Raw genomic sequence first — 56,182 nt, forward strand, 5'->3', positions numbered from 1 at the left:
GGGGCCAGGCGATGACAGCGTCATGGCGTTCACAGACTTCGGCATCGAGACGCTCAAAGGCCTCGCCGAAATCTACAAAGCCAATCCTCACCTGCTCACAAGATCGGACGACCCGAAATAGCCGTACTGCGGCCTACGCCGCATGGTTACGCCGCTGCGATCGATCTGAACAAATCGCCGATGTGACAAAAAAATGAAAACGCGATTGGAAAATGCCCCGAAATCCTACCGGCATTCCACGCGGTGAATTGCTTGTTCGAAATTGCGGCGGGGAGAGGAGGCCGTGGGGGGCGGCCCTAAGGTTTAAGGTATCGGATGTGCAGTTGGCCTCTTATGAGCGAACGGATCGCTCAGTCCGCTGGCGCGAGCGCACCGTCGTTCAAGATGATGTGCCTGTACTGATGTGGTCAGCGGTCCCGGGAGACAATCGAATCCGGCCAACCGGGCTACACGCTTCCCGAAGGCTGTGCTTGTAATCGTAGGCCGTTGTCAGTGCGGGAAGCTAATTTTCTCGGCGGACGTGAGGATCGTCGCTGCGGTCTCGTCGCTCTTGTGAGTCCTAAATTATCGAGAAAAATGCGCGCCCACGTTGGCCACCGAATTCGCTCAGGTTCTTGGCTCAGGCGTCTCCGCCGGCTTGGCGTGCTCGGTCACGAGTTCGCTGACGGACGCGTCTAGGGCCTGCGCAATTTGCCAAAGGCTCACTGCAGTGGGATTACGCAAGCCCTTTTCGAGGGCGCTAACGTGCGCTCGATCTACGCCGAGCCGTTCGGCAACCTGTGCTTGCGTCAAGCCCTTTGACAGCCGCAATGCTCGGGCGTTGGCCGCTATGATCAAGCGAATATCCATATAGTGCTGTTACGGCGKACGTGCCGTTTAGCGCGACGCGGTTTAATGCGTTGCGCTTTACCGCACATTGTGAGTTATTCTGAGCGGTGAGGACCAGCTAGAGCCGCCGTGGACGGCAGGAAATTAGGGCCACCAACTGTGAACGGTCAACCAAACACGCTCAGAGGCTTTCCCGGTCTGAAATTTAAGTTCCTGATAGAGCGCGTACAGCGGACCGAAACAAACTTCGAATTGCTCATAAGCGCGGCCGGACCGCGCGATGATCGCGAGAGATGGCTTCGGGCGTTCCAATGTTGGTGCGATTTCCATGACCTAAGTCCCGAAATTATTCATGGCAATTCACGAACCCATAGGACTGCCACCAGGACGCTTGTTGCATGCTGGCCGTCGATACCCGCATTTCTCTTCCGATTGATTGGAGAGGACTGGGCTCGATATTCTCACCAAGATGGAAACGCAGCGTCAGCGGTCGAAGAATGGCAAATAACAGCCCTCCGACAACAAATTAGCAAACTTGAGAAGGGCATTCGACAGGTCGACAGCAGGGTGTGGAAGGACACCACGATTGGTTTTCGACGACCTCGACGAGCCTACAGCACTCGTTTGACCGCGTTCGCGAGATCCGGAGATGGAGCCAGATGACCCATGGTACCAACCTGTCGCCACCTGAAGATGAATGCCGATAATGCGCGCGCCATGCAACCTTGAGGAGTGGCGACGCATACGCCCTCCGAGCCTCGGAGAGTTTTTGCGGGTCGCCGATCGTTGGCGACTGTCGGAGGATGATCAGGTTCGGATTCTGCGGTGCGGTTCCGTTGAGCAGTTGAGACGCTGGATCGCGATCAATCAGACCAATGAGGCGTTGGTCACGAGCAGCGATACAGGGGAACGCATTGCTGCCGTCGTCGGAGCGGCCGAGGCTGCAGGATATCTTTACACCTCCGAGGACGAACCACTCTGGCTCCGTGGTTCAATCACGGGACAACCGTATCAAGGCCAGACGCCCTTGAGCCTCATGAAGGAGGGCAGCGTCGAGGACATCATGAACGTCCGTCGGTATCTCATGGGCCTCACTCAGGGCGGCCCTGGTCCAAATGACGTCGATCGCGATTTCACTCCCTACACCGACGATGACTTGAAGTGGGAGTGACGGGTCCTGATGTCGGAAATCCGGGCAATCTGTTTCGACGCGTTCGGGACGCTTGTGAAAATGGTAGATAAACGCCGTCCATTCCGAAGGCTGATGAACGAAAAGGGGACGGATCACCGTGCGGTCGACGTTCTGACCCGCCCGTTGAGCCTTAGAGAGGTTGCCAAAGAACTTGCCATCGTCATCGGCGAGGCGCGTTTGCGGGAACTGGAACTCGATCTTGATGCCGAGCGGGCTTCTATCCAGCTGCGCCCCGGAATGGCGGTGCTTTGGGCAGCGCTCCGACGGGCTGACTTGCGCATCGGAGTCTGCTCGAATCTGGCCCAGCCTTATGCTGAACCGCTGCTAGCTATCCTCCCAGGTATTCCTGACGCGCTCGTCCTTTCGTTTGAAGTCGGCTTCATCAAGCCACAGCCAGAAATCTTTCATTGCGTTTGCGAGGAACTCGGCCTTCGCGCCGAGCGGATCTTGTTCATCGGTGACACCCTAGAGGCAGATATCGTGGGGCCGAGGGCCGTCGGCATGCACGCCATGACTATCGACGCCTTCGAAGCAGCTGTGAACGGTCGTGAAGAGCGCCGGATATCCGCTGACGAAGTGCAGTCGCCTGAGATCCATCAGCTACTCGAGCGGGTGCGCGAATGCGTCTGCTCGTGATTTCGGACCTTCATCTGGAGTTCGGGCCATTTGAGTTCCCGACGCCCATGCCAGAATTCAACGTGGCCGTTTTTGCTGGCGACATTGGTCAGCCTATTGTCGGCGCGATCGAGTGGATGGCCCGCCAAAGGGAGTCCGGTCCCCTAATGGGATGCCCCGTCGTCTATGTCGCAGGAAACCACGAGTTTTACCGCAGCGAGATGAAGTCGAATCTAGCCKAGGCCAGAAGGGTCGCTGACAACGCCGACATTCACTTTTTGCATCGACGGGTGGTCAGCATCAATGGCGTCCGCTTCATTGGGTGCACGCTTTGGACCGACTATCGACTGCTCGGAACTCCCAAACCCTCGATGATCACGGCTGGCCAGGAACTGAATGACCATCGCCTGATCCGGTACCGCGAGGAGAGCGGACACTTCAGTCGCTTCATGCCATGGCACGCCGCGGCAGAGCATCGGCTCGATCTTGCTTTTATTCGCGGCGAACTGGCAACTTCGCATGACGGGCCGACCGTCGTGGTGACCCATCACGCGCCACACCCGCAATCCGTTCAGCCAAGGCACCAGGGCAGCGCGCTGTCGCCGGCATTCGTGTCAGATCTCAGCGCTATGATCGAACAGTTTCAGCCTGAGCTCTGGATCCATGGACACGACCATGGATCGCACGATTATCGGGTAGGCAAGACGCGCATTTTTGCAAATCAGGCCGGCTATCCAAACCTCCACCGGGATCGCGAGAACAGCGGGTTCGATCCGCGCTGCGTCATTAAGGTCGATGGAGCGCTGAAATGAGTGGCTACAACGAAGTACAATGCGAGAGGACGCTGCCTGCCACCGATCCGGGGTGTGGCACGATGTTTCACACGCGAGCATTCATCGCCGTCTTCGGGGAGAAGGGCGGGATTGTTGCTCGCCAAAGCCTCCCGGCGGCCATGAAGTATCTGCCGTCCGGTGTTGTCGGATGATCGCGCCGGTCGTTCAATCTGGATACTCGCGGGCGAGCCGATCATAAGCGTCCTCGGCTGCGGCGTCGCCCACCATGGCATTTTCGATTTCATTCTCGTCGACGAGCACCCCGCCGAAATGGCCGACGAAGGCGCGAGCCAAGCCTCGGTCTTCGAATGCGCTTCGGACCGTATCGGACCCTGGAAAGCGATCGAGAACCCGGAAGCCGATTTGCCAGTCCCCACACCAGCTCTCGATCCTGCGCAGGCGCTCCGGCGCGGCGACGGGGTCCAATATCATTTCGACTTGATGGATGAATCCCGACATCACGCTCTCCCTACGACCGGCACCTCTTCGAGCCGCGTCGTGTAACGCGGCGAACGCATATCGCGGGGGCGTTCTTGATCAGCGCCCACGACAGGTCGATCGGTGTGTCGAGGTAGTCATCGGCCGGCGAAGGAAAGCCCGCGCGCACGGCCTTCAGGTAGACCGGGAGAAAGATTGGAGGTCCGAGGACGGCGGGGGACATGTGCATCGCGATGCGCTCCCATTTGCAGAACATAACAAGAACATCAGAAGGCGCGAGTCAATGTGAATCAAGTAACAGGAGCACCTAGATCGCCGGGGAGGCCGAAGAACGTCCACCGGAGTAGGGCGGCTTAAAACCCGGCCGCGCCCGGGAAGGCTGCCGCGAAGCCGCCTGGGAATGGGGGCAGCAGAGCTCTGTTCTCATCTCTGAAGCGATCCATCAGATAGGTCCCCATAGACCAGCTCCGAAACCCGCCGTCGGCGGCCTTTTCAGCCATGACCGCGCGTATGCCGGTCGAGTTCATCACGATCGAGCGCGACGCCCTGGCGCGCATAGATCTGGGCCTGACGATACAGCGGCAGATGATCGGCATATTTCGAGACCAGAACTTGGGCGACCGTCGCCTCGGTCGGGATGCCGCCCTGCAGGCGCCTGCACCACGACGTCCTCGCAGGACCGGCAGGCGTATTTCGGTCGGCGCAGCACTAACTAGCACGCGGAACTGGGCCGGCACTATGTCCAGACGCTCGGCGACATCCTCGCCAGGACTGGAAGGGTGCACGAGGGTTGATGGTGATCGGAACGCGGCCGCGAACCAGGCACACCGCAGCACAGTCCGAGCTTCGCGCTCGCTCGCTTGAACGGACCTGGTCAGCGGACCCCATCAGGGCCAGCGGCCATTAGCGCCGCGCCAACAGGCCGGAAAGATGACCGCACCCGACCGATCGTCAGGTCATCCCAAATGAACCCTTGCAGAGCAGGGGCCGTCCAAAGATGACTATGCTGTATCGCTTGACGGACCGCCGCTGTCGTCGTGGCGCTCCCGTGGTGAACCTGGCCCCTAGCGCATCCCTCGATTCATGCGTTGAGATTGCACCATCAAAGCCCGGGATCAAACACCTAAGCGAAATTGTTTGCTCGACTGGACCCGACTCAACATACAGCGCTTCGTACTCCCCTGCTGGATGCAGGCGACGCGCCAATCCCTGTAGGTCTCGTTGAGCGAGGAGGAGCGCCGGGAAGGCTCGAAGCGGCTGCGGTGGCACGCAACGCCTCGCCCGCAAGCTCGGTCCCAATCGAGCCGCCGAGCTTCTGGTGAGCGGCCGCTTCGCCAGCCCGCAGGGGAGGGCGAGTTGGGCTGTCGTCAACCGTGTTGTGCAGGATGGAATTACGAGCCCCGAGCCGCCCGGTCCTTTCGGGACGAGCTCCGAGGTGACCCTCGGCCTTTCCAGCTAACGATGAGAGCGCCCGAAAATCTAAATTAATATAATAATTATACTATAAATGATTCAGTAGATCGATGTTGATAATGTATATACATATAATATATATTCGAAACAATAAGATTGATTTGGCGAATTCTCTAATTTAATCCATGGCCTGAAAAAATATAATTTGTTGCGCTGTGCAAGCTGATTTCTAACTCGCGAACCGCATTCATTCGACCGCGAGTTCGTCATGTATCAGCCAGGCCGGCAGTTCTTGCATACACCAGGGCCGAGTGCGATTCCGGACCGCGTCCTGAATGCCATGCACCGGCAACCGCTGGATCTCAGTGATCCGCAGCTGGCGGAGATCGTGCAGTCCTGCCTCGTCGATCTCAAGGGGGTCTTCGCTACGGCCGGCGACATGTTCATCTATGCGGCCAACGGACATGGCGGCTGGGAAGCTGTGCTCAGCAACCTCTTCGCACCCGGAGAGGCAGCACTCATTCCGGAGACGGGATATTTCTCCGAAAGCTGGGCAGCCCACGCCCGCATGCTCGGCATCGACGCGCAGATCATGCCCGGCGACATCAGGCGCGCCATCGATCCGGAGCGGCTCGAAGCCACGCTGCGGGATGATCGCGCCGGCAGGATCAAGGCCGTTCTCGCGGTTCATGCTGACACGGCGACCGGGGTCGCCAGCGATGTTCCCGCCTTGCGCGCCGCGATCGATGCGGCCCGGCACCCGGCTCTGCTCGTGGTCGATGTCGTGGCCTCGCTGGGCGCCGCGCCGTTCCGCATGGACGAATGGGGCGTCGACGTCGCGATCGGCGCGTCGCAGAAGGCCTTGATGGGGCCGCCCGGCCTGGCCTTCGTCGCGGCCAATCCGCGTGCGCGAGCCGTCGCCGCAGATGCGCGCAGGCCGCGTCATTATTGGGATTGGGCGTATCGGCTCGGAGCGGAAGGATATCGCCGCTTTTGCGGCACGGCGCCGGAGCATGGCCTGTTCGCACTCCAGGCCGCCCTCCAGATACTGCGCGAAGAGGGGCTCGCCGGGGCGCAGCTCCGCCATGCCAGGCTCGCGCGAGCCGTCTGGCATGCGGTCGAGGCCTGGGGGGTGGCCGGCGACCTCTGCCTGAATGCCCTCCGGCCGGACGAGCGCTCGACCTCCGTCACCACGATCCTGACGCCGGCGGGTTTCGACAGCGGGCGGGTCCGAGAGCACGCCCGGGCATATCGCGGCGTCGCGCTCGGTGGCGGGCTCGGTGCGCTCGCCGGCCGTGCGTTCCGGATCGGCCATCTCGGCGATCTCAACGAGCCGATGATCCTGGGCTGCCTCGCAGCCGTCGAATTGACCCTGCGCGATCTCGGCCTGCGTTGCGGCCGGGATGGCCTGCCTGCCGCGATCGAAAGCCTGGCTTCTTCGGGGCGCGCCGCGGAGGCGCCGGAGTTTCCGAGGTCTGCGGCCGTGCCGGCCTGATCCTGCATCGGGCTCGACAGATCACCACACGAGGCGCCGCCGGTTCACCGGCGCCGACACCGGGAGATGACCGATATGATGCCCTTGTTTTTGCCGATCGACGTTGCTGGCGTGGAGCCGGTCGCCATCGCGATCGCCAGGGAACGCGTCGTCGAGGGCGCGCCCGAGGCGAGGGCCTGGATGATGGAGCGACATGCCGGTGGCAGCGTCACCTCCGGCATCTGGGAGGCGACGCCGGGCACCTGGCGCGTCGCCTATGACAAGTGGGAGTTCTGCTCCATCCTCTCGGGGGTGTCGATCCTCACCGAGGATGGCGGCGTGCCGCGCACCGTAAAGGCGGGCGACACTTTCGTCATCCGTCCCGGCTTCACCGGACTCTGGCAGGTGGTCGAGACGACCCGCAAGACCTTCGTGATCCACCGGGCCTGATGCTTGGGTGAGCACAACATGCCGTCGCCGCCGCTCATCCATCGAATGAGACTAAATCATTTGCCGCTGATCGTGGGCGCTCGATAGCTTCTCTCATGCCGGCGTCACGATGCAGCGCCCGGCTTTCCCCATGTCCCACCGGCTCGTGCTTCGGCCGGATGCCGCTTTCGTCGGCGTCGCGAAGGCGCACCGTTTTCAGGAGGGCCTCGCGAGAGGCTGGCGAAAGATGACGCTCTTCAGCGACGGATTTGTCGAGACGCCCTATTGGTGGGAAGCGGCGCCGCCAGAGGAAGGTCGGCCGCAATCCGAGCTGCGGGATGTCGACTTCCTGGTCATCGGCGCCGGGCTGACGGGCCTGAATGCCGCGATCACTCTGGCCAGCGCCGGTTGCGACGTCGCCGTCGTCGATGCGCAATTGATCGGCGAGGCCGCGAGCACGCGCAATGGCGGGCAGATCCGGGCGGAGAGCAAGGTCGCAACCGGTGAACTCAGCAGGCGCTTCGGCGAAGACGTGGCGCGCGGGGTCCTTGCCGATTTCACCGCGGGCCGGGCCTTCCTCGGCGAGCGCATCGCTGCGCTGGGGATCGACTGCGACTATCAATGGACCGGCTTCTTCTTCGGTGCCCATACCCGGCGCGACCATCTCGCCCAACAGCTCCGGCACGAGAAGGCGAAGGCCGCCGGCCGGGTGATCGGGGCGGTGGTTCAGCCATCCAAACTCAAGAGCGAAGTGAAGACCTCGCTGTACCATGGCGGATATCTCTATTTCGACGGCGGGCAATTGCATCCGGCGCGCTATCACGCTGGCCTGCGCCGGGCGGCTGTCGCTGCTGGCGCGTCGCTGTTCTCGCGCCTGCCCGTGCAGGAGATCGTCCGGGACGGCGCCGGCTTCCTGGTCCGCTTTCCGGGCAAGGAAATCCGCGCCCGGCAGGTGATCCTCGCCACCAACGGCTATACCGATCAGGCCGCGACCTGGGTCCGGCGTCGCCTGATCCCGGCCCGCAGCTACATGATCGCCACCGAGCCGCTGGCGCCGGGCCTTGCTGAAGCGCTGATTCCCGGCGGAAGGCCGGTCGCCGACACTAAGCGCATCCTCTACTATTTTCGCACCTCGCCGGATCGACGGCGGATCCTGTTCGGCGGCCGCGCCAGCTTTAGCGATGACGGAGCCCGCACGGCCGCGACGCGGCTGCACGGCTTCATGACGAATGTCTTCCCCGAACTCGCCCAGACGAAGCTGACCCATGCCTGGTACGGCAATTTCGCGCTGGCATTCGATTGGCTGCCGCATATCGGCGTGCACGAGGGCGTGCACTATGCCTGCGGCTGCAATGGCAGTGGCGTGATGATGCTGAGCTATCTCGGCCATGCGGCGGCGCTCAGGGCGATGGGCCACCCCGGCGTGATCAAGGGCCTCGACCGCGTGCCGTTCCGGACCCTGCCGACCTATGACGGCCGCCCCTGGTTCCTGCCGGTGGTCGGCAATGCCTACAAGCTCCGCGACGGCTGGAACCGGATGACCGACCGGGCGGCATAGGCCCGCTTTTCGGATCGTCTTTGCGGAAATGGCGAAGCGGCCCCGAGGGGCCGCTTCTTCGTTTTTGTCGCTCCGGGCGAGGCTCAGCCGAGAAATGGCATGATGAGCCGCGCCTGATCCGCTGCGTTGCGGGGATGGATCTGCTCGATGGTCGAGCCGGTCAGGACATGCAGCGCCCGTGTCGCCTCGGCGGTGAAGACGATCGTTCCGTCGGATTCGATGCGCTCGACGCCGTCCCAGCGGAGCGAGCGCTCGTTGATGGCGACGGCTTGCGCCTCGCTCCAGTGCTCGGCGAGATCGAGGCTGATCTCTCCGTTCTCGACACGCACGGGATAGCCGCCGACCAACCCGAGCACGCCGGGCAGATGCGTGCGCACCGGCGACGGGTGCAGCAATGCGCGCATGGCATCGATGGCAGCAGAGGCCGTGATCCGGTTGAAATGCAGATCGAACGGGAAGGGGAACGGAGCGCTCAGAGCTTCGTGGCCGAGCTCGCTGTAGTCCTTGCCGTCGACGGTCACCTGCAGGAGATAGGGCGGCAGCTCGGCCGCGGGCTCAGCCTGGAACACCGCGTATTCGAAGGCGTGCTGAGCCACCAGCCTGACCTCGACCCGCGCCGGTGGGACGCCGAGCCTCTCGCCCAGCAGTGCCTGGATCTTGGCGACGGGCTCGCGGACATTGCCGATGCCGCAACTCGGCCTGAGGCCGCTGCGCGCCAGGCTCGGATTGACGACGTCCGGGAAGGACGCGGCGATCCAGTGCGTGTCGATGGCGGCCTCCGCCAGGCGGTCGCGGAACATCGCCATCGGCGCGAGCTGGAGGCTGACATAGCCGCCGAACGGCACCTTCTCGGCCGGGGTTTCCGCTGCGCCGTCGAGCCCTCCTACCTTCCACCAGGGTAAGAGCGTCGGCGCGCAGAACACGATGTCCGGCGCGATGCGGCGCAGGGCGGCGACACTGGCCGGCTCGTTGAAATCGAAGCCCACCGCTTCGAATCTGGGGAAAAAGCCGTCGATGCCGCAGCCGAGCAGGGCGTTATTGATGCGGGCGCGTGCCTTGTCGATCGAGCGGCTCGCCACCACGATCCGTTCGAACAGGCCGCTGCGCCCCGCCGCTTCGAGCACGTTGGTGCCAAGCTCGCCGAGCGAGACGATGAGAAGCGTGGCAGACATGGTCACCCCAGGATGTCGAGAATATCAGCGACCGTCTCGCCGAGCGCAGCCGAGGCGTAACCGCCTTCCTGCACGATCACCATGGGCAGGTTCAACTGCGCGATCCGTTCGGCCATGCGCCGGAAGCCGGCATCGCTGACCGTGTGTCGCCCATGCGGATCATGGACCGAGGCGTCGACGCCGAGCGACAGCACGAGCGCCTGCGGAGCAAAGCCTCGGATGCCATCCAGCGCCGCCGCGAGCGCGTCGAGGAAGGGGCCATCGCCCGAGCCGACCGGGAAGGGGACGTTGAGGGTCGCGCCTTCACCCGCGCCTTCGCCGCGCTGATCGGCATAGCCCCAGTAAAACGGGTAATACTGGTCGGGATCGCCATGGATCGAGGCGAAATAGACGTCGCCGCGTTCGTAGAAGATCTCCTGCGTGCCGTTGCCGTGATGGACGTCGACATCGAGGATGGCGACGCGGTCGAAGCGCTTGCGCAGTTCCTCGGCGGCAACCGCCGCATTGTTGAGGTAGCAGAAACCCATGGCGCGATCGCTGCCGGCGTGGTGGCCGGGTGGCCGGCACAGCGCGTAGCTGCAGGCGCTGCCCTCGGCAACGAGCTGTGCCGCCGTCGCCGCGCCCCGTGCGGCGGCATAGGCGGCCTGCCAGGTGCCGTCCGTGATCTCGCAGGCCATGTCACCGGTATACCAGCCGAGCCGGCCGACAGGGCCGGCCGGGCAGCGCGCCGTGGTACCGCGCGGGTGCACGTTCGGCATGGCCGCAGCCTCCGCCCCCGCGAATGCGGTCCAGTCGGCCCGCGCCATCTGAAGGAACGAGACGAAATCCGCGTCATGCACGGCCAGGATCGGGGCGAGCCCGAGATCGCGTGGTTCGATCAAGGCATGGCCGCGCCGGACCAGCGCGTCGTGGATGAAGATTGCCCGCTCCGCGGTCTCCGGGCTGGGCACGACCTGGCCTGAACGAATGAAGCGCGTGCCGTTATGCGCCAACTGCTGAGCCGACCAAACAACCTGCATTCCGTTTCTCTCTTTCGGCCGGTCGACGCCTTGACAATGCAAATCAGCTTGTTTCCAATAGTCAACAAGTGAGCATAATAGAAAACACGGGTCAAGGCGGACCGCACGACAACGGCACGCCGGCTGCAAGGCGAGGAAGACGAAACATGCTGCGGAACACGGCTTCGGGTCAGCTCTTCGAACGGGGGCTGAAGGTACTGGTGGAGGGGGTGAGCTCGGCCTCGCGCGGGCCGACCAATTATGCCCCTTACCCGCCCTATATGCGCAGCGGCTCGGGCGCCCGCCTCCGCGACGTCGACGGCAACGAGTATATCGACTGGATGATGTCTTTCGGCGCCTTGCCGCTCGGCCATGCCCATCCGGCCATCGTCGAGGCGGTGCAGCGCGAGGTCGTGCACGGCACCCATTTCGCGACCGCGCTGGAGGTCGAGGTCGAGGTCGCCGAGATGCTGGTCGACCTGCTGCCGCATGCCCAAAAGATCCGCTTCGCCAATACCGGCACCGAGGCCTGCATGGCGGCCTTCCGCCTGGCGCGCGGCCTGACCGGGCGCTCGAAAATCCTCAAGTTCGAGGGCCATTACCATGGCTGGTACGATGCGGTGCTGCTGAACAGCAATCCGCAATTGCCGACCTCTCTGGGCCACCCCAACGATCCGATCCGCATCCCCGACTCGTCGGGCCTGACGGCCGGCTCCTGGGCCGACACGCTCGTCGTGCCGTGGAACGACGAGGCGGCGCTGACGCGGGTCATGGAAGCGCATGGCCGGGACATCGCTTGCGTCGTGACCGAAGGCGTCATGACCAATATGGGCGTGATTCCGCCGAAGGACGGCTATCTCCAGTTCATCCAGTCGATCTGCAAGGCGCATGGCGCGCTGTTCTATCTCGACGAGACCGTGACCGGCTTCCGCCTGGGCGCCGGCGGCTGCGCCGAGCGCTACGGGCTCTCGCCGGACATAGTCACCTACGGCAAGGCGCTCGGCCAGGGCTTCCCGATCGCGGCGATCTGCGGTCCCGATCACATCATGGAAGGGCTCGAATGGGGCAAGATCCTGCATTACGGCAGCCATAACGCGCCTCGGCTCGGGCTCTACGCCACCAAGACCATGCTAGAGGTGCTGACGGCCGACAAGTCGGCCGGCTTCGCCCAATTGCAGGCCTGCGGCACGGCGATGGCCAGCGCGCTGCGCGAGGTCATCGGCGCCCAGAAGCGCCACCGGGCGATCGTCCAGAATGTCGGCTCGGTCTTCCAGATCTACTTCACCGACCGCGACGCGATCACCGACTACCGCGACTTCTGCACCCATGTGGACCGCGCCAAGTTCAAGACCTTCGCCAACGCCCTGATGCAGGAGGGCGTCTACATGTCGCCGGCCAACACGCTGCACAGCCTGAGCTCGCTCGCCCATGGCGAGGCCGAGATCAAGGCGACGGCGGAAGCGGTGGCGCGCACGCTCGCCACGCTGTGAGGGAACGGGCGGCGCCAAGACCGCCCGACCTCGCAACAACAATCAAGATCAAAACAAGGGGAAACGATCATGACGGGCTTCAACAAGCGGGAACTGCTCAAGGCCGGCGCTGCCGGCCTTGCGGCGGGCGAGCTGTTCTTCGGGCTGAGCCCGCTGGCGAGCGGCTCGATCACGGCGCTGGCGCAAACTGCCAAGCGCGGCGGCGTGGTGCGGGCGGTGGTTCATCCCGAGCCGTCGAGCCTGATGCTCGGCCTCGTCCAGAACACGCCGACGCAGATGGTCGCTGGCAGCATCTATGAGAGCCTGCTGAAATACGGCTCCGACCTGAAGCCGATCCCCTCGCTCGCCGAGCGCTGGGAGGTCTCGGAAGACGGCAAGGCCTACACCTTCCATCTCAAGCGCAATGTCAAATGGCATGACGGCAAGCCCTTCACCGCCGACGATGTCGTCTTCTCCACCGACGTCTTCCTACGCGAACTGCACCCGCGCTGGCGGCCGGTCGCGACCACCCATGTCGAGCGCATCGAGAAGCTCGATGATTTCACGGTGCGCTATCAGCTGAAGAACCCCTTCGGGCCGTTCATCCTGATGTTTGAATTGAGCACCACGCCGATCGTGCCGAAGCACCTCTATGCCGGCACCGACTACAAGACCAACCCCAACAACAACACGCCGATCGGCACCGGCCCGTTCAAGCTGGCGGAATGGACGCGCGGCTCGCATATCAAGCTCGTCCGCAACCCCGACTATCATGTCCAGGGCCTGCCCTATCTCGACGAGATCTACTGGCAGATCATCCCGGACTCGGCGGCGCGCGTCGTCGCCTACGAGACCGGCGCGGTCGATATCCTGACCGGCGGCACGGTTGAGAATTTCGACGTCGCCAAGCTCTCGAAGCTGCCGAACACCGCCGTCACCGGCAAGGGCTGGGAGATGATCGCGCCGCAGTCCTGGCTCTGGTTCAACCACCGCCAGGGGCTGATGGCGAAGAAGTCCTTCCGCCAGGCGGTGATGTACGGGATGGATCGGGAATTCGCCAAGGACGTGATCTGGAACGGGCTGGCGCGGCTGGCCACCGGCCCGGTCAACTCGAAGACCCGCTTCTACAGCGACAAGGTCACGCGCTATGGCTTCGATCCGGCCAAGGCCAAGGCGCTGCTCAAGGAAACCGGCTACAAGGGCGAGCCGATCCGCTTGCTGGCACTGCCCTATGGCGAGGCGTGGACACGCTGGGCCGAAGCCGTGAAGCAGAACCTCACTGATATCGGCATGAACATCCAGCTCGTGACCACCGACGTCGCCGGCTACGGCCAGCGTCTCGCCGACTGGGATTTCGATCTCGCCTTCACCTGGCTCTCGCAATTCGGCGATCCGGCGCTCGGCGTGGCCCGCACCTATGTCTCCAGCAACATCGCCAAGGGTTCGCCCTGGAACAATGTCGCCGGCTATTCCAACCCGGAGGTCGACCGGCTCTTTGCGGAGGCCGCGACCGCCAATGGCGATGCCGCCCGGCAGGAACTCTACACCAAGGTGCAGCAGATCCTGGTCGATGACCTGCCGGTCGCGTGGATGCTCGAGCTCGAGTTCCCGACGATCTACCGGAGCAATTTCAATAACCTGATCAAGACCGCGACCGGCATGAACGACGCCTTCCAGGACGCCTGGAAGGCCTGAGGCAGGCCGCCGACGGCAGCAAGGGAGAGCGCTTTCTCTCCTGCTGCCTCGGGAGCGTGGAGGGCGCGTGTGACGTTCGCATTGTTTCTGCTTCGAAAGGCGCTGGGCGCGGTCGTGATCCTGGTCGCCATCGCCACGCTGAACTTCTTCCTGCTGCGACTCGCGCCGGGCGATCCGGCCCAGGTCATGGCTGGGGAAGCCGGCGCGGGCGATGCCATCTTCCTCCAGCAATTGCGCGAGCGCTTCGGTCTCGACCGGTCGCTGGCGGAGCAATTCTGGATCCATCTCAAGGGCATCCTCAGCCTCGATCTCGGCTTCAGCTATCGCCAGCAACGCCCGGTGCTAGACCTGATCACTGAGCGCCTGCCGGCGACGCTGCTTCTGACCGGCTCGGCGCTGGCGATCTCGCTGATCGCCGGCGTGCTGTTCGGCGTTGTCGCGGCGCGCCGGGTCGGCAGGGCCTCCGACAGCGCGATCATGACGGGCTCGCTGGTGTTCTATGCCATGCCGCTGTTCTGGCTGGCGATCATCGCCCAGATCGTCTTCTCCAAGTATCTGGGGTGGCTGCCGAATGTCGGCTACGAGAGCATGGGTTCGGGCTTCACCGGCACCCGGCGCGCGCTCGATATCGGTCGGCACCTGATCATGCCGGCGATGACGCTGGGTCTGTTCTTCACGGCCGTCTATGCCCGGATGATGCGCTCCTCGATGCTGGAGGTCTCGCGCTTCGACTATGTCAAGACCGCCTATGCCAAGGGGCTGACGCCCGGCGCGGTCGTCCGCCACCACATGGTTCCGAACGCGATCCTGCCGGTGGTGACGCTGGCCGGTTTGCAGGCCGGCCAGCTCGTCGGCGGCTCGCTCCTGGTCGAGACCGTCTTCGCCTGGCCGGGAATCGGGCGACTGCTCTTCGATGCCCTGCTCCAGCGCGACTATCAGGTGCTGCTCGGGGTGTTCTTCACCTGCTCGGCCATGGTCATCCTGTTCAACATTCTGACGGACCTGATGTACCGGTTCGTCGATCCGCGCATCGAGGCGGTCTCGTGAACTCCTTCCTGCGAACCTTCGCGCGCAATCGTGGCGCGGTGATCGGGCTGTGCATCCTCGCGATCGTCGTCATCGTCGCGCTCCTCGCCCCGCTCCTGTATCCCGGCTCGCCCTGGCGGATGGTGCACCGGCCCTTCCTCGCGCCCTTCGTGCTGGACCGGGCGCCGCTCGGCTCGGATACGGTCGGGCGCGACATCCTGGCCGGGCTGGTCCATGGCGCGCGCGTCTCGTTGCTGATCGGTCTGGTCTCGACGCTGGTCGCCTTGCTGGTCGGCGTGCCGCTCGGCGCGATCTCAGGCTATTTCGGCGGCTGGGTCGATGCCGCGCTGATGCGGGTGACCGAGTTCTTCCAGACCATTCCCTCCTTCGCGCTCGCCATCGTCATCGTCTCGATCCTGCAGCCCTCGGTCGCCTCGATCGTGCTCGCCATCGCGATCGTGAGCTGGCCGCCGGTGGCGCGGCTGGTACGCGGCGAGGTGCTGAGCATCCGCACCCGCGACTATGTCCAGGCGGCCGTGGTTACCGGCCTGCCGGTCCGCAAGATCATCCTCGGCGAGGTGCTGCCGAACGTGATCTCGCCGGTGATCGTGCTGGCCTCGCTGATGACCGCGACGGCGATCCTGCTGGAAAGCTCGCTGTCCTTCCTCGGGCTCGGCGATCCGAATGTGATGAGCTGGGGCTACATGGTCGGCTCGGGCCGCAGCCGCGTGCTTGACCAGTGGTGGATCAGCTTCATTCCGGGCTCGGCGATCTTCGTTACCGTGCTGGCGCTCAACCTGATCGGGGAGGGGCTCAACGACGCCTTCAACCCGACCTTGCGCGGGAGGCGGGCATGAACGCGCGGGCGGCGGAGCCGGTCCTCTCCATCCGCGATCTCGCGGTCGCCCTGCCGGGCGGCGGTGATCGTGCCCATGCCATCCGCGATGTCGGCTTCGAGGTCCGGCGCGGCGAGACGCTCTGCATCGTCGGAGAATCCGGCTCCGGCAAGTCGATGACGGCCCATGCCGTGATGGGGCTGCTGCCACAGGGGCTCACCGTCGGGGCCGGCGAGATCAAACTGGCCGGGCAGGTGCTGACCGCCTGCACCGATCGCGAATGGCGCGCCATCCGCGGCCGCTCCATCGGCATGATCTTCCAGGAGCCGATGACCTCGCTCAACCCGGTGCGGCGGATCGGCGACCAGATCGTCGAGGTCTTCAAGGCCCATGGTGCCCTGACCCCGGCTGAGCGCCGGGCGAAGGCGCTGGCGCTGCTGACCGAGGTCGGCCTGCCCGAGCCCGAGACATTGCTCCGCGCCTTTCCGCATCAGCTTTCCGGCGGCCAGCGCCAGCGCGTGATGATCGCGATGGCGGTGGCGCTGGAGCCCCATCTGCTGATTGCCGACGAGCCGACCACGGCGCTCGACGTGACCACGCAGGGCCAGATCCTGAAGCTGATCGCCCGCCTCCAGCGCGAGCGCGGGATGAGCGTGCTGCTGATCACGCATGATTTCGGCGTCGTCGCCGAGATTGCCGACCGGGTCGTGGTCATGCACCAGGGCCGCGTCGTCGAGAGCGGCGCGGCCGTTGAGGTCCTCCAGCGCCCGCAGCATGCCTATACCCAGGCGCTGCTTGCCGCGGTGCCCTCGCTGACGCCACCGCCTCCTACCTCGCTCAGTGGGCAGCCGATTGCACTCAGCGTCGAGCGTCTGCGCAAGACCTATGTCAGCCGGGCGAGCCTGTTCAGGGCGCCGCGGAAGGTCGCTGCCGCCGACGATGTCAGTTTCACCCTGCGCCGTGGCGAGACGCTCGGCCTGATCGGTGAATCGGGTTCCGGCAAGTCGACGGTCGGCAAATGCCTGGTACGCTTGTTGGCGCCGGATGGCGGTGCGATCCGGCTGGGCGATGCCGATTTCCTTGCCTTGCGCGGCGAGCCGCTGCGCGCTGCGCGCCGCAAGGTGCAGATGATCTTCCAGGACCCCTATGCCTCGCTCAATCCGCGCAAGACCGTCGGCCGGATCATCACCGACGGGCCGATCGCGCATGGCGTCGCGCGGGAGCAGGCCGAGCGCCGGGCCGGCGAATTGATGGAACTCGTCGGTCTCAATGCCGACAGCCTGAAGCGCTATCCGCATGAATTCTCGGGCGGTCAGCGCCAGCGCATCGGCATCGCCCGTGCGCTCGCGCTCGAACCCGAGGTCATCGTCGCCGACGAAGCGGTGTCTGCGCTTGACGTCTCCGTGCAGGCGCAGGTGCTCGCGCTCCTTGCCGAACTGAAGCGGAAAATGGCGCTGTCGCTCGTCTTCATCACCCATGATCTGCGGGTTGCTGCCCAGATCTGCGACCGGGTCGCGATCATGCAGCGCGGCAGGATCGTTGAAATCGGCGCGACGGGCGCGATATTTGCTAGTCCTGAACATGCCTACACACGGGAGCTGCTCGCAGCCGTGCCGGGCGCGCCTCGCGGGGCGTCGCAGCGGGAAGGCGCCATCGGCGCCGATGAAGCGAAAGGTCGTTGACGCATGCCGGATATCGCCACGCCTCTCGTGCCGGATACCGGATCGGCGCGCCCCCAGATGAGGATCGGAGAGCGAATTCGAGCGTCGCGCACCGAACAGGGATTGACGCTCGACGAGGTCAGCCGGCGGGGCGGCGTCTCGAAATCGGCGCTGTCGAAGATCGAGAACGGCCGGGCCTCGCCGACTTTCGAGGTGCTGGAGCAGGCCGCCGCCGGCCTCGGCGTCACGCTGGTCAGCCTGCTCTCGGAACAGGGCGCCGGCCAGCCCGGCCGCCTGACGACGACGCCGGCCGGGCAGGGCCGGCGCAGCGAGGAGGCGAACTACATCCACGAGTATCTCTGCACCGGGCTGAAGGACCGGCGGATGGTGCCGTTCGTGACCACGGTCAAGGCGCGGGCTGCACATCAATTCGAGAAGCCGGCCTCGCACAAGGGCGAGGAATTCCTCTACGTGCTGGCCGGCGAGGTCGCCTTCGTCAGCGGCACCTATGACGAGATCAGGCTTAAACCCGGAGACAGCCTCTATTTCGACAGCCGGCTGACCCATCTCTGCTATACGACGGGCGATGTCGATGCGACCCTGCTCTGGGTCTGGTGCGAGACCGGTTGATCACCCGTCCGCAGTGGCTGCGGCCGGAGCTGCTCGCCCCTTGGCCGTGCGTGAGGCCGATGGCCGGGAGGCAGGCATCATCGAGGCCTCATCCATCACTTGTTTGGCGAGAAAGGCCCGGAACGAGCGGATGGCCGGGTGGCCTTCCTTCGCCGGCGCATAGAGAACGTAATAGGATTGCTCGCAAGCGATCGAGAAATCGAACGGGCAGACCAGCCGGCCGGCCTTGATATCCTCGAAGATCAGCGGCGTGCGGCCGAGCGCGATCCCCTGGCCGTTCATCGCGGCGAGCAGCAGGGTGTTGCTGTCGTCGATGATCAGGCCGCGATTAGAATTGACCCGGCGCGCACCGGCGGCGCGCAGCCACTGCCCCCACTCGGCATGGTTGTCCTCGTGCAGCAGCGTGTAGTGCCGCAGATCGTCCGGCTTGTTCAGAGGCTGCTCGTCGCGCAGATAGTCGGGCGCGCAGACCGGGATCAGATGGCTGCGGCAGAGCTGTTCCGCATGGAAGCCCGACCATTTCCCGTCGCCCCAGCGGATCACGAGGTCGATCTCGGTCTTGATCAGGTCGCGGCTCGAGATCGAGTGATAGAGGTGCAGCTCGATATTCGGGAATTCCGCCGTGAACGAGGCCAGTCGCGGCAGGAGCCATTTCGAGCTGAGCGACGGGGTCAGCGAGATGTTCAGGCTGGCGCTCTGGGCGGCATGGGCGCGCAGGTTGCGGATCGTCGCCTCGATATCCTGAAACGCGCTGGTGAGGATGCGGAACAGGTTCTCGCCCGCCGTGGTCAGCGCGACCTTGCGGATCTGCCGGTGGAACAGGGAGAAGCCCAGCTTCTGCTCCAGCCCCTTGATCTGGTGACTGACGGCGGCCTGCGTCACGCAGAGTTCGTCGGCGGCGCGGGTGAAGCTCGCCAGGCGCGCCGCAGCCTCGAAGACCTTGAGCGCTTTCAGATGACTGAGAGAGACGTGCATCGGTCTGCCGTGAGCGCCGGAGGGGCGCGGGATCGCATGATCAGAGCGGATAATCTCGATGCGCACGAGTTATTTTTTTTAATGCATGAGATGAAGTCATATCATTTGTCAGCCTCCCGCCGGCTTTCCTAACCTTCGACCGATCTTCCGCCTCGCAGCAGAAGAATGCGGACGGAGGGCTGCGTTGCCGGCGCTATTTGCCGGCCAAATTGCGATGGACACCGGGCAATGGCCGGTCGCCTGCGAGCGCGACGACATGAGCCGACAACAGCGAAGCAGCAGCACAAGTCGGCACAAGCCGCAGGCTGCGCAGGACAACGATCTCGGGAGGAATACATGAAGGCGATATTCTTCAGGACAGCCGCGGCTGTCGCGCTGGCGGCTGCGATGACGTCCGGTGCATTGGCAAAGACGATGACCTATTGCTCCGAGGGCAGCCCGGAGAACTTCAACCCGCAGATCAACACGACGGGCCCGAGCCTCAGCGCCGCCCATCCGGTCTTCAACCGGCTCGTCGAATTCGAGCGCGACTCGACCAAGCTCAAGCCCGGCCTGGCGGAATCCTGGGAGATCTCTCCCGACGGCCTGATCTACACCTTCCGCCTGCGCAAGAACGCGAAGTTCCATGCGCGCAACCACTTCAAGCCGACGCGCGGCTTCACCGCCGACGACGTGATCGCGACCTTCGACCGGATGTGGCGCAAGGACCACCCCTATCATCAGGTCTCGGGCGGCGCTTACGACTACTTCAACGACATGGGCTTTCAGACGCTGCTGAAAGCTATCGCCAAGGTCGACGATCACACGCTGCGCGTCGAACTGACCAAGCCCGATGCGACCTTCCTCGCCAGCCTGGCGATGACCTTCGCGTCCATCCATTCGAAGGAATACATGGATGCGATGCTGAAGGCGAAGACGCCCGAGAAGGTCGATCAGGTTCCGGTCGGCACCGGCCCCTTCATGTTCGTCGAATACAAGAAGGACGCGACGATCCGCTACACGGTCAATCCCGACTATTTCAACGGCAAGCAGCCGATAGACCGCCTCGTCTACGCGATCACGCCGGACGCCGCCGTGCGCATGGCCCGCGTCCAGGCGGGCGAATGCCTGCTGGCGCCCTATCCGAGCCCGGCCGACCTGCCGCGCCTGAAGGGCGACGCCAAGCTGAACGTCATGGAGCGGGAGGGGCTCAATGTCGGCTATCTCGCCTTCAACACTAGCAAGAAGCCGTTCGACGACAAGCGTGTCCGCCACGCCGTCAGCATGGCGATCGACCGGGACGCTATCGTCAAGGCGGTCTTCCGCGGCACCGGCATCGTCGCGGCCAACCCGATCCCGCCGACGATCTGGGCCTATAACGAGACGCTGAAGCCCTATCCCTACGATGTCGAGAAGGCCAAGGCGCTCTTGAAGGAGGCTGGGGTCGGCGAGCTCTCGATCGATCTCTGGGCCATGCCGGTGCAGCGGCCCTACAATCCGGACGCCCGGAAGATGGCCGAGATGATGCAGGCCGACCTCGCCAAGGTCGGCATCAAGGCCGAGATCAAGAGCTACGAGTGGGGCGAGTATCGCAAGCGCCTGCAGGCCGGCGAGCACACGCTCGGGCAATATGGCTGGATCGGCGACAACGGTGACCCCGACAATTTCATGAACGTGCTGCTGTCCTGCTCGACAGCTCGCCAGGGCGGCCAGAACATCGCCCGCTGGTGCAGCAAGGAGTATTCGGACCTGGTCGAACAGGCCAAGTTCATCACCGACATGCCGAAGCGGACGGCGCTTTACCGGAAGGCGCAGKAGGTCTTCCACGCCGAGGCGCCGTGGCTGCCTATCGCGCACGGCATCGTCTATCACGTCGCCAGCAAGAAGGTGAAGAACTACAAGATTCACCCGCTGGGCACGCCGATCTTCGAGGGCGTCGACATCGACGAGTAAGAGCCGCCATCGCCGCGGCGGAAGCGCATCCGCTTCCGCCGCCCTTTTCACGCAGGCGAGGCTCATGCTCCGTTATCTTGCGGCCCGGATCGGCCTGATCGTCCCGACCTTCTTCGGCATCATCTTCCTGACCTTCATCCTGATCCGCCTCGTGCCGGGGGATCCGGTGGAAGTGCGCCTCGGCGAGCGCGGCATCGAGCCGGAGCGACATGCCGCGCTGCTCAGGCAGATGGGGCTGGACAGGCCGCTCTTCGAACAGTTCCTCGGCTATGTCGCCGGGGTCCTGCGTGGTGATCTCGGGGTCTCGTTCTCGACGCAGCAGCCGGTCCTGCGGGAGTTCCTGAGCCTGTTTCCGGCGACGATCGAGCTGACATTCTGCGCCGTGCTGCTCGGCGTGCTGATCGGGATCCCCGCCGGCGTGCTGGCGGGGCTGAAGCGGGGATCGCTCTACGACCACCTGATGATGATGGCTTCGCTCACCGGCTATTCCATGCCGATCTTCTGGTGGGGCCTGCTTTTGATCCTGACCTTCTCGGTCAATCTGCACTGGACCCCGGTCTCCGGGCGCATAGACCTCGCCTATTTCGTCGACAGCGTCACCGGCTTCATGACCATCGACGCCCTGCTCTCGGACGAGCGCGGCGCCTTCCGCTCGGCGGTCTCGCATCTGCTGTTACCGACGATCGTGCTGGCGACCCTGCCACTGGCGGTGATCGCGCGCATGACCCGTTCGGCGATGCTCGAGGTCCTCGGCGAGAACTATATCCGCACCGCCCGCGCCAAGGGGCTTTCGGCCCTGCGCGTCGTCAATCTCCATGCGCTGCGCAATGCCCTGATCCCGATCGTCACCGTCATCGGCCTGCAGATCGGCGTGCTGCTCGGCGGGGCAATCATCACCGAGACGATCTTCTCCTGGCCGGGCATCGGGAAATGGCTGGTCGAGGCGATCGCGCGGCGCGACTACCCGGTCCTGCAAGGCGGCGTGCTCATCATCTCTTCGCTGGTGATGCTGGTGAACCTGATCGTCGATGTCGCCTACGGGTTGCTCAACCCGCGCATCCGGCACGGGCGCTGATCATGGCCTCGCTCGAAACCAGCACGACGAAGCCGCAGCGACGCGCCCGGCGCGAAAGCCTGACCGCCGAAACCTGGCGCTCGCTGCGTCGCAACCCCGGCGCGATGATCGGATTGGCGATTGTCGTGCTCCTGCTGCTGACCGCGGTTTTCGCCGATATCGTGGCGCCGCACGGGCCAGCGGAGCAGTTCCGCGACCACCTGCTGCAGCCACCGGTCTGGTCGGAGGGCGGGGCATGGCGCTTCCCGTTCGGGACGGACGATCTCGGGCGCTGCGTGCTGTCCCGCCTCATCCACGGCTCGCGCCTGTCGCTGCTGATCGGCTTCCTGGTGGTGAGCTTCTCGCTGACCTGCGGCGGCCTGCTCGGGCTGGTCGCCGGCTTCTTCGGCGGCACCGCCGATCTCCTGATCATGCGGGCGATGGACATCCTGCTGGCGCTGCCGAGCCTGCTGCTGGCGCTGGTGATCGTCGCGATCCTCGGTCCCGGCCTCACCAATGCGATGATCGCCGTGGCGGTGGTCTTCCTGCCGCATTTCGCCCGGCTCATGCGCGCCTCGGTGCTCAGCGAAGCGGCGCGGGACTATGTCGTCGCCTCGCGGGTCGCCGGGGCCAGCCGCTGGCGCCTGATGACCGATACGATCCTGCCCAATTGCGTGGCGCCGCTGATCGTCCAGACCACGCTGAGCTTCTCGGCCGCAATCCTTGATGCCGCCGCTCTCGGCTTCCTCGGCCTCGGCGCCCAGCCGCCCACGCCGGAATGGGGTACCATGCTCGCCTCGGCGCTGAGCTTCCTTCAGGCCGCGCCCTGGGTCGTGACGCTGCCCGGCTGCGCCATCCTGATCACCGTGCTCGCCTTCAATCTTCTCGGCGACGGCCTGCGCGATGCGCTGGACCCGAAACTGAAGCGGTGAGAGAGACGATGCCCCTGCTCGAAATCCGCAATCTCACTGTCGAGTTCCCCACGGATGACGGCGCCTTCCGGGCGGTCGACGGGCTCGACCTCGATCTCGACCGGGGCGAGGTGCTGGGCATCGTCGGCGAATCCGGCTCCGGGAAAAGCGTGACCATGCTCGCGCTGATGGGGCTCCTGCCCTGGCCGACGAGGGTGCGCGCCGACAGGATGTCCTTCGACGGAACCGACCTCAGGAACCTGCGTGCCTCCCGGCGCCAGCGGATCATGGGCAAGGATATCGCCATGGTCTTCCAGGAGCCGATGACCTCGCTCAATCCCTGCTTCAGCGTGGGCTTCCAATTGGTCGAGGCCTTGAAGACCCATGAAGGCGGCGATCGCGCGGCCTTGCGGCGCCGGGCGGTCGAGCTGTTGGAGAAGGTCGGCGTCCCCGATCCGGAGCGCCGGATCAAGGCGTTCCCGCATCAATTGTCGGGCGGCATGTGCCAGCGGGTGATGATCGCGATGGCGATCGCCTGCCGGCCGCGACTCCTGATCGCCGACGAGCCGACCACCGCGCTCGACGTTACCATCCAGGCCGAGATCCTCGGCCTGCTCGCGGAGCTCCAGCGCGAGCAGGGGATGGCGATGGTGCTGATCACCCATGACATGGGCGTGGTCGCCGAGACGGTCGACCGCGTCATGGTGATGTATGCCAGCCAGCAGCTCGAATTGCAGAAGACACGCAGCCTCTTCGGCAATCCGCGCCATCCTTATACCGCGGCGCTGCTGGAGGCTCTGCCCGAGCGCAATCTCGGCAAGCGACGGCTCAACGTCATCCCCGGCACCGTTCCCGGTCTGGCGGACCGGCCCGAGGGCTGCATCTTCTCGCCGCGCTGCGGGATCACCGGCGAGCGCTGCCGCGACAGGCCGCCGCCTCTCACCGAATGGAGCCACGGTCAGGTCCGGTGCTTCTATCCCCTGGATGGGCAGGCGCGATGACGACGACGGATGCGCCGAAGGTCGTGCTGGAAGCACGCGAGCTGCATCGCAGCTATCTCGTGTCCTCGGGTTTCCTGTCGAAGCCGGGGGAACTCCGGGCGGTGAACGGGGTGAGCTTCCGGATGGAAGCCGGGCGCACGCTCGCGGTCGTCGGCGAATCCGGCTGCGGGAAATCGACGCTGGCGCGCCTGGTCACGATGATCGAGCGGCCGACGGCGGGGCAATTGCAGATTGGCGGCGTCGAGGTCGCGACGGCGACGCCGGCCGCACTGCGAGCCATGCGCGCCTCGGTTCAACTGATCTTCCAGGACCCGTTCGGCTCGCTGAATCCGCGCAAGCGCATCGGCGACATCCTGGACGAGCCGCTCGCCGTGAATACCGATCTCGACTGGGACGCCCGGCACGATGCGGTCACCGCCATGCTGGAGCGCGTTGGACTTCGCCCCGAGCACGCCTCGCGCTATCCGCACATGTTCTCGGGCGGCCAGCGCCAGCGCGTCGCGATCGCACGCGCACTGATCCTCAACCCGAAGATCGTTGTCGCCGACGAGCCGGTCTCCGCGCTCGACGTCTCGGTCCGCGCCCAGGTCCTGAACCTGATGATGGATCTGCAGGAGGAGTTGGCGCCGTCCTATCTGTTCATCTCGCATGATCTCGGCGTCGTCCGTCACATCGCCGATCGCGTGATGGTCATGTATCTCGGCGCGGTGGTCGAGCATTGCGAGAAGGAGCGCTTCTTCGCACGCCCGCTGCACCCTTATTCGCAGGCGTTGCTCGCCGCGACGCCCTCCATCGACGGTGCGGCACGCTCGCGGCATGTAAAGATCGCCGGCGAGTTGCCGTCGCCGTTCGACCGGTTCGAGGGATGCGCGTTCGCTCGTCGCTGCCCCGCCGCGACGAACCGGTGCCGGAGCGAGAGACCGACATTGCGAAGCGTCGATGAACGGTTGGTGGCTTGCCATCACCCCGGTGGCACGATGTCTCTGCCTGACGGCGCTTAGCTTGGGACACTTGCCATCGCGATTGACGTCACAAGGTCCTGGCGCTGGCCCTGACGAGAGAAAGCTGCAGAACCGTACTATGGACAGCGCTCCCCTCGCGCGCGTCCCATCGTTCGGCGGACCCGAGTGTTCGCGGTTCTGTACCGGAATGGTTGAGTTTTGGCGCGCCGTTCCGGATAAAACTGCGAACATCTATGTTATTGAAATATCGATTTAATTTTTGGTCGGCATCGCCCCATTTTTCTGGATCGCCGTCGCTCCATGCCTCGTTAGTGCAGCCTCGCCATAAGCACTCCGCGGCAGCTCCACAGATTTGGGCTTGAGGTTTTCAGAAGCGCCATGGCACGAGCTCATCGATAGGGCTTTGTGGGTGGCCGTTTATGAGTCCGTCCAGAGTTTCGGCGATATAGGCGACGGGATTGACGTCGTTGAGCCTCCAGGTGGCGGCGATGGATGGGCAGGGCCCTTTTCTCCGCCTCGACCTTATGACCCGTGACCTGAGCCCCAAATCTGGAAAAGGATTAGGGTCTCAAGTCATAACGCCTTCGATAGACGGCGCACATGACGGCCCCGCGCCGCCGGAGGGATGCCGATGTGCTTCGAGGTGATAAGGCGATGGCAGGGGCCCCGGCGGCCCGGCTCTTCGCCCGGCCGCCCACTGGCCTTCAATAGAAGGTGACGTTGTCGATCGAGAGCCAGAATTTGCTCTTCGGCGGGCGCGATCCACCAAACTCGATCTGGGTGATGCCGTCGCCGGTCCAGGCATTGCCAGCTTTGCCTGAGGTCGGTAGCGGGGCGAGCTTTGCGAAGTCGATGCTTACGCTCGTCCAGTCGGTGGCGGTCTCGAACGGTACCCGCCATCTACCGTCCAGGCCGTTGAGCGTGAATACATAAGTGCCCGCGCCGCGCACGTCGAAGCGCACGCCCGTGTAGCCACGCACATCAACTGGCACGACAGACCCACGCGTCAGCGGGATGGCGACACCGGCATAGGCGTTATCCTTCGTCGCCATACGGCCGGTGATGAGCAGCGCCTGCCCGCCACCCTGGCGCGGCTCGATCTGCGTCACCATCAGCGTACGGTCCACGCCGCCGTCGGGCGCATCCAGGCGCAGCGTGTCGAGCGAGGAACGGCCGTCCTTGCGTTCGAAGTCGTCGACCAGCGCCGCCACCTTCACCGAAGGCAGGCGGTTGGCGATGTTGGTGGCAGGCAGTGTGTGCGCGTCCGGACCAAAGACCAGCTTGCCGTCGATCAGCACGCTGTCTGTTCTGGTCACATCGTCGATAGTGATCCAAGGCTTGCCGTCGATCAGTACCAGGTCGGCGCGCTTGCCGACCTCGATCGTGCCGCGATCCTTGTCGAGGCCCATCATCTGCGCGCTCGTCTTCGTGCCTGCTACCAGCGCCTGCGCCGGCGTCAGGCCTGCTTTCACCAGCAACTGCATTTCCAGCAGCGTGGAGGATCCATGCGGCGTCCCGGTCTCACCCGCGTCGGTGCCGACACCGATCTGCACGCCGGCGTCATGCATGACCTTCACATTGTACATCAGGACGTCAAACTTGGCCTTCGATCGAGCCAAACGTTCGGGCGTCATGGTGTTGCCAGGCTTGTAGGGAGAATAGACGGCCATGGTTGGCACCATGCCAGTGCCGTTCTTCTGGAACAATGCTATCGTATCGGCCGAGACCTTGCGGTCCTGTATGGCGTGGGCGAGCGAATCCACCCCGGCGCGCGATTCGACCTCACCCTTGTCGACCGTGACCGTGTGGGTCACGACCTTCAGATTATGTTTGTGCGCTTCCTCGGCCAGCGCGCGCAGTGTCCCTTCGTCCATGCTGGTGTTGTCGGGCGCCGTGCCATAGCGCCAGCCATCGGCGAATACCTTTATGAGGTCGGGCTTGTACTTCAAGACCTGATCGACCGAATACCGCGCGGCGTTCGGCGTGTTGACGGTGATCGTCGTGGCCTCATCCGCCCAGTCGGCGCCATGGCCGCCCGGCGTGCTGAGGCGAGCAGCGAAATTGACGTGCGGCGCGACAAGCTGGCTGAGCCATTCGCGACGCGGCGCGAAGGATTCAGGCTGTTGATTGTAATCATTCACTGTCGTTACGCCGCTTTGAACATAGGCAGTCGCGATCTGCGGTGTAGTGGTCGGGAAGCCGCGGCTGGTCGCCCAGTGCGTGTGGAGGTCGAAGAAGCCGGGAAGCAGCGCCTTGCCCCGCGCCTTGATGACCTGTGCGCCCTTGGGCACGGCCAGATCATTGCCGACCGCGACGATCCGGCCGTCCTCGATGATGACGTCGGCGATGTGCGGAGCCGCGCCAGTGCCATCGAACATGGTCGCACCGACGATTGCGACGACCTTCGGATCGGGCGCGCCTTGCACATGCCAGGACTGCGCACCGAAGACAGCGGTCGCGGACAAGAGGAGTACCTTCGCGTACTTCGTCATTGAAAACTCCTTGCGTGGGTTACCCGGGTGTTGGTGTGCAGATGCTGGCCGAGCAGCAGCCGGATGCGACCGGCTGCTGCTTGTTGGTCAGGTTGCGCAGGCCCACGCGCAGTTGCATGTCACGGCCGCCATTTTMGTCGACCGCGGCCTGGCCCGTAGAGGCCGAGGATCAGCCTGTCGTAAGAACTCCGGCCCGGGCCTGTATGATGAATTCGACCTTCATGTCCGGATTGGTCAGTTCAGCGAAGAAGCAGGCGCGCGATGGTGGAGTAATTTCGTTCACCCACTCGTCCCAAATCTGGTTAAATGTGGCGAGATAGTGCTTGTTCGACAGGATGATGGTCACGAACAGCAGGTCCGCCTTGGTCGATCCGACCTCGGCGAGGCGTTCCTCAACGCGCGCGAGGATCTGGCGGCTCTGGAGGGCGACGTCGTCGGATGTGTCGAATGGGCGGTCAGGGGTCGTCGCAAAATAGGCGACGCCGTTATAGATCGAAATCTTGCTGTAGCGCTTCTCGACGAACTTGCGCTGAATTTCCATGCGAATTCTCCTATTGGAAACGGGTACCTGAACTGCGCCTATTCTTGATGCTGTATTCCGCGCGGGATATCGCCGACGACTTGCCCCCGGAATGACGGTTCTCCCGGCTTGGGAAACGTCCGGAGGACGAGAACACCGGTTAAGAAGCTCTCAGCTTTCCAAGCCCGCCTTGCGTCGCTCGATCGTCGAGATGACGTGGAAGCCCACCGAGCGGAAAGGTTCCGGGGCAATGAAGCTTGCTTCGCCCATCAGCTCAGCCAGCTCAGCCGGCTTGGAAACGCCGCGGATCGCTTCGGCGAGGTGGCGGCCGAGCACAGTGCCCTTGGTGATACCCGCACCGTTGCAGCCGCCGGAAGCGTAGACTCCCTGGTCGACCTGGCCCCAGGCCGGTGAGCCATTCATGGTGAAGGCCGTGGTGCCGCCCCAGATATACTGGAAGGCGACATGGCTCAGGCCCGGCCAGCGCCGGGTGAAGCGGTCACGCAGCTGTTTTTCAGCCAAGAGTTGCGCAATCTCGGCCTTGTGAGCGTAGAGCGATCGGACCATCAGCCGATCGCGGCCAATGCGCCGCAGCGTCGTTCCGAGCCGGTGGGCGGGTAGAAGCCCCCAGGCGTCCGATTCGCCGAGATGGCTTAGATCGGCGTCCTTCACCGGCTCGGTGACGGCGGCATAGGTGAAGATCGACGCCATGCGCGTGCCGAGATAACCGAATTTCGGGATGTAGCCATTCGTGGCGAGGACAACGACGGGGCTGCGCACCGTGCCGCCATCGGTGATGAGGCGCCAGTCGTTTCCGTCGCGGCGCATCTCGCGGACCGGGCTCTTCTCATAGAGCCTGACGGTCTCCGGCAGCGCTTGGGCGAGCGCGCGGATGAGCTTGGCCGGCTGCATCAGCCAAGTGTCGTGCATCAGGAAGCCAAATCTATAATAATCGGCGCCGATGCAGTCGCGGATCGCCTTGCGGTCGAGCACGGTATGGGGAAAGTCGTTGGCCTTCGCGATTTCGACGCTTTTGCGCAGCGCGGCCTCGCCGGCCTCTGTTGCAGCCGCGCGGATCGCGCCGACCTGCTGCAGGTCGCAATCGTCGCCTTGCGACTTGACGATTCCAGTCAGCCAATCGAAGGCGTCGGTGTAGATCGCGCTCAGCTTGCGCGCCCGCTCGGAACGCTCGGGCGAGATTGCCCCTGGCATGACCCGGGAATTGGTGAAGCCGGAGTTGCGGGCCGAAGACCCTTCGCCGACAGTGGTTGCCTCCAGCACCGCGATCCGGGCCTGTGAATCGAGCTCATGGAGACGCCGCGCCGCTGCAAGCCCGGTATAGCCAGCGCCAACCACGACATAGTCGACGGCGAGATCGCCATTGAGCGGCGCATTGGCCTGGCGCGGCGGCAGCATCGCATTCCAGCCGCACAGGTTCGAGTAGTCCGGAAAGGTCGGTCGAGGCATGGTGTTACCGCTTGGGGAGAAKGGGCTGCGCCGTGTTCCGGCGCAGCCTTGTGACACTCAGTCGACGAAGTGGGTCTGCTCGGTGATCAGCGGCCCGAGCGACATCGAACCCTTGAAGTCGTAACCCCATTTCAGCTTCTCGGTCCGCACCATCACGCTGCCGGTCTCGATAACCGGGACGGCGCAGACGTTCGTGATGATCAGCTTTTGAGCCTCCTCCCAAAGCGCGATCTGCTTCTTCTGGTCGGGCTCGCTGCGGGCCTGCTCGATCTGCTTGTCGGCAACCTCGCAGTGACTGAAATTCACAATCGCCGTCGGCTTGCCGATGATGCTCGACGAATGGAAGAACTGCGTCAGGTAGTTGTCGGCCACAGGGAAGCGCGCCGCGCCGTAGAGCACGAGCGGGCTGAGATCCTTGCGGATCATCTGGTGCCAGGTCGCGTGCTCGACGGGCTGGAGCTTCAGGTTGAAGCCGCCTTCGCCGAGCTGCTCCTGAATGATCTGCGCCGAGCGCTCGAGGTTCGGGAGCTGACTCGCCAGCATCGTGACGTCGAGCCCATTAGGATAGCCGGCCTCGGCGAGCAGCTTCTTGGCCTTCGCGGGCTCGGTGGCGTAGAGGCCGTTATCCGTGGTGAAGCCGAGGTCTGCGCTCGGGACAGCCGACTTGCCCGGACGGGTCACGGTCGGGCCGCGGAACTGCACGACCTTGGCGGCGTCGACCGCATGGGCCAGCGCCTGGCGCACCTTCGGATTGTCGAAGGGCGGCTTGGTGACATTGACATGGAGCATGGTGAGCTCTGCCGGATCGAACACGTCGACCGCGATACCCGGCGTCTTGAGCGCCCGGTCGAGCCAGCGCTGATCAGTGTGGCCGCCGCCGGTGTCGATCTCCTTGGCCGCGAAGGCGAGATCGCGCGCCGCCGCATTGCTGAGGAAGCGGTAGACGACCTTGGTGAGCTTCGGCTTGCCGCGGAAATAAGCCTCATGCGCCAGGAAGGTCGCGTTCTGGCCGGGGGTGATCGACTCCACCCGGAACGGGCCGAAGCCGATCGGGCTGCGGCGGAAGTTATCACCGCGCTCCTCATAGGCCTTCTGCGAGATGATGAAGCCACCTGAATAGCTGGTCACAGCACCGAGCAGGCTGGGGATACGCTCCGACAGAGAAATGCGCACGGTGTAGGGATCGACGGCCTCGATCGACTTGAAGGCCTTGAAGTCGCCGGCGAATGCCGAGCGCTTGGGGTCGCGCGCCTTCTCAAGGCTGAACACGACGTCCTCGGCGGTCACTTCGCCGTAATTGCCCTGCCACTGCGCGCCCTTGCGCAGCTTGAAGGTCCAGACGAGGCGGTCGTCGCTGGCCTCCCAGCTTTCCGCCAGATCGCCCTCGATGCTGGTGGGGCTGGTCGAGCCCGGGGCGAAGCGCACGAGACCGCCGAACACCCAGGCTACCAGCGAGCGGTCGGAGGTCGAGGTCGCGTAATGCGGGTCGAGGTTGCCGACGTTCTCGGCGGTAGCGCCAAAGATCAGTTCGGTTTTTGCCGCAAAAGCTGGCAGTGGTGCAGCGACGACCAGCGCTAGCGCGCTGGTGGCCAATCCTATCTTCCCGAGCATTTATCCGTCCTCCCTTATGGTTATCAGTTCGTGTCTGTGGGTTTACTCGGAGACGGCGCTACGAGCGCATCGAACAGTGCGGCGAAGCCAGTACTGTGCAGGCCGGTCGCCGCGGCCAGGATTCGGTCCTGCGCGTCCGGCAGCAGCGCGGATGCACTGATCCGGCGGAATTTCTCCGTGACCTGTGGGTGGCTTATCGGGTTGGCGACGTCGCCGAGCGGAGCGGACACCGTCATGACGCGCGGCCCGTTGCCTTGGTCCAAGCTGACGCGGCAGGGTGTCGAACGGGGAAACAGGCTGTCGAAATCCTCATGCGAGGCCAGTTCGATGCGGCCAGCGAGTTCCAGAACGGCGGGATCGCGCAGGCTTGCGGKATCGACAGGCTGTAGGGCCGCCGCGCCATGGACAGCCGCGAGCGCACAGCTGAAATAGTAGCTGTACTGCCCGCCCTCGAGCGTGGTCGGCGCACGCGAGTTCGACAGGCGCAGGCCGCGCGCAAAGGTCTCGATGCGCAGGCTCTTGATCGGCTTGCCGGGTTCGCGCATGGCCAGGATGGCATCCACCGCCGCATGCATGTAGCGGCAGCAGGCATAGGGCTTGAGATAGCAATCCTCGAGCCACCAATGCGCGCCGAGCCGGTCCGTCAGAATGGAGCGGGTGTAAAAGTCTCCATTGTCGAGCAGATCGATCGGACCGGTTGCGCCGGCGCGCGCGCGGAAGGCTCCCGTGAGGCCGGACACCACAGCGGCCGGAATCGACTCCTTGACCGTGCTGCCCTGATATTTGCTACCACCAAAGACCAGGCCGAGCGGCCCCTCCACGGAAGCGATCGCCATGGCATGAGCGATCTCATGGCCGCTTAGTCCCAGCAGGCGGCCGGCAGCTGCCACAACCCCGAAGCTGAGCCAGCGTCCGCTGGCATATGTGATGATTGTCGGTACCGGCCGCGCCGTCGCGACGCGCAGCGCGGCATCATAGCCGAGAGCGATCGCATCGAGGATGGCCGTACCCGACGAACCCAGCGCCTGGCCGACGGCGAAGGCTGCGGGGATGATACCCGCCCCGGGATGGCCGGCCGCGCCGCGATGGCCGTCATCAATGTCGAGTGCGCTGGCAGCTGCGGCGTTCGCCATGGCAGCGCCGGCTATGCTGAGCTTGTCATCAGTCAGCCAAACGCCGGCAGGCCCCGCTCCGAAGATGCCCTTTGCTGCCGAGCGCGCCGCGGTCGCCAGCGCTCCATCGAAGCCGGCTGCGCTGGCGGCAAGGAGATCGATGACGAGCAGTGTCATCATCTCGCGGGTGCGATCCGGCAAGTTGCCTTCGATGTGATGGGCAACGAAGGCGCCGAGTTCCTCGGTAGCGTACATTCTTGGACGGCCTGAGCGGTTATACGGCGAGACGGACGAAATGGCCTGCGGCCATCATGCCCCAGCGCTCCGGCGGGGGCTGGTAGTCGAGGGGCTTGATCGGGCTGCGCGCCGGACCGTCGCTGAGCGCCTGCGGCGGGCGCTGGACGCGCTGGTCGGGATGGGTGATCGGGATCGCCGCGAGCAGGCGTTGCGTATAGTCATGCGCCGGACGGCCGATGACATCGTCGCGGCCGCCGATCTCGACGACCTCGCCATAATAGAGCACGGCGACGCGGCTGCAGATCCGCTCGATCGCCGCCATGTCATGGCTGATGAAGAGATAGGACAGCCCGAACTCTTCCTGCAGGTCGATCATCAGGTCGATGATTTGCGCCTTAATCGCCACGTCGAGCGCCGACACGGCCTCGTCTGCGATGATGAGCTTCGGCGACATCGCCAAAGCGCGGGCGATGCAGATGCGCTGGCGCTGGCCGCCCGAGAATTCGTGAGGCAGGCGGTTGGCGCGATGCGGATCGAGCCCGACACGCTCCAGCAGCCACTCCATCCGCGACAGGGCTGCCTTGCCCGTGGCGATGCCATGCACCTTCATCGGCTCGATGATCGCCGAGCCGATGGTCTGGCGGCTGTCCAGCGAGCCAAACGGGTCCTGGAAGATCATTTGCACATTGCGCCTGAGCACGCCGAGGCTGCGAGAGTCGCTGTAGTCGATCCGGGTGCCTGCGACCGTGATCTCACCGGAATGGCGCGGCGCGAGATCGATGATCGCCTTGCCGATCGTTGACTTGCCCGAGCCGGATTCGCCGACGAGGCCCAACGTCTCGCCCTTGCCAATCGAGAAGGAGACATTCTCGACCGCACGGACCTCTCCCTTTCGGCGCATGAACAGCCCGGAACGGGAGGGAAAACGCACAGAAAGGTTCTTGACCTCGATGACCTGGTCCAACCCGGTGGCAGCCGCCGGTAGGCTTGCGACGGGGGCTGGTGCGCTGGTGCTTGCGGACAGTTTGCCGACGAGGCTCGGCGCGGCCTCGATGAGCCGGCGGGTATAGGCGTCCTTCGGATTCGAGAAGACTTCCTCGACCGTGCCGTACTCTATGCAGCGGCCATGGCGCATGACCAGCACATGGTCGGCCATTTCTGCCACAACGCCCATGTCATGCGTGATGAAGAGCACTGAGGTGCCCGTCTCGCGCTGCAGGTCCTTGAGCAGGTCGAGCGTCTGCGCCTGCACCGTCACGTCGAGCGCCGTCGTCGGCTCGTCGGCGATGATGACACCGGGATTGGTCGCCAGCGCCATGGCGATCATCACGCGCTGACGCATGCCGCCGGAGAAGGTGTGAGGATAGTTGTCGATGCGGCGCTCGGGATCCGGGATCCTGACCTTGCGCAGCATGTCCATCACGGCCTCGCGCAGCGCCGCCCCCTTGAGGCCGCGATGAATGCGGATGGCCTCGCCGATTTGGTCGCCTATGCGCTGCACCGGGTTGAGCGATGTCATCGGCTCTTGGAAGATCATGCCGACCTGCCCACCGCGGATCTTCTGCTTTTCAGCCTCGCTGAGGGTGAGCAGTTCGCGGCCGGCGAGCTTGATCGAGCCGCTCGCGCGACCCGTGCGTTCCGGCAGCAGGCCCATGATGGCGAGCGAGGTCACGCTCTTGCCGGAGCCCGATTCACCAACCACGGCCAGAGTGCTGCCCGGTGCGATCTCGAAGCTCAGGTCCTTGACGACCGCCGCGCTACCGAAAGCGACGTTGAGGCCGCGGACCGAGAGGACAGGTTCGCCCTGCATCACGATGCATCCTTCAGGCGGGGATCGATGGCATCGCGCAGCCCGTCGCCGATCAGGTTAAAGGCGAGCACCAGCACGAGGATGGCGAGGCTTGGGAAGAGGGCGAGGTGGTAAGAGATCAGGATCGAGTCGAGCCCGTCGCGTACCATGCCACCCCAGGTTGGCGTCGGAGGCGGCAGGCCGAGGCCGACGAAGGCGAGAGAGGCCTCGGTGCGCACCGCCGTCGCCATCCACATCGAGGCCATGACCATGATCTCGGGGACGATCGCAGGCAGGATGTGCCGCAGGAGGATGCGCGGGCCCGAAAAGCCCATGGCGCGGCTGGCCTGCACATATTCCCGGTCGCGCTGGGCGATGACCGCGCCCCGCGCGATGCGGGCGAAGGAGGGCGTCGCACCGAAGGCAATGGCGACGATGATGTTGGTCATCGTCGCCCCCATCAACGCCACCAAGGCCAAGCCGAGGATCAGCGACGGGAAGGCGATGATGACATCCATGGCCTGCATCAGCACGATATCAATCTTGCCGCCGCGAAAGCCCGCGATCATGCCGATCAGCGAGCCGACCACGAGCGCGGTCAGGATTGAGAACACAGCGATATAGAGCGAGTAGCGCGCGCCATAGACCAGACGGGACCAGATATCGCGACCAAGCTGATCGGCACCGAGCGGATAGCGGCCGCCTGGTTCGGCGAATTGAGCCATCATGCTCTGGCGGGCCGGCGAGTGCCCGGTGAGATACGGCGCGAAAATGGAGGCGAGGACGAGGGCCGCGAGGATTGCGACGCCGACCCAAGTGGAGAAGCTCAGGCGCGACAGGAAGGCACGCACTTCGCTCGAGCGCGGCCTTTCGGTGGTCGACCCCGATGCAGGATTGCTCATTTGTACTGCACCCTCGGATCGAAGAAGCCATAGGTCAGGTCAGTGATCAGATTCACGATCACGACGATCATCGTGTAGATGACGATGAGGCCCTGCAGCAGCGTGTAGTCACGCTGGGAGAGCGCGGTGAGGATCAGCTTGCCGAGCCCGGGCCGCGAGAACACGATCTCGGTCAGCGCCGAGTGGCCGATCAGCACGCCGAGATATAGACCCACCACGGTGGTGATCGGGATCATGCAGTTGCCCAGCGCATGGCTCCACACCACGGCGGCGGACTTGGCGCCCTTGGCGCGGGCGGTGCGGATGAAGTCCTGGTTCAGTACCTCGAGCATGGCCGAGCGGGTTACGCGCGTGATGTACGCCATCATGATCAGCGCCAGCACGACGGTCGGCAGCGTCATCTGCCAGATGCGTGCACCTATGGTATCGCCGCCGCCCGAGCTGATGACGGGGAACCAGCCTAGCTGGATGGCAAAGACAATCAGGAGAACAATTGCCCCCACGAATGCCGGGATCGACAGGCCCAGCAGCGACAGGAGGCGCAAGGCGTAGTCGGGCAGCCGGCCGCGTCGGACGGCGGCCCAGACACCCGCGGGCACGCCGAGCAGGCAGCCCAGCATGAGCGAGGCGATGGTGAGCTCGATCGTATAGGGCAGCACGGCCAGGATTTCCTCCATGACCGGCCGGCCGGAGGACATCGAATTGCCGAGATTGCCCTGCGCCGCCTGAAGGAGAAAATCGCCGTATTGCGCGAGAAGCGGCTTGTCGAGGCCGAGCTTCTCGCGCAGCGCCTGCGCGCTGGCGGGGCTCGCCTGATCGCCGAGGATCACCATGACGGGATCTCCGGGAAGCACGCGCACGATCAGGAAGACGACGGTCAGAACGTTGAAGACCGTTACGAAGGCAAAGCCAAGGCGCTTTAGCGCAAATGAAAGCATCCAGCCCCCCGGACGGCCTGCTGCAAGGCCCTGAAGCGGTTGAGCCGGCGCGTAGAACTCTCCAGGTTCGCGCGGCGCCGAGCCCAGCCAACGGAAAGCTAGGCCACCGCCTCAATCGCTGTCAATGTATTCCGTTATTTGGCACAAAGAACTTATTGAAATTCCGATATTAGGAATTACATTTTGGCTATGAAGCAATCCGAGTCGTCCCTCAATGCCGAGCGAGCGCTCGACATCATCCTCATTCTCGCCCAAGCAGGGCCTGAAGGCCTGAGCCTTGCCGAAATCTCCGAGCACGCAGGCAGCGCGAAATCGGCGACGCATCGCACGCTCACCGCGCTCCTGCGAAAAGGCTTTGCTGAACCCGGGAGCCGCTATGGTCATTACCGCTCCGGACCAGCGGTCGAGACACTGGCGCGCCGGCAGACGCGGCTGGAGCCGCAGATCGACAATATGCGGCCCGGGATGACCGAATTTGTGCGCCGCACCGGTTTCACCGTCTATCTGATGATGCAATCCGGCGTGGATGCAGTCTGTGCCGAGATGATCAGCCGCTTCGAGCGGCACCAGTTTTCGATGGGGGTCGGCGCGCGCGTACCCATGGGTGTGGGTGCGGGTAGCTTGGCGGTGCTTGCGCTGCTGGACGATGCGGCTTCCGACCAGATCATCGCCTGGAACGAGGAGCGCTACATCAAGCATCCTTCGGAGCGTCCGGTGGATGCGTCCGTCGTTCGCTCGCAGGTGACCGCGGCTCGGCAGCGCGGCTATGCCATCAATATGGGGTATTATTTCTTGGGCCAGGGCGGGCTGGGCCTACCCTTCGCCGGGCGCTATCCGCATGAAGCCAACATGGCAGTGTCCTTCAGCGTACCGCTGGAGCTGATGACCGAGCAGTGGATGAAGGAGCATATCAACGAGCTCGCCAGCTGCATGGGCACGACGATCAAACCMCTGCGCCCGGTGTAGCGGTCAACGTCATCGGTCGCGCCGGGCAGTCCTTCATATGCGGTGACATCAAGGAACAGGGAGCGAAGTTTAGTCGCGCTGCGTGTGCTCACCGAATCGGCGGATGGTCATGTTCTCGATCTTCCGCTGGCGCAGCGGGCTGACAGCAGGCTCGGTCATGGAAGCCTCCAAGTACCAGGGGGAACGACCGCCAAATCCTCGGATGCAGCGCTTCAAACCGAGAAATCTCAGCACCGACGATGACGCAGCGCCCTACCGCGAGAGCGGTTTAGTCCAATGGTGCGCTCCAGACCCACCGAGAGAAAGCTGCAGAACCATCGGACACGCAACGGAGAGCGCGCGTCTTCTCACGAGAACGTGCGACATTTACCGCGAGGACAATGCCGCCAATGGCGAAGGCCTAAAGGATAGCTAACGGCCACTGGCTAACACCGGATGGTTCATGAACCAAGACGCCCGACAGCKGACGCTGTCAAAGTCCGGAATTGGCCAGAACCGCCCTCCCGCCTCGGGGCGGAACGCGCCAATAGCCGACTCTGGCCCATCGCCCGGAAGCGGACATACCCGATTGATCTGCTCAAGGCCCGCTCTCGACCCAAGTAAGACGTTCGCGGCAAACCGCCAAACGGTGAAGGATGGCCCTTAGCCGACATCTGGAACGTCCGTTTCCCGGCGCTCCAGGGCGGAACGCGGGGTGGAACCGTTGCTGGTGCAAAACTCGCCAGCCCCCCACCTCAAGTGGCCTGAAGAAATGCGACGACGTCGTCGAGAACCGGCGCTTGCCATTGCAGAATCCGAGACAGCGCTATGGCTGCGCCGGCATGGCCGAGGCCCTGATAAATCTTAAGCGACACCGATCGCGCGCCCGCTTTTCGGAGCGCTAGCGCAAGGCGCTCGCTGTTGCGCGGAAGCACCGTCGTGTCCTCCGATCCCGTGGCGAGAAAGACCGGCGGTGCGTCGCGCCTAGTAAAGTTGATAGGCTGAGTCTGGGCGGGGTCGCGCGCGTTCCCAAACGCTTCCTTCGTCACGTCGATATCGAACGGGAGAAAGTCGTAGGGCCCGGAGAGGCCGACAATGGACCGCATATCGCCGGCGCGTAGTCCCACGGCGGCAAGATAACGCTTGTCCAGCGTCAGCATCATCGCGTTGTAGGCGCCTGCCGAATGCCCCATCAGGTGGATCGCCCCCGGGGCGCCGCCGAAGTGTGCGATGTTGTCTCGCACGAAACGCAGCGCCTGCGCGCCGTCTTCGATGAAGACCGGAAAGCGGACCTCCGGGACCAAGCGGTAATCCGCGATCACCGTGACAAAGCCGCGAGCCGAAAGCGCGTCCCCCACGAAGGAGTAGGTTTCCTTGGCCCCGTTGGCCCAGGACCCGCCATAGATGAAGAACACCACCGGCTTCGGCGCTCTCCCGCCACCGGAAGGCACGTAGATATCCATGCGCTGCCGGGGATGCGGGCCATAGGCCACATCACGCGCGCCTTCGGTCAGGGCGCCGGGGCGCAGGGCTGCGCAGGGCTGCGCAGGCAGGCAAGGCAAGTCCGGCAAGCAGCGGCAAGATGGTGCGTCGGATAATCCGGATCGTCATGGTCGCCTGGGGCCGAGGAGATAACGCCTATTATACGCTCCGCCCCCGGAACGGATTTCCATGGCGATAGGCGAGGATCGCAAGCGGAACTGAACCAAGCCATCCCGCTCGGCGTATCTCCCGCAAGACCAGGGAGATTGCCATGCGCTTCGTTGCCGGTTACGTCGCCTTCCTCATCGCCTTCGGCATATGCGACGCCATCTGGCTGGGCACGATGACAACGAGGCTCTACCGGCCTGCGCTCGGCGATCTGATCGTCGAGCAGGTGCGCTATTGGCCGGCGGCGCTGTTCTATTTCGGTTTTCCGCTAGGGGTCGTGGATTTCGCGCTGATGCCCGCGCTGCGTGACGGCAGCGCGAGCGCCGCCTTGCTCAATGGCGCGCTCATCGGCCTGCTGGCCTATGCGACCTACGACCTGACGAACTACGCTACGCTGCGGCCCTGGACGCTGACGATCACGCTCGTCGACCTCGTCTATGGCACGGTCGTCGTCGGCCTGTGCACATGGGTCGCCTTTATCGTGGTCCGGCGCCTTGTTGGCTGGGGCTGGGTCTAGTCCCCGCCCGGCCAATCGGTCAGGCCGCCCTCAACCTGTAGTGATGGACGCCCCAGGCGTCGCCGCCGGCATGGCCGAACAGTCCGCTCGTCGCCAGGAAGAACAGCCGCCAGCGCCGGCGCCAGAGCGGCGCATCCTCGCCATAGGTCTGGCGCAGGATCGGATCGATCTTCGCGAGATTGCGATCGAAATTCGCCAGCCAGTCCTCGGCTGTGGCGCGGTAGTGCTCGCCGCTCCAGCGCCACTCGGCCTCCACGGTAAAGAGATCGGGGAATTGGTGCGCGAGCGTCGCGCTCGGCATTAGGCCGCCGGTGAAAAAATGCTGCGCGATCCAGTCGCCCGTATCGGCGGTGTCGAAACGGTAGCAGCCCTGCCGGTGGGCAAAGACGTGGATGAAGAGCCGACCGTCAGGCTTCAGCCAGCCACGAACGCGCCCGAGCAGTTCGCGCCAGTTCGCCATGTGCTCGAACATTTCGACGGAGACGACGCGATCGAAACGCTTCTCCGTCTCGAACTCGTTCATGTCGGCGGTGACGACGCGGAGATTGCCKAGATGGCGGCGCTGCGCCTGCTCTTCGATATAGGCGCGTTGCGAAGCCGAGTTGGAGACCGATACGATCCGCGCCTGCGGATAGCGCTCCGCCATCCCCAGCGACAGCGAGCCCCAGCCGCAGCCGAGTTCGAGGATATCCTGGCCATCGGCCAGGCTGGCATGTTCCGCGGTCAGTTCCAGCGCTTTCTCTTCTGCTGCGGCCAACGTATCGCCGGGATCGGCATAGTAGCAGCAGGAATACTTGCGCCGCGGACCGAGCACCTGATCGAAGAAGGCGGCCGGCACCTCGTAGTGCTGCGCGTTGGCGGCATCGGTATGAACGGCGATCGGAAAGTCCGCCATGCCACGGGCGAAGGCTGCGGCATCGGCCGACTGCGCCGCCAGCGCGCGCGCCGTGCGCCCGACCAGCGACCCGATCACCATGCGGCTGACGGCATCGGGAACGGGCAGCCCTTCGCCCCAGGTCGAAAGCTTCTGCATGATCGTCATCACGTCGCTCCTTTCGGCGGCAGCGGGATCAGGGCTCTGGTTCGATGCTGGTATGCGCGATAGGCCTCGCCGTGCTTGGCGAGCATGTGCTCTTCCAGGGGCGGTATGCCGGAGATGCGGGTGAGCAGGAGCGTGATGCAGGCCGGCGCCAGCAAGGCGAGCCAGCCCCAGGGGTAGCCGGTCGCGAGCGCGATCACGGGATAGGAGCACCAGAGCAGGCACTCGAAGAAGTAGTTGGGATGCCGCGACCAGCGCCACAGGCCAGAGTCGCAGACGCCGCCCGCTCCCGAGCGCGCGAAGGCCCGCAATTGCGCATCGGCAATGGCGCCTCCTACAAGGCCGGCGGCGAACACGGCGACACCAGCAAAATCTCGCCAGCCCAGCGCTGGCGCGGGGCTATGTGCCGCGAGGAGGATCCCCAATCCCAGGGGAATGCTGACCAGCGCCTGCATCTGCAGCAGCCGGGCCAGTTGTTGTGGTGCGGCGCTGCCCCAGTCCCGCTTCAGCTTGGCATAGCGGGGATCTTCGGTGATGCCGGCCGTCCGTCGCGCGATGTGCAGGCCGAGCCGAAGCGCCCAGGCCAATGCGAGCCCCCCCACGGCGCAGCGTCGTGACATTGGCCCCGCCCCGAAAGGCAGCAAAGCGCCGGCGATACCCGTCAGGCCCAGCCCGAAAGTCCAGACCACGTCAATCCAGCCGGAATTGCCGGTGCGGCGCTCGACCAGTGTAGCCAAGGCCATGAAGGCCGACATGGCCACGGCCACGAAGACCAGAGCTGCTGCGAAGGACGCGATCGTCAAAACCGCACCAGCGGTTGCAGCAGCTGGCCGAGCCATCCCTGCAACTGCACGCTCCCGGTCATCGCGACGATGCAGGTGCAGCCCTCGACGGGATCGACCCGCGGCGTATGGTCATGCTCGGCATCGGCCTCGTCGAAATCGCCGGCTGCGTAGCGCCCATATTCATGCTCATAGGCGCCAGCGAGAATCGTGGTCCATTCGAACCCGGTATGCTTGTGGTGCGGCAGGGAGATTCCGGGCCCGGCGCGCAGCATGAAGACGCGCGCTTCTGCTCCGGGAACCTCGACGCGTCGCATGGCGATGCGGATGCCGATCGGGCGCCAGGGACCGAGGCCATAGGGACGCAGCACCTTGGGCATCCCGGCTTCGGACATCGGGGCGGCCGCAACCGACGCTGCCTCGGGTCGTGCCGCAATGGCCGCAGGACTTGGGCCGGAACCCATTGCGACTGGCTCGACTGCATCCAGCAGCGCGCCTTGTACGGCCTGGATCTCGCGCAGGCGCCGCCGGCTCTCCTGGTTTGCCTCGATATGGCAGGCGACGACGACCGCCAGGCCTTCGTCGAGCTGTCCCGCTGCGAAGGCGGCAAGCGTCTCGTCGGACGGGCGATGCAAGATGCTCATCGCAGATCCTCCAGCCGGCCGCGCAGGTGCGACAGTGCCAGGCGCAAGCGGGATTTCACCGTGCCCAGCGGGATGGCGAGGCGATTGGCGACATCCTGATGACTGAAGCCTTCTATGAAGGCGAGTTCGACGACGCGGTACTGGTCGGGTGAAAGCTGGGTCATCGCGGCCCGCACGCGCGCATCGCGTTCGGCGCCGGAGAGCATCGCATCGGGTTGTTCTGGGGCTTCTTCATCCAAGATCTCGTAAACTTGCGACAGCCGCGAACGGGTCTCACGGCGGGCGATGTCGATGCGCAGGTTGCGCGCGATCGTTGCGATCCAGGTCGAGGCGCTGGCCTTCGCCGGATCGAACAGGGCTGCCTTGCGCCAGACGGCCAAGAGCGTTTCCTGCGCGACCTCCTCTGCTAGCTCGGCAGGGGCGCCGCCGCGCATCAGCAATCCCTTCACGCGTGGCGCGAAATGGTCGAACAGCGCAGAAAAGGCCGCCCGGTCGCCCGAGCGAGCAATGGCGGCAATCAGACTGTTGGGGTCGAACAAGACGATAAACCGACCTCCTTGCGCGACAGCTCCCGCGTTGCGCATGCCGTCGACGGTCAGGGCGAGTGCGGGAACCATATACGAGATACGCGGCCGGCTCCGCACTGGATCACCGGGACGAGATCGGGCGTCATCACTCCACGGCCTTCCAGTTCACGTCACGGCAGATCAGGCGCCCGACGATGCAGCCGCGCGTGGTCAGCGCACTCGGTGTCGCCGTGATTGTCATCGAGTAGGTCCAGTCGCGCTTGGGGTCGTAGGCGTTGCCGGAGAAGGTCCCGTCGGGCTGGCGGGCCAGCGTCATGACGAGCTTGTCGCCGGCCGCCTCGCCCTTGCTGGGGTCGCCGATCCAGAGATTGGTGGCGCAGATCTTGTCGCCGCAGGGCGCGATCCGCACGCGTGCATTGCCGTCGTCGCGCAACCATGTCCCGTCGAGATCGCTTGCGGCAACGCTGTGGGCAGAAAAAGCGACGAGGGCGAGGACAAGCGGAAGGCGCGTCATGATGAGGTTCTTTCGGCGAATGCGTCTCGTCTACGCTCCGTGGGTGTCGCTGGTTTCATCGGCGCGCGAATTTGTCGAGACGCCCGACGAACAGCCATCCGATCAGGGCGGTCAGGGATGCAGCGCTCAGAAAATTCAGGCGCTGCAAGGCTGCGTATTCGTCGGGCCCGTACAGATGTGTCGGCGCCCCCAGGAAGGCGGCCGGCAGCAAATAGGCGACGAAGGCCAGCCCCGCGAAGCCGAGAGCGAAGAGGCGCTCCGCGCGGCGAAACAGCATCAGCGACAGCATGAGGCAAGGAAACAGGATGACCTCGACCCCTGAGCCCGGACCAAAGGCGGCCCGGCAGAGCAACGTATTGCCGATGCCGGCGGCGAGAAGCAGCGATCGCCCGAGCAAGGCACTGCGCCGCATGGCAGCTGGCACCGCCACGAAGAAGGGCGTCGAGAGGAAGGTGGCATAGGAAGGCGCAATGACCGGTGAGACAGCCCAATCCAGATAGAGCGGATAGAATGGCTGGTTGGAGACGATCACGAGCGCGACGGTATTGGCGATCGCGGCCCGCGGATCGGGATGCGCTGCGTAGGCGCTGATCGAAGTAACCACCCGCTTCATTCGGCTCATTAGCATCGTCGCCCTCGCGGAAAGTCTCGGTCTTTCTTCGATTACGCAGGAGGTGCGTTGACGGGTCACTCGGCCGGCGCGTTTTTGCGCGCGCGGCGGCAAATCCAGTCCGGCCCGTGCCGCGTATACCCGTCATGAGCAATGAAGCAGCGACGATGGAACGGGCACAGGGCAAGGCGATGCGGATCGCCGTGATCGGTGCCGGCATCTCCGGTCTCTCGGCGGCCTGGCTGCTGGGGCAGGCGCATGACGTGGTGTTGTTCGAGGCCGCGCCTCGCCTTGGCGGCCACGCCAACACGGTTCGCGTTGCGGGTGCCGGCGGCAAGACGGCGGTCGATACCGGTTTCATCGTCTACAACGAGGCGACCTATCCGAACTTCATCGCGCTGATGGACCATTTGCGCGTCGCCACGCAGCCGACCGAGATGTCCTTCGCCGTGTCGCTCGATGGTGGGCGGCTTGAATATAGTGGCACCAGCGTCGCAGGACTGTTCGCCCAGCGCAGCAATCTCGTGCGCCCGCGCTTCTGGGCCATGCTGCAGGACATTACCCGCTTCTACCGGAACGCATCGAGGGACGCGCTGGCGGGGCGCGCGGCTGATATCTCGCTCGGCGACTATCTTGCAGCCGGTGGGTACAGCGCCGCTTTCCGGGACGATCATCTCCTGCCGATGGCGGCGGCGATCTGGTCGGCTCCCTGCTGGGAGATCCTGTCCTATCCGGCCGCCGCCTTCCTGCGCTTCCATCACAATCACGGGCTGCTCCAACTCAGCGACCGGCCGGTCTGGCGCACCATCACAGGCGGCAGCAGCGTCTATGTGCAGAAACTGCGGGCAGCCTTTTCGGGCGAAGTCCGGGCCGGATCGCCGGTCAGGCAGGTCCTGCGCCAAGCCAACGATGTCGTCCTGACGGGCGAAGGGTGGGCAGAAACCTTCGACCATGTCGTCTTTGCCTGTCATGCCGATCAGACGCTCGCCATGCTCGCCGATCCCAGCCCGACTGAAGCCAAGGCGCTGGGCGCCTTCCGCTACAGCCGCAACCGCGCCGTGCTGCATGGTGATGAAACACTGATGCCGAAGCGCCGCCGCGCCTGGGCAAGCTGGAACCATATCGGTCATCGCGCGCAGCCGGATTCTGCCTGCGCGGTCACCTACTGGATGAACAGGCTCCAGCGCCTGCCGGAGGTTCAGCCCTTCTTCGTCACGCTCAATCCGCCGGATACGCTGCGCGAAGAGACCATCCTCCACGAGGAGAGCTACGAACACCCGCTGTTCGACGCGGCGGCGCTCGACGCGCAGGAACGGCTCTGGTCTTTGCAAGGCATGCGCCGAAGCTGGTTCTGCGGCGCCTATTTCGGATCGGGCTTCCACGAGGATGGTCTGCAGGCGGGGCTTGCCGTCGCCGAGGCGCTCGGCGGCGTCCGCCGGCCATGGAGCGTCCGCAACGAATCCGGCCGCATTCCGATCCTGCCGCGGTTGGAGCAGGCCGCATGACCTTGCAATCCGCCCTCTATGTCGGCCGTGTCAGGCATCATCGGTTCCGGCCGCGCCCGCATGCGCTGGCCAATCGCGTGTTCTGGATGCTGCTCGATCTCGACGAGATCGATCGGCTGTCGGCGAAGCTCAGCTTCTTCTCGCGCAACCGCTTCAATCTCTATGCCTTTCGCGACGCGGATTACGGGGATCGCAGCGGGCGGCCTCTGCGGCCCCAGATCGAGGAAACCCTGACCAAAGCCGGGATCGCGCATGACGGCGGCCCGATCCGCCTGCTGACCATGCCGCGCATCCTCGGCTACGCGTTCAATCCGCTCAGCACCTATTTCTGCTACCGCCGCGACGGCAGCCTCTGCGCGACCGTCTACGAGGTGCACAACACCTTCGGCGAGATCCATAGCTATGTGGCGCCTGCCGAGATCTCGGAAGGCGCGCTCAGGCAGGAGGCCGACAAAGTCTTCCACGTCTCGCCGTTCATGAATCTCGACATGCGCTACGCCTTTACGGTCACCTCGCCGGTAGAGCGCGTCTCCGTCGCCATCGAGGGGAGCGACGCCGAGGGACGCCTGATCACCGCCGTGTTGAGCGGCAAGCGAACGGAACTGAGCGACGCGGCCCTGCTGCGGTTGCTCGCAACCCATCCGCTGCTCACGCTGAAGGTCACCGCGGCCATCCACTGGCACGCACTGCGCCTGCTGGCGAAGCGGATTTCCTGGCGGCCCCATCCGGAGGCGCCCGAGCACTCCTTCACTCTCGGCAGAGCCGTGACTACCCATGCGAAAGGACCGATGAAGCCATGAGCCGGCCCGACGCGGAACAGCATTTTCGCATGCCCGAAGAGGCGCTCGCCCTGCCAGGTCGTATCGGCCTGTCGCGCTGGTTCCTGCGCCGCGTGCTCTCCCGGATCGCCATCGGCCACCTGACGGTCTTCACGCCGGAGGGCGAACGGCTCTGCAGCGCGCCTGGTCTGCCCGGGCCGCAGGCGACGATGATCCTGAACAACTGGCGCTCGATACGCCGCCTTCTGCTCGACGGCGATATCGGCCTGGCCGAAGCCTATCGCGACGGCGACCTTCACACGCCGGACCTCACGGCCTTGATCGAGCTCGGCGCGCGCAACGACGCGACATTGGGGGGGCTCGTCTCGGGCACCTGGCCGGCGCGGCTGCTCAACCGCCTGGGGCATGTGCTCAACGCCAATACCCGCCGCGGCAGCCGCCGCAACATCACGGCGCATTACGATCTCGGCAATGACTTCTACGCCCGCTGGCTCGACGCCAGCATGATGTATTCCTCGGCGCTCTACGAGACGCCGGCCGAGACGCTCGAGGCCGCCCAGCAGCGCCGGCTCGATCGGATCGTCGCCATGCTCGACCTCTCGGGCGGCGAGCATGTCCTCGAAATCGGTTGCGGCTGGGGTGCGCTGGCGGAGCGGCTGGCCCGCGAGGGCTGCCGCGTGACGGCCATCACCCTGTCGCCGGCACAGCTCGAAGCCGCACGAAAGCGCATGGCCGATGCAGGCCTGTCCGAGCGCGTTACCATCGATCTCAGGGACTATCGCGACATCGCCGGGCAGTTCGACCGCATCGTTTCGATCGAGATGATCGAGGCAGTCGGCCGCGCCTATTGGCCGTCTTACTTCGATACCCTGAACCGCTCATTGAAACCCGGCGGTCGCGTCGTCCTGCAGGCGATCACGATCGACGATGCGTTGTTCGAAAGCTACCAGCAGGGCACCGATTTCATCCAGCGCTACATCTTCCCCGGAGGCAGCCTGCCGTCGGTCCCGGTGCTGAAGAATAGTGCCGAGGCTGCCGCTCTCGCCGTGGTCGAGCAGCTCGATTTCGGCGAAAGCTACGCCTTGACCCTGAAGGAGTGGTGCCGGCGCTTTCAGGAGCGCTGGAGCGAGATCGCTCATCTCGGCTTCGACGAAGCTTTCCGGCGCCTGTGGGAATTCTACCTCTGCTATTGCGAGGCAGGCTTCCGCGCACAAAGGATCGACGTGAACTTGGTGGCCCTGCGCCGAGCCTGATGGCGGCTCCGAAGGTGCTGTGCCGACCGGCACATTCGGCCTTCGTGGTAAGGCGACGGTGCGTATCCGGAAGCCGTTCTGCTAGCAGGTAAGGAGCGGAACAGCCAGATCCGTCCGGCGTTGGGCCAGCGCCCTCCTATGAGGACTAGCAATGAAACCGCTCTCGCTCCTGCTTGCCGTTGGAATCGGAACACTCTCTGGGGCGTGCCTTCCCCTGGAAAACCGGCCAGTTGGGAACGCAAACGTGCCCCAGCCGAGCAAGCGGGTCGAACTGACCCGCTATCTAGGCAAGTGGTATGAACAGGCGCGCTATGAAGCAAGTTTTCAGGAGGGCTGCGAAGCCGTTTCAGCCCAATACGCGCTCAAGGCGGACGGGGCGGTTTCTGTCATCAACTCCTGCCGGCAGGGCAATCCATCTGGTGGTCTGAAAACAGCGGAAGCATCCGCCCGCGTGGTCGAGGGATCCAACGGTGCGAAGCTGAAGGTCACATTCTTCTGGCCATTCGAAGGCGACTATTGGGTTCTCGACAGGGCGCCAGATTATTCCTGGTCGATCGTTGGCGAACCGTCTGGGCGCTATCTCTGGATCTTGACGCGAAGCCCCGTTGTCACTCCGCAGCAATATTCTGCTCTCGTGGGCAGAGCAAAGATGCTCGGTTACGACGCCGCGTTACTGAGGCGAACGCAGCAATAGCCAAGTGCCGGAGTTTGACCGTCGGCGCGCCCAGTCGGGTTCGTCCGTGCGATCCGGCAGGCTTTCGTATATCAGCCTGCAGGGTGGTGCGGCGCGACCTAGCAAAACGATCTGGTGCAAGGTGCCTAAAATCAGCCTTGGGCTCTCGTTACGGTTGTGGATGGCAAATGTAGTCCGGTGCTACTTGAAGCCGGGCCTCGGGCGTCCTTTCATGCTGACCTGCGCCGCGAGCGCTCCCTGCCTGTCAGAAGCCTGCTTGGCCATCCGCAGTCCGTGATGCCTGAGCATGTTGTCTGCACGCTGCTGGATCAGCCTCTCCGTTTCGGAGACAATCCTGGCGTGGGAACTCGCTCGGGTTTGGATCTTCAAGAACTGGTTGTTAGCGACCACGCGCTGCTTCGAAAGTTCGATCACGATGGTTTCTTCATCAGGAGCAGCCGGTGCCAGCCAACCTCCTCAGCTTCCTCCCAAAAGTCAGCGCATTTTGATTTAACTCAAAGTGACCAACCGCGATGGGTGTTTGAATCCCTCATCGGCCCCGGCCTGTCGACGCTCGCCTGCAAGAGCATGGATGCCTGCACCGKGGGCGGCGCCCGGTGTGTGTCGGGCTGGACGGGTACCCAGAAAGCTGCGGCCTGGCCCTGTCATGAAGCCTGCCTGAGCCGGCGTTCGCCGCTCGGCTCAGGCGAGCCAGGGACATCCTGCCGCGCTCCAGAGGCTCGCCATGCCGGACGCTATCCGCTTGCACGACGAACGGGCCGCCTTTCGCGCTCTGGAGGTCTTGAACTGGCGCGATGGACCGGTTTGCCCGCATTGTGGGGAAAGGTCCCGCCTCGGACGCCTCAGCGGGCCAAGCAGTTCAATTGGCACGTGGAAATGCTATCATTGCCGAAAGCCTTTCTCGGTGAAGCACGGCACGATCTTTCACAACAGCCACGTCCCGCTCCATGTCTGGTTGCAGGGGCTTTACCTGCTGATGTCGAGCGGCCAACGCCTGAGTTTGCAAAAGCTCGGGCGAATTCTCGGCATCTCCGTCCGGACGGTCCGTCATCTGAAGGACAAAATCGCCGTAGGGCTCGCGGCGGAGAAAAGCCATCCCGATACTCCGCCTCCGGCGGCCTTGCCACATTTCGAAATCCGGGTCCCTCTGCCAGAATGCTCGTTACCGCCGAAACCAGGGCACGCGATCTATCGGGCACGCTACGAGCGTTTCCTCGCCGCTCTCGACAATCTTGCTGCACCGTGCAGCGATGCGGTTTTCTTTCAGGCTCTTCGGCGCTTGTTGTCGCACTCTTCGCGAACGGTCCCGTCACACTTCGCGTCAACCGTGGAGCAGCAGCTCGAATTGAGCCTGTTCGACGATCTCCAGCAACAGATCGGATGCTGCCGACAAGACGAGGCTAGGCTTTGGTAAGCCTCCGAGGCCGCGCCGACATCGGAAAATCAAGGCGCCTTGGCAAGAAGTGCGACGGCCATGTAGGCTCGTGCTTTCTTGGGTCGGTGGCGAGACGCTGCGCAGAGCGCGCGAACAGTTCATCCACTAATTTCGTCCGATCGCGAGACGGATCGATCAGTCTCGCGATCGTCGGACCGGACCAGGCTCGCGTCATATCGGCATGACGCTGCGCAAACGATAATCGGTCACAGCGAATGCCTTTGTCGGGTGGGCTGCGGACGTTTCCCGGCCCCCGACCTGAAATGCAGCGCGGCGTAGTGCAAATGCGTTTGGACATTCAGCCGATACGATCAATCGCTCCCTGCTGCCTTCGCCGCATCTGCACTACATGACCACTAGAACGGGTACCGAACTGCCTCGGAGGTCTGGCTGCCCAGCAAAAGGCGACGGAGCCCGCGTCGGCCGGTGCTATGGGGATTTCGCCGCGCGGCCTGGATTGAGGGCTTGCGCGCGGGAGCCGGCTGGCATGGGACGCGCCGGTCGGGGCGCGGGGAGCCGGGTTTTTTTCTGGGCGCAGGGTCGATCCGGGACGGACGCGAGCTCTGTCTGCGCCGTCGGGCCGCGCAGGGTCGCCCGCTCTCTGCCCGAGACCGGCCCTGTTCTGTCGAGATGGAGCCCCCGAGCCGTCGTCATGATGTGTCGATCCTGACGGCGAGGATGGTGTGCGGGGCAGAACCCGGAGCGAAGCGCTCGACGAGGATCATGCGGCCGCTGCAGCATGGGCACGGCGGAGGGTCTTCACCGCGGGGATCGTTCTGCTCGGCGCGAGCCTCTGCATTGTCGGCTTCAACGGGGCTGATCGGCGCCTGCGCCGCGATGATCTGCCGGACGTGGGCGATCGTGGGGGCCCGCCGGCTGGATGCGAGCAGGCCGTAGTGGCGGATGCGGTGGAAGCCGTCGGGCAGGACATGGAGCAGGAAGCGGCGGATGAACTCGTGCGCCGCCAGCGTCATGGTCCTGATCCAGGCCTTGCCGGACGAGCGGGCGCGATAGTCCTTCCAGCGGAACCTGACCCCGCGCCAATCCATGGCGACGAGGCGGCTGTTGGCGATGGCGACGCGGTGGGTGTAGCGGGCGAGATAGGCCAGGACGGCATCGGGACCGCCAAAGGGACGCTTGGCGTAGACGACCCAGTCGGCGCGGCGCAGCGGCGCCAGCAGAGCGGCGAAGGCATTGGCTTCAGCAAAGGGGACGAGCTCGCCATGGCAGGCGAGCCGCCCGGCTGCGTGCAGGTCAACGAGCCCTTCGAGGAAGAGCCGTCGGAACAGCCGCGAGAGCACGCGCACGGCAGAAAGAAGCCGGGCCTGCAAGCGATCCAGCCCGCGCCGTCGGCGCTGAGGCCGCCGCCGGGCGCGATGATGTGGAGCTGGGGATGGTGGGTCATCGCCGATCCCCAGGTGTGCAGCACTGAGGTGAAGCCGATGCGGGCGCCGAGATGCTTCGGGGCAGCGGCGATGCTGGTGAGCGTCTCGGCCGCGGCCCTGAACAGCAGGCCATAGACGGTGGCCTTGTTCTGGAAGGCGATGGCGGCGATCGGCGCCGGCAGGGTGAAGACGAGATGGTAGTAGGGCACGGGCAGCAGATCGGCCTGCCGGTGCGCGAGCCAGTCCTTCGCCGCCGCGCCCTGGCAGCGCGGGCAGCGGCGGTTGCGGCAGAAGCTATGGGGAGAGCGGCGAAGGCGTGAAATGGTGCCACCGTCGTTGCCAGAAACGAATGGATGTGCCCATGACCCCAATAAGTGATCTGAGCCGTTCCCTTGCTCCTTTTGATCAGAATACCACTCTGACAGCGGTCATTGAGCTGAGCGAGGCCAGCTGGCTCGTGGCTGGCTTGATTCCTGGTGTTGAGCGCGAACCCCTGAAGAAGCAGGAGCCCGATCCGATCGCACTCCTGCGGCTGCTGGAGCGTTGGCGGGTAGAGGCTGTGCGGGCAGGCAGGACGATTGGCAGATTACCGTCGCCTTTGAGGCGGGACGCGACGGGTTTTGGCTGGCGCGATGGCTGCAGGCTCGCGACATCGAGGTGCACGTTGTTCATTCGACCAGCGTCGCCGTGTCACGCGAGCATCGCCGAGCGAAGACCGATCGGCTGGACACGGCAATGCTCATGCGTGTGTTCCTGGGATGGCTACGCGGCGAGCGCGGGCACTGCCGGATGGTAGCGATCCCAACCCTCGAGCAAGAGGATGCCAAGCGTCCTAGCCGCGAACGGGAAAGCCTGGTCGGTGAGCGCACACGGATCGTCAACCGGATGAAGGCGGCCCTAGCCCGGCTCGGCATCCGCGGATTCAAGCCGACATTGCGAAAGGCGCCRCAACGGCTCGACGCTTTACGCACGCCGGAGGGCGTGCCGATCCCACCGAACACGCGCGACGAGATCCGACGCGACATGGTCCGGCTCGCGGTGGTGCGAGAACAAATCGATGTGATCGAACAGGCCCGCCTCGTGCGCCTGGAACAAGCACCGGCAGCGGGGCCACACGCCATGGTGCGCCTGTTGGCCCGCGTCGTCGGCGTCGGCCTGGAAACGGCGGACATGTTGGTTCAGGAGGTCTTGTCTCGAAACCTTCGAGACCGACGGGCCGTGGCCCGTTACGTTGGCCTTACGGGCTCGCCCGACGAGAGTGGCAAGCGACGACGGGAGAAGGGATTGGCCAAAGCGGGCAATGCCCGCGTGCGCCGCGGCTTGATCCAACTCGCGTGGCGGTTGTTGAGATTCCAGAAGGAAAGCGCGCTTGCGCAATGGTACCGGGCGCGGACCGATGGCCCGAAGGGCGCGCGTAAAACAACAATGATCGTGGCACTTGCTCGCAAACTTCTCATTGCACTGTGGCGCATGGTCACCATCGGTGAAGTCCCAGCGGGCGTCGTGTTGCGACAAACGCCCTAAACACACGGCTTGGTCCTCGCGTGACAGGTCGACTGTCGCGCCGAACCAGGTGTAGCGATTCGAGGTGGCGGTGACCCGAACAACTCCATGGCTCCAATGCCGTCGGCAGAATGGGCCCGCCGCCTCGGAGCCTTGCTGCCGAAGCCATTGACTGCTTCATGGTCCGGACCCGTTGCGGATCCAACCGAATACAAGGTCGCGGCGCAATGCTTTGCGCCTGATGGCAGGCTCCCCTCGAATTGTTCGCAGTACGCCCGGTCGAGGCCCAGACAGTCTGGAGGTTAGAAAGGCATGCGGAAAGCTTGACAGAAAAATCCCCATACAAGGAGTTGTAGGCGATCGTCGCGTGATCGCAGGCGCCGCAGCGCATGACATGGCCGCCGAGCGCAGCCGTCCGGCAGGCCCGGATCACCCCGATCACCTTGAGCTGGCCGCGGCTGAGACGATGGCGCGCGAGGAAGGCGTCGCCATGCCGGTTCAGGATATCCGCGACCTCCAATGGGGGCCGCGCCATGAGGCGCGGACCGTTACGGCGGTGGCGGCGGCGCCAGCAGGGCGAGCGGGCTTTCGACCTCGCGCAGCGTCCTGAGCGGTGGTGTCGAGCTTCCTGGGGCCGAGCAGGACCTGGATCACCCGGATATCGGTCTTCCGTTCCAGCAGATGCGTCGCGAAGCTGTGCCGCAGCGTGTGCATGGACACGCGCTTGTCGAGCTTCGCCGCCTCGGCCGCGGCATGGCAGGCCCGGTTGAGCTGGCGCGTCGTGACCGGCTGGCCCGGCTGCTGACCGGGGAAGAGCCAGCCGCGCGGCCGCTTCATCCGCCACCATTGCCGCAGCAGATCGAGCAGGTCGGGCGCCAGCATGACATAGCGGTCCTTGCGGCCCTTGCCCTGCTCGACCCGGATCAGCATGCGGGCGCTGTCGATGTCGGCGACCTTGAGGTGGGCGATCTCGGAGGCGCGCAGGCCGCAGCCATAGGCGATGCTGAGCGCCGCCTGGTCCTTCAGGCTGCGCGCGTGGGCCAGCAGAAGCGCGACCTCCTCGGTGCTCAGCACCACCGGCAGCCGCTCCGGCGTCGGGATCCGCGCGATGCGGTCACCGAAGCCGGCCCGGCCGAGCGTGACGTGGAAAAAGAATCGCAGCGCCATGCAGGCCTGATTCATCCGGGCATAGCTCGCGTCCAACGACGCCAGGTGCAGCTGGTAGCGACGCAGATCTTCTGGCTCGGCCCGGTCGGGCGAGCAGCCGAGGAAGGCCGTGAACGCGCGGACCTGCCGGACATAGTCGCGCTGCGTGTGCTCGCCGAACTGGCGGATCGTCATGTCCTCGATCATCCGCTGGCGCAGCGGGCTGACGGTGACGGGATCGGTCATGGAGGCCTCCAAGGATCAGGGGGAACGACCCCGAAATCCTCGGATGCAGCGCATGCGAAATCTCGCCGCGGACTACGCTGCAGCGCCCTCCCGCGAGAGCGGGTTAGTCCTATGGCGCATCCGGTCCTGGGGCGCGGCACTGGCGAACTTCGGCTATCCACCCGACCCGGCCGTTGCGCTCGCACTTCGGCTACCCGTCGGCCGTGCGCCATATGCGGAAGTTGGATTGCTGCCGGAAACCTGACTCTGCCACCGCTTCCACCTGGAACAACCGGTTGCGCCGATCAACCGGGCGGCCGTCCTCGACAAGCCGCCTGGCGCCGCTTGCCAGCAATACATCGACGAGGCGATCCCCTCGCACCGGCACGGCTCGGCAATGCTCTCCAGCGCAGCCTTCCAGCACGATACCGATCTTCTCTTCGGCCGAGAACTGTCGGCACGTCGCGCGCCGAATGTCCTTCACGCCCTGCTCTGCCGGCGCTTTCTTCGGCCCGGATTTCTGTCTCATCTTCGCTCCAAAATGGCTGCGATGATCCAGAAATCCTCCCTGCCCGAAAACCCCTAAATGGTCTCAAGGGCGCGGACGGCGGACACTTGAGCTGAGGCCGGGCCTCAGCGATAGACGAGCACCGGGATCTTGGAATGGGTCAGGACCTTCACCGTCTCGCTGCCGAGCACGATCGCGGCGATGCCGCGACGGCCGTGCGAGGCATGGCGATCAGGTCGCAACCTCGCTTGGCCGCGGTGTCGATAATCGCCTGATAAGGGTGCTCGTTCTCCACCTGGAGAGCATCGCTGGGCACATCCGCGGTCGCGGCCTTGTCCTGGGCCGGCCGCTGCGAGATATTGCTGCGCTCGCGCTTTGGTGCTCTCCCGATATTCTGCCAGCGTTGCGGTCACATGCCGGGTGCAGCAGCGAATACGTGAAAGGGCTGCGTGACAGTCAGGAACGTCAGTCGAGCCTTAAGGGATTTGGCGAGTTGTATGGCCCGATCGACAGCTTCGGCCGACAAGGGCGAACCGTCTGTGGGAACCAGAATGTGTTGGTACATTGCATCCTCCCCCGCGGCAGCAAAGCGCGAGTAGAGGCGTGGGCGTCACGCGTGCCGCACGAGGCTGCTCCCAATGAACAGCATATCGGTGTGGCAGGGGCCCAAAATAAGGGCGCTCCGCAACAAAGTGGTGGCACGCGTTTCTTGGCGAAGTGGCCCACAATATGCTTATTCCAATTTTCTCCATGAGCGCAGGGGCCGTCGGCTCGTCGATGAATGTTCATTTGAAAGCGGATTCAAGACGCCCTTCGGCATCGCGATTGATCGAGCATTTGCGAGATGTGGTCGGTTCCGAACGCAATGACACAACAGACGCCCAGCTTGGACTGGCGCTGTGTTTCGTCGCTGGCGCCGTGAATGCGGGCGGCTTTCTCGCCGTGGGCCAGTACACCTCTCATATGTCCGGCATGATCTCGTCCATGGCAGATAATCTTGCCCTGGGTGGCGTCGGTCTCGTGCTTGGCGGCATCGGCGCCTTCCTGTCGTTCGTCATCGGCGCGGCCTGCTCGGCGGTTTTGATCAACTGGGGCCGGCGGCATCATGCCGGCGGCCAATATGCCTTCCCGCTCCTGTTCGAGGCGGGGCTGCTTCTGAGCTTCGGCCTCATCGGCAGTGTCCGCGACCATGTGCCGTTTTTCCTGTTTGTCGCCGTGCCGCTCCTTTGCTTCATCATGGGGCTGCAGAACGCGATCATCACCAAGATCTCGCGCGCCCGCATGCGTACGACGCACATGACGGGCGTGGTCACGGATATCGGCATCGAGTTGGGGAAGCTGTTTTATTGGAACAGGACATCCGGCCCTGCTGACGGCCGCGTCCTGGCCGATCGCGCGAAGCTACGCTTGCTCGGTTCGTTGCTCGGTTCGTTCTTCGTCGGTGGCGTTGTGGGCGCCCTCGGCTTCAATCACCTTGGTTTCGTCACGACGATTCCGTTGGCGATCCTGCTCCTGCTGCTGGCGGGAGTGCCGATGCTAGCGGATTTCATCGGCAGGCGACGCGTGACGTCAAAGGCCGACGATCCTCGTGGGTGATCTCGGCCGCAGCCTCCGATCCGCTGGCCCTGGACATGTCCGAGCCGCATCGTTGGCAATGATCTGGATTGGCATTCCACCATCAGGATCGCTATCCTGATGGTGATTTGTGATGTTCGAGGCATCACTATTGATGCCGGGTGCAGTTCGCGGGCATCCGAATGGGAGCCCTCGCAACGGGACTGGGCAATGCGGACGTTGGGCTATTTCGACGGGGCGCATGGTACGATTTGCATCATAGAGGACAAGGCGACCGGGGCCCGCCGCTACTACGAAGGCAACGCATTCCAAAGCCATGCCCTGCCGAGCGGCGAAAGCTGTTTCACCTATGTTCACCTGATGAGCAATTTTCTTCGGCCGGCGACGAATGTGCTGTTGCTCGGATGCGCCGGCGGCACGCTCGCGACGATGCTGCACCGGCAGGGAAAGACGGTCACGACCGTCGACCATAATCCGCTCAGCTTCAGGCTCGCGCAGGAGTATTTCTGGATGCCGCCCGGGGTTCGCTGCGTCGTAGCCGATTTCAAGGACTTTCTCGGCGGAACGACTGGCTGCTTCGACGGCATCGCGATCGATGTCGGCGGCATGGACTTTCGGTTCGGGGACGCGTTCGATCGCCAGACCTGCCAGGCGTTGCGCCGTGCTCTGACGCATTCCGGGCGAATTGCGATGAATCTCCTGGTCGATCACGACCTGAATCCGCTGCCCGATCAGATCACGGCCGACCTGACAGGACCGGATCTGAATGGCTGGAT

The 56,182-nt window shown here is 64.4% G+C and carries 51 protein-coding genes and 6 pseudogenes (1 of these 57 cut by a window edge); 27 read left to right on the forward strand and 30 right to left on the reverse strand.

Annotation, left to right across the window (positions count from 1 at the left end; all coding sequences use genetic code 11):
- Positions 1–606: 606 nt before the first annotated feature.
- The gene (locus AC1DIO_RS20485) at positions 607–849 is read right to left on the reverse strand and encodes a helix-turn-helix domain-containing protein (RefSeq protein WP_441493771.1); all 243 of its coding nucleotides are present in this window, start codon (positions 847–849) and stop codon (positions 607–609) included.
- A gap of 748 nt (positions 850–1,597) precedes the next feature.
- Between AC1DIO_RS20485 and AC1DIO_RS20490 the strand changes: the two genes are divergently transcribed.
- Genes AC1DIO_RS20490 through AC1DIO_RS20500 form a run of 3 tightly spaced genes read left to right on the forward strand, consistent with a single transcriptional unit; the run spans position 1,598 to position 3,447 of the window.
- On the forward strand, positions 1,598–1,999 hold the full coding sequence (locus tag AC1DIO_RS20490) for a hypothetical protein (RefSeq protein ID WP_476835476.1): 402 nt from the start codon (positions 1,598–1,600) through the stop codon (positions 1,997–1,999).
- 9 nt (positions 2,000–2,008) lie between these two features.
- The gene (locus AC1DIO_RS20495) at positions 2,009–2,656 is read left to right on the forward strand and encodes an HAD family hydrolase (RefSeq protein WP_476854008.1); all 648 of its coding nucleotides are present in this window, start codon (positions 2,009–2,011) and stop codon (positions 2,654–2,656) included.
- A complete protein-coding gene (locus tag AC1DIO_RS20500; protein ID WP_476854009.1) occupies positions 2,641–3,447 on the forward strand; it encodes a metallophosphoesterase in 807 nt (268 codons plus the stop codon). The genes AC1DIO_RS20495 and AC1DIO_RS20500 overlap by 16 nt, the downstream gene beginning before the upstream one ends.
- Positions 3,448–3,633: 186 nt before the next feature.
- Here AC1DIO_RS20500 and AC1DIO_RS20505 read toward each other — a convergent pair whose 3' ends face one another.
- The 3 genes and pseudogenes from AC1DIO_RS20505 to AC1DIO_RS20515 all read right to left on the reverse strand — a co-directional run.
- Positions 3,634–3,927 (reverse strand): hypothetical protein, encoded by a 294-nt coding sequence (locus tag AC1DIO_RS20505; RefSeq protein ID WP_476767960.1) that lies wholly within the window; start codon positions 3,925–3,927, stop codon positions 3,634–3,636.
- Complete coding sequence (locus tag AC1DIO_RS20510) at positions 3,927–4,016, reverse strand: DUF4113 domain-containing protein (protein ID WP_476767961.1); 90 nt, start codon at positions 4,014–4,016, stop codon at positions 3,927–3,929. Before AC1DIO_RS20510 ends, AC1DIO_RS20505 begins: the two co-directional genes overlap by 1 nt.
- A gap of 409 nt (positions 4,017–4,425) precedes the next feature.
- Positions 4,426–4,673, reverse strand: a pseudogene (locus AC1DIO_RS20515) (IS66 family transposase); the annotation flags it as partial.
- Between the two features lie 914 nt (positions 4,674–5,587).
- Here AC1DIO_RS20515 and AC1DIO_RS20520 point away from each other — a divergent pair.
- From AC1DIO_RS20520 to AC1DIO_RS20530, 3 genes are all read left to right on the forward strand, one after another.
- Entirely contained in the window at positions 5,588–6,814 is a 1,227-nt protein-coding gene (locus AC1DIO_RS20520; RefSeq protein WP_476767962.1) for a pyridoxal-phosphate-dependent aminotransferase family protein, read from the forward strand.
- 78 nt (positions 6,815–6,892) lie between these two features.
- Positions 6,893–7,243, forward strand: coding sequence for a cupin domain-containing protein (locus AC1DIO_RS20525; protein WP_476768013.1), 351 nt, complete (start codon positions 6,893–6,895; stop codon positions 7,241–7,243).
- A 226-nt stretch (positions 7,244–7,469) separates the two neighbouring features.
- A complete protein-coding gene (locus AC1DIO_RS20530) occupies positions 7,470–8,780 on the forward strand; it encodes an NAD(P)/FAD-dependent oxidoreductase (protein ID WP_476854010.1) in 1,311 nt (436 codons plus the stop codon).
- 83 nt (positions 8,781–8,863) lie between these two features.
- Here the strand turns inward: AC1DIO_RS20530 and AC1DIO_RS20535 are convergent, their stop codons facing one another.
- Together AC1DIO_RS20535 and AC1DIO_RS20540 are read right to left on the reverse strand one after the other, a co-directional pair.
- The gene (locus AC1DIO_RS20535) at positions 8,864–9,952 is read right to left on the reverse strand and encodes a hypothetical protein (protein WP_476767964.1); all 1,089 of its coding nucleotides are present in this window, start codon (positions 9,950–9,952) and stop codon (positions 8,864–8,866) included.
- Between the two features lie 2 nt (positions 9,953–9,954).
- Positions 9,955–10,971 (reverse strand): histone deacetylase family protein, encoded by a 1,017-nt coding sequence (locus tag AC1DIO_RS20540; RefSeq protein ID WP_476767965.1) that lies wholly within the window; start codon positions 10,969–10,971, stop codon positions 9,955–9,957.
- A gap of 146 nt (positions 10,972–11,117) precedes the next feature.
- On the opposite strand from AC1DIO_RS20540, the gene AC1DIO_RS20545 reads away from it, so the two are divergent.
- The 6 genes from AC1DIO_RS20545 (at position 11,118) to AC1DIO_RS20570 (ending at position 18,267) form a co-directional block, all read left to right on the forward strand.
- Positions 11,118–12,440, forward strand: coding sequence for an aspartate aminotransferase family protein (locus tag AC1DIO_RS20545; protein ID WP_476767966.1), 1,323 nt, complete (start codon positions 11,118–11,120; stop codon positions 12,438–12,440).
- Positions 12,441–12,509: 69 nt separating this feature from the next.
- A complete protein-coding gene (locus AC1DIO_RS20550; RefSeq protein ID WP_476854011.1) occupies positions 12,510–14,114 on the forward strand; it encodes an ABC transporter substrate-binding protein in 1,605 nt (534 codons plus the stop codon).
- Positions 14,115–14,183: 69 nt separating this feature from the next.
- Positions 14,184–15,161: an ABC transporter permease gene (locus AC1DIO_RS20555; protein ID WP_476834387.1), complete on the forward strand. Its 978-nt coding sequence runs from the start codon at positions 14,184–14,186 to the stop codon at positions 15,159–15,161.
- Entirely contained in the window at positions 15,158–15,997 is an 840-nt protein-coding gene (locus AC1DIO_RS20560) for an ABC transporter permease (protein ID WP_476767969.1), read from the forward strand. Before AC1DIO_RS20555 ends, AC1DIO_RS20560 begins: the two co-directional genes overlap by 4 nt.
- Positions 15,994–17,658, forward strand: coding sequence for an ABC transporter ATP-binding protein (locus AC1DIO_RS20565; protein WP_476767970.1), 1,665 nt, complete (start codon positions 15,994–15,996; stop codon positions 17,656–17,658). The genes AC1DIO_RS20560 and AC1DIO_RS20565 overlap by 4 nt, the downstream gene beginning before the upstream one ends.
- A 3-nt stretch (positions 17,659–17,661) precedes the next feature.
- A complete protein-coding gene (locus AC1DIO_RS20570; protein ID WP_476767971.1) occupies positions 17,662–18,267 on the forward strand; it encodes a helix-turn-helix domain-containing protein in 606 nt (201 codons plus the stop codon).
- Here AC1DIO_RS20570 and gcvA read toward each other — a convergent pair whose 3' ends face one another.
- Positions 18,268–19,242 (reverse strand): transcriptional regulator GcvA, encoded by a 975-nt coding sequence (gene gcvA, locus AC1DIO_RS20575; protein WP_476767972.1) that lies wholly within the window; start codon positions 19,240–19,242, stop codon positions 18,268–18,270. It abuts the gene before it with no gap.
- Positions 19,243–19,578: 336 nt separating this feature from the next.
- Here gcvA and AC1DIO_RS20580 point away from each other — a divergent pair, with 336 nt between their 5' ends.
- The 5 genes from AC1DIO_RS20580 to AC1DIO_RS20600 all read left to right on the forward strand — a co-directional run bounded on the left by AC1DIO_RS20580 (position 19,579) and on the right by AC1DIO_RS20600 (position 25,141).
- The gene (locus tag AC1DIO_RS20580; protein WP_476854012.1) at positions 19,579–21,174 is read left to right on the forward strand and encodes an ABC transporter substrate-binding protein; all 1,596 of its coding nucleotides are present in this window, start codon (positions 19,579–19,581) and stop codon (positions 21,172–21,174) included.
- 64 nt (positions 21,175–21,238) lie between these two features.
- Positions 21,239–22,249, forward strand: coding sequence for an ABC transporter permease subunit (locus tag AC1DIO_RS20585; protein ID WP_476767974.1), 1,011 nt, complete (start codon positions 21,239–21,241; stop codon positions 22,247–22,249).
- Between the two features lie 2 nt (positions 22,250–22,251).
- Positions 22,252–23,160 carry an ABC transporter permease subunit gene (locus tag AC1DIO_RS20590; protein ID WP_476767975.1) on the forward strand — a complete coding sequence of 303 codons (909 nt, stop codon included), beginning with the start codon at positions 22,252–22,254 and terminating at the stop codon, positions 23,158–23,160.
- A gap of 8 nt (positions 23,161–23,168) precedes the next feature.
- Positions 23,169–24,140 carry an ABC transporter ATP-binding protein gene (locus AC1DIO_RS20595; RefSeq protein WP_476854013.1) on the forward strand — a complete coding sequence of 324 codons (972 nt, stop codon included), beginning with the start codon at positions 23,169–23,171 and terminating at the stop codon, positions 24,138–24,140.
- Positions 24,137–25,141 (forward strand): dipeptide ABC transporter ATP-binding protein, encoded by a 1,005-nt coding sequence (locus AC1DIO_RS20600; RefSeq protein WP_476767977.1) that lies wholly within the window; start codon positions 24,137–24,139, stop codon positions 25,139–25,141. The genes AC1DIO_RS20595 and AC1DIO_RS20600 overlap by 4 nt, the downstream gene beginning before the upstream one ends.
- 328 nt (positions 25,142–25,469) lie before the next feature.
- Here the strand turns inward: AC1DIO_RS20600 and AC1DIO_RS20605 are convergent, their stop codons facing one another.
- The 9 genes from AC1DIO_RS20605 to AC1DIO_RS20645 all read right to left on the reverse strand — a co-directional run bounded on the left by AC1DIO_RS20605 (position 25,470) and on the right by AC1DIO_RS20645 (position 36,170).
- Positions 25,470–25,649: a transposase domain-containing protein gene (locus AC1DIO_RS20605; protein WP_476767978.1), complete on the reverse strand. Its 180-nt coding sequence runs from the start codon at positions 25,647–25,649 to the stop codon at positions 25,470–25,472.
- A gap of 157 nt (positions 25,650–25,806) precedes the next feature.
- Positions 25,807–27,594: an amidohydrolase family protein gene (locus tag AC1DIO_RS20610; protein WP_476854014.1), complete on the reverse strand. Its 1,788-nt coding sequence runs from the start codon at positions 27,592–27,594 to the stop codon at positions 25,807–25,809.
- A gap of 169 nt (positions 27,595–27,763) precedes the next feature.
- Positions 27,764–28,135: a RidA family protein gene (locus AC1DIO_RS20615; protein ID WP_476767980.1), complete on the reverse strand. Its 372-nt coding sequence runs from the start codon at positions 28,133–28,135 to the stop codon at positions 27,764–27,766.
- 150 nt (positions 28,136–28,285) lie between these two features.
- Positions 28,286–29,581, reverse strand: a complete 1,296-nt coding sequence (locus tag AC1DIO_RS20620; protein WP_476767981.1) for an NAD(P)/FAD-dependent oxidoreductase — start codon at positions 29,579–29,581, stop codon at positions 28,286–28,288.
- Between the two features lie 57 nt (positions 29,582–29,638).
- Positions 29,639–31,192, reverse strand: coding sequence for an ABC transporter substrate-binding protein (locus tag AC1DIO_RS20625; RefSeq protein ID WP_476767982.1), 1,554 nt, complete (start codon positions 31,190–31,192; stop codon positions 29,639–29,641).
- A 23-nt stretch (positions 31,193–31,215) separates the two neighbouring features.
- On the reverse strand, positions 31,216–32,559 hold the full coding sequence (locus tag AC1DIO_RS20630) for an MmgE/PrpD family protein (RefSeq protein WP_476854015.1): 1,344 nt from the start codon (positions 32,557–32,559) through the stop codon (positions 31,216–31,218).
- 19 nt (positions 32,560–32,578) lie between these two features.
- Entirely contained in the window at positions 32,579–34,351 is a 1,773-nt protein-coding gene (locus AC1DIO_RS20635) for an ABC transporter ATP-binding protein (protein ID WP_476854016.1), read from the reverse strand.
- Positions 34,351–35,232 (reverse strand): ABC transporter permease, encoded by an 882-nt coding sequence (locus AC1DIO_RS20640; protein ID WP_476834378.1) that lies wholly within the window; start codon positions 35,230–35,232, stop codon positions 34,351–34,353. Before AC1DIO_RS20640 ends, AC1DIO_RS20635 begins: the two co-directional genes overlap by 1 nt.
- Positions 35,229–36,170, reverse strand: a complete 942-nt coding sequence (locus AC1DIO_RS20645) for an ABC transporter permease (protein ID WP_476767986.1) — start codon at positions 36,168–36,170, stop codon at positions 35,229–35,231. Before AC1DIO_RS20645 ends, AC1DIO_RS20640 begins: the two co-directional genes overlap by 4 nt.
- 189 nt (positions 36,171–36,359) lie before the next feature.
- Between AC1DIO_RS20645 and AC1DIO_RS20650 the strand changes: the two genes are divergently transcribed.
- Positions 36,360–37,136 (forward strand): IclR family transcriptional regulator, encoded by a 777-nt coding sequence (locus tag AC1DIO_RS20650; protein WP_476767987.1) that lies wholly within the window; start codon positions 36,360–36,362, stop codon positions 37,134–37,136.
- Between the two features lie 734 nt (positions 37,137–37,870).
- Here the strand turns inward: AC1DIO_RS20650 and AC1DIO_RS20655 are convergent.
- Positions 37,871–38,578 (reverse strand): alpha/beta hydrolase, encoded by a 708-nt coding sequence (locus AC1DIO_RS20655; RefSeq protein WP_476767988.1) that lies wholly within the window; start codon positions 38,576–38,578, stop codon positions 37,871–37,873.
- 290 nt (positions 38,579–38,868) lie between these two features.
- On the opposite strand from AC1DIO_RS20655, the gene AC1DIO_RS20660 reads away from it, so the two are divergent.
- A complete protein-coding gene (locus AC1DIO_RS20660; RefSeq protein WP_476767989.1) occupies positions 38,869–39,282 on the forward strand; it encodes a DUF2177 family protein in 414 nt (137 codons plus the stop codon).
- Between the two features lie 19 nt (positions 39,283–39,301).
- Here the strand turns inward: AC1DIO_RS20660 and AC1DIO_RS20665 are convergent, their stop codons facing one another.
- The 6 genes from AC1DIO_RS20665 to AC1DIO_RS20690 all read right to left on the reverse strand — a co-directional run bounded on the left by AC1DIO_RS20665 (position 39,302) and on the right by AC1DIO_RS20690 (position 43,410).
- Positions 39,302–40,324: an SAM-dependent methyltransferase gene (locus AC1DIO_RS20665; RefSeq protein ID WP_476767990.1), complete on the reverse strand. Its 1,023-nt coding sequence runs from the start codon at positions 40,322–40,324 to the stop codon at positions 39,302–39,304.
- Positions 40,324–41,160 carry a DUF1295 domain-containing protein gene (locus tag AC1DIO_RS20670; protein WP_476767991.1) on the reverse strand — a complete coding sequence of 279 codons (837 nt, stop codon included), beginning with the start codon at positions 41,158–41,160 and terminating at the stop codon, positions 40,324–40,326. The genes AC1DIO_RS20665 and AC1DIO_RS20670 overlap by 1 nt, the downstream gene beginning before the upstream one ends.
- The gene (locus AC1DIO_RS20675) at positions 41,121–41,747 is read right to left on the reverse strand and encodes a ChrR family anti-sigma-E factor (protein WP_476835472.1); all 627 of its coding nucleotides are present in this window, start codon (positions 41,745–41,747) and stop codon (positions 41,121–41,123) included. The genes AC1DIO_RS20670 and AC1DIO_RS20675 overlap by 40 nt, the downstream gene beginning before the upstream one ends.
- Entirely contained in the window at positions 41,744–42,331 is a 588-nt protein-coding gene (locus AC1DIO_RS20680) for a sigma-70 family RNA polymerase sigma factor (protein WP_476768014.1), read from the reverse strand. The genes AC1DIO_RS20675 and AC1DIO_RS20680 overlap by 4 nt, the downstream gene beginning before the upstream one ends.
- 88 nt (positions 42,332–42,419) lie before the next feature.
- A complete protein-coding gene (locus AC1DIO_RS20685) occupies positions 42,420–42,788 on the reverse strand; it encodes a DUF2147 domain-containing protein (RefSeq protein WP_476767993.1) in 369 nt (122 codons plus the stop codon).
- A 55-nt stretch (positions 42,789–42,843) separates the two neighbouring features.
- Positions 42,844–43,410 carry a hypothetical protein gene (locus AC1DIO_RS20690; RefSeq protein WP_476767994.1) on the reverse strand — a complete coding sequence of 189 codons (567 nt, stop codon included), beginning with the start codon at positions 43,408–43,410 and terminating at the stop codon, positions 42,844–42,846.
- Between the two features lie 134 nt (positions 43,411–43,544).
- On the opposite strand from AC1DIO_RS20690, the gene AC1DIO_RS20695 reads away from it, so the two are divergent.
- The 4 genes from AC1DIO_RS20695 (at position 43,545) to AC1DIO_RS20710 (ending at position 47,629) form a co-directional block, all read left to right on the forward strand.
- On the forward strand, positions 43,545–44,903 hold the full coding sequence (locus AC1DIO_RS20695) for an NAD(P)/FAD-dependent oxidoreductase (protein WP_476767995.1): 1,359 nt from the start codon (positions 43,545–43,547) through the stop codon (positions 44,901–44,903).
- Positions 44,900–45,703 carry a DUF1365 domain-containing protein gene (locus AC1DIO_RS20700; RefSeq protein WP_476767996.1) on the forward strand — a complete coding sequence of 268 codons (804 nt, stop codon included), beginning with the start codon at positions 44,900–44,902 and terminating at the stop codon, positions 45,701–45,703. Before AC1DIO_RS20695 ends, AC1DIO_RS20700 begins: the two co-directional genes overlap by 4 nt.
- Positions 45,700–46,935 (forward strand): class I SAM-dependent methyltransferase, encoded by a 1,236-nt coding sequence (locus AC1DIO_RS20705; protein WP_476834153.1) that lies wholly within the window; start codon positions 45,700–45,702, stop codon positions 46,933–46,935. The genes AC1DIO_RS20700 and AC1DIO_RS20705 overlap by 4 nt, the downstream gene beginning before the upstream one ends.
- A 244-nt stretch (positions 46,936–47,179) precedes the next feature.
- Complete coding sequence (locus tag AC1DIO_RS20710) at positions 47,180–47,629, forward strand: lipocalin family protein (protein WP_476767998.1); 450 nt, start codon at positions 47,180–47,182, stop codon at positions 47,627–47,629.
- Positions 47,630–47,809: 180 nt separating this feature from the next.
- On the opposite strand, the gene AC1DIO_RS20715 is transcribed toward AC1DIO_RS20710, so the two are convergent.
- Positions 47,810–48,043, reverse strand: coding sequence for a hypothetical protein (locus tag AC1DIO_RS20715; RefSeq protein WP_476767999.1), 234 nt, complete (start codon positions 48,041–48,043; stop codon positions 47,810–47,812).
- 310 nt (positions 48,044–48,353) lie between these two features.
- On the opposite strand from AC1DIO_RS20715, the gene AC1DIO_RS20720 reads away from it, so the two are divergent.
- Positions 48,354–49,043 (forward strand): transposase, encoded by a 690-nt coding sequence (locus tag AC1DIO_RS20720; RefSeq protein ID WP_476834152.1) that lies wholly within the window; start codon positions 48,354–48,356, stop codon positions 49,041–49,043.
- Positions 49,044–49,714: 671 nt separating this feature from the next.
- Here the strand turns inward: AC1DIO_RS20720 and AC1DIO_RS20725 are convergent.
- A pseudogene (locus tag AC1DIO_RS20725) lies at positions 49,715–50,742 on the reverse strand (IS91 family transposase); the annotation flags it as partial.
- Between the two features lie 68 nt (positions 50,743–50,810).
- Here AC1DIO_RS20725 and AC1DIO_RS20730 point away from each other — a divergent pair.
- Positions 50,811–51,973, forward strand: a pseudogene (locus tag AC1DIO_RS20730) (IS110 family RNA-guided transposase).
- 325 nt (positions 51,974–52,298) lie between these two features.
- Here AC1DIO_RS20730 and AC1DIO_RS20735 read toward each other — a convergent pair.
- From AC1DIO_RS20735 to AC1DIO_RS20755, 5 genes and pseudogenes are all read right to left on the reverse strand, one after another.
- Positions 52,299–52,487 (reverse strand): annotated as a pseudogene (locus tag AC1DIO_RS20735) (transposase zinc-binding domain-containing protein); the annotation flags it as partial.
- Positions 52,451–53,344, reverse strand: coding sequence for a tyrosine-type recombinase/integrase (locus AC1DIO_RS20740; RefSeq protein WP_476768000.1), 894 nt, complete (start codon positions 53,342–53,344; stop codon positions 52,451–52,453). The gene AC1DIO_RS20740 and the pseudogene AC1DIO_RS20735, both read right to left, overlap by 37 nt.
- Positions 53,345–53,677: 333 nt before the next feature.
- A pseudogene (locus AC1DIO_RS20745) lies at positions 53,678–53,852 on the reverse strand (IS3 family transposase); the annotation flags it as partial.
- A gap of 104 nt (positions 53,853–53,956) precedes the next feature.
- Entirely contained in the window at positions 53,957–54,073 is a 117-nt protein-coding gene (locus AC1DIO_RS20750) for a universal stress protein (RefSeq protein WP_476768001.1), read from the reverse strand.
- A 167-nt stretch (positions 54,074–54,240) separates the two neighbouring features.
- Entirely contained in the window at positions 54,241–54,396 is a 156-nt protein-coding gene (locus AC1DIO_RS20755) for a universal stress protein (RefSeq protein WP_476768002.1), read from the reverse strand.
- A 212-nt stretch (positions 54,397–54,608) separates the two neighbouring features.
- On the opposite strand from AC1DIO_RS20755, the pseudogene AC1DIO_RS20760 reads away from it, so the two are divergent.
- Together AC1DIO_RS20760 and AC1DIO_RS20765 are read left to right on the forward strand one after the other, a co-directional pair.
- Positions 54,609–55,376: pseudogene (locus AC1DIO_RS20760) on the forward strand (YoaK family protein); the annotation flags it as partial.
- A 240-nt stretch (positions 55,377–55,616) separates the two neighbouring features.
- Positions 55,617–56,182: the 5' portion of a spermidine synthase gene (locus tag AC1DIO_RS20765; protein WP_476768003.1), read on the forward strand. The gene runs 169 nt beyond the window's last position; the window shows 566 of its 735 coding nt (coding positions 1–566); its start codon is at positions 55,617–55,619; its stop codon lies beyond the right edge, outside the window.

Source organism: Allobosea sp. 05T439, from assembly GCF_056396005.1.

Bases quoted from the DNA above. Each gene is read 5' to 3' on its own strand.
- AC1DIO_RS20485 (WP_441493771.1), bottom strand. From the start codon at position 849: ATGGATATTCGCTTGATCATAGCGGCCAACGCCCGAGCATTGCGGCTG.
- AC1DIO_RS20495 (WP_476854008.1), top strand. From the start codon at position 2,009: ATGTCGGAAATCCGGGCAATCTGTTTCGACGCGTTCGGGACGCTTGTG.
- AC1DIO_RS20505 (WP_476767960.1), bottom strand. From the start codon at position 3,927: ATGTCGGGATTCATCCATCAAGTCGAAATGATATTGGACCCCGTCGCC.
- AC1DIO_RS20520 (WP_476767962.1), top strand. From the start codon at position 5,588: ATGTATCAGCCAGGCCGGCAGTTCTTGCATACACCAGGGCCGAGTGCG.
- AC1DIO_RS20525 (WP_476768013.1), top strand. From the start codon at position 6,893: ATGCCCTTGTTTTTGCCGATCGACGTTGCTGGCGTGGAGCCGGTCGCC.
- AC1DIO_RS20530 (WP_476854010.1), top strand. From the start codon at position 7,470: ATGACGCTCTTCAGCGACGGATTTGTCGAGACGCCCTATTGGTGGGAA.
- AC1DIO_RS20535 (WP_476767964.1), bottom strand. From the start codon at position 9,952: ATGTCTGCCACGCTTCTCATCGTCTCGCTCGGCGAGCTTGGCACCAAC.
- AC1DIO_RS20540 (WP_476767965.1), bottom strand. From the start codon at position 10,971: ATGCAGGTTGTTTGGTCGGCTCAGCAGTTGGCGCATAACGGCACGCGC.
- AC1DIO_RS20545 (WP_476767966.1), top strand. From the start codon at position 11,118: ATGCTGCGGAACACGGCTTCGGGTCAGCTCTTCGAACGGGGGCTGAAG.
- AC1DIO_RS20550 (WP_476854011.1), top strand. From the start codon at position 12,510: ATGACGGGCTTCAACAAGCGGGAACTGCTCAAGGCCGGCGCTGCCGGC.
- AC1DIO_RS20565 (WP_476767970.1), top strand. From the start codon at position 15,994: ATGAACGCGCGGGCGGCGGAGCCGGTCCTCTCCATCCGCGATCTCGCG.
- AC1DIO_RS20570 (WP_476767971.1), top strand. From the start codon at position 17,662: ATGCCGGATATCGCCACGCCTCTCGTGCCGGATACCGGATCGGCGCGC.
- gcvA (WP_476767972.1), bottom strand. From the start codon at position 19,242: ATGCACGTCTCTCTCAGTCATCTGAAAGCGCTCAAGGTCTTCGAGGCT.
- AC1DIO_RS20585 (WP_476767974.1), top strand. From the start codon at position 21,239: ATGCTCCGTTATCTTGCGGCCCGGATCGGCCTGATCGTCCCGACCTTC.
- AC1DIO_RS20590 (WP_476767975.1), top strand. From the start codon at position 22,252: ATGGCCTCGCTCGAAACCAGCACGACGAAGCCGCAGCGACGCGCCCGG.
- AC1DIO_RS20595 (WP_476854013.1), top strand. From the start codon at position 23,169: ATGCCCCTGCTCGAAATCCGCAATCTCACTGTCGAGTTCCCCACGGAT.
- AC1DIO_RS20600 (WP_476767977.1), top strand. From the start codon at position 24,137: ATGACGACGACGGATGCGCCGAAGGTCGTGCTGGAAGCACGCGAGCTG.
- AC1DIO_RS20610 (WP_476854014.1), bottom strand. From the start codon at position 27,594: ATGACGAAGTACGCGAAGGTACTCCTCTTGTCCGCGACCGCTGTCTTC.
- AC1DIO_RS20615 (WP_476767980.1), bottom strand. From the start codon at position 28,135: ATGGAAATTCAGCGCAAGTTCGTCGAGAAGCGCTACAGCAAGATTTCG.
- AC1DIO_RS20620 (WP_476767981.1), bottom strand. From the start codon at position 29,581: ATGCCTCGACCGACCTTTCCGGACTACTCGAACCTGTGCGGCTGGAAT.
- AC1DIO_RS20625 (WP_476767982.1), bottom strand. From the start codon at position 31,192: ATGCTCGGGAAGATAGGATTGGCCACCAGCGCGCTAGCGCTGGTCGTC.
- AC1DIO_RS20635 (WP_476854016.1), bottom strand. From the start codon at position 34,351: ATGCAGGGCGAACCTGTCCTCTCGGTCCGCGGCCTCAACGTCGCTTTC.
- AC1DIO_RS20640 (WP_476834378.1), bottom strand. From the start codon at position 35,232: ATGAGCAATCCTGCATCGGGGTCGACCACCGAAAGGCCGCGCTCGAGC.
- AC1DIO_RS20645 (WP_476767986.1), bottom strand. From the start codon at position 36,170: ATGCTTTCATTTGCGCTAAAGCGCCTTGGCTTTGCCTTCGTAACGGTC.
- AC1DIO_RS20655 (WP_476767988.1), bottom strand. From the start codon at position 38,578: ATGGATATCTACGTGCCTTCCGGTGGCGGGAGAGCGCCGAAGCCGGTG.
- AC1DIO_RS20660 (WP_476767989.1), top strand. From the start codon at position 38,869: ATGCGCTTCGTTGCCGGTTACGTCGCCTTCCTCATCGCCTTCGGCATA.
- AC1DIO_RS20670 (WP_476767991.1), bottom strand. From the start codon at position 41,160: ATGGCTCGGCCAGCTGCTGCAACCGCTGGTGCGGTTTTGACGATCGCG.
- AC1DIO_RS20675 (WP_476835472.1), bottom strand. From the start codon at position 41,747: ATGAGCATCTTGCATCGCCCGTCCGACGAGACGCTTGCCGCCTTCGCA.
- AC1DIO_RS20680 (WP_476768014.1), bottom strand. From the start codon at position 42,331: ATGCGCAACGCGGGAGCTGTCGCGCAAGGAGGTCGGTTTATCGTCTTG.
- AC1DIO_RS20685 (WP_476767993.1), bottom strand. From the start codon at position 42,788: ATGACGCGCCTTCCGCTTGTCCTCGCCCTCGTCGCTTTTTCTGCCCAC.
- AC1DIO_RS20690 (WP_476767994.1), bottom strand. From the start codon at position 43,410: ATGAGCCGAATGAAGCGGGTGGTTACTTCGATCAGCGCCTACGCAGCG.
- AC1DIO_RS20695 (WP_476767995.1), top strand. From the start codon at position 43,545: ATGAGCAATGAAGCAGCGACGATGGAACGGGCACAGGGCAAGGCGATG.
- AC1DIO_RS20700 (WP_476767996.1), top strand. From the start codon at position 44,900: ATGACCTTGCAATCCGCCCTCTATGTCGGCCGTGTCAGGCATCATCGG.
- AC1DIO_RS20705 (WP_476834153.1), top strand. From the start codon at position 45,700: ATGAGCCGGCCCGACGCGGAACAGCATTTTCGCATGCCCGAAGAGGCG.
- AC1DIO_RS20720 (WP_476834152.1), top strand. From the start codon at position 48,354: ATGCCGGACGCTATCCGCTTGCACGACGAACGGGCCGCCTTTCGCGCT.
- AC1DIO_RS20740 (WP_476768000.1), bottom strand. From the start codon at position 53,344: ATGACCGATCCCGTCACCGTCAGCCCGCTGCGCCAGCGGATGATCGAG.
- AC1DIO_RS20755 (WP_476768002.1), bottom strand. From the start codon at position 54,396: ATGTACCAACACATTCTGGTTCCCACAGACGGTTCGCCCTTGTCGGCC.